Origin of the sequence: Aeromonas sp. S12(2024), from assembly GCF_041402305.1 — a bacterium.
In the GTDB taxonomy this organism is placed as follows: Bacteria; Pseudomonadota; Gammaproteobacteria; order Enterobacterales; family Aeromonadaceae; genus Aeromonas; species Aeromonas veronii.
Map to the genome: position 1 here is coordinate 57,290 of NZ_JBGLRB010000014.1, position 57,671 is coordinate 114,960.

Sequence of the window (57,671 nt, forward strand, 5' to 3'; positions counted from 1 at the left end):
ACAACATTATCAACGCCGATGAAGCGGCTGGCGTCATCATTCGTGGTGTGGTGGATGATGTGGAGGTAGGCCAGCCAGTCACTGTGACCCTTATCGATCAGGCGGGAAATTCACTGACGGTGACGACCGTGGTGCTGCCCGGCCTGGTGTGGGAAGCCAATTTTGGCGATGTGACCGGCAAGCTGGTGGATGGCCCGTTGCAGATTGTGGCCAATACCCAGGATCAGGCTGGCAACAACGCCAGCGATACCGGACAGACTCTGCTCGATACCATCACCACCATTACCCTCGATCTCGCCGATGAGAGCGACACCGGCGCCAGCCAGATCGATGATCTGACCCGCGACAATACCCCGCTGCTGCAAGGGAAGGGGGAGCCCGGCGCCACCGTAACCCTGAGCCTTGGCGGCAGCGTGCTCACCGTCCTGACGGTGGATGCCGCCGGTAACTGGCAGTATCAGTTGCCGCAAACCCTGGCCGATGGCCAGTACCAGTTTCAGGTCAATTCCATGGATTTTGCCGGCAACCGCTCCAGCGATACCCTCGTTATCAATGTCGATACTCAGGCATCTATCGACATCGATGATCTCGATACCACGGCCCTGTTTGGCAACAGCAGCGCCACCCTGAGCGGCGCCACCAGCAATGTGGAGGCGGGTCAGAGTGTCATCATCACTCTGGTCGACAGCAATGGCCAGCCGCTGTTGACCACCTCGGCACAGGTCGGGGCCGATGGCCGCTGGCAGGTATCAGGTCTTGATCTCTCCGGTATCAATCAATCCTTTGAAGTGCGTGCCAGAGTCACCGATCTGGCGGGCAACAGCGCCAGCGATGGGGTGCCGCTGATCGGTCAGAGCGAAACCCTGACGCTCTCCGAAGCCGGATTGGCCGATGGCCCGATCACCGCGACCGGCAGTCTAAATACCGGTGCCGGCCAGGATGGCAATCTGCAAGTCCAGTTCGCCGTTGACCAGAGTGCTTTGGAAGGGCTGGGGCTCGTCAGCCATGGCGCGCCTCTTGGCTACACCATCAACGGTCAGACCCTGACCGCCAGTGCCGGTGGGGCGACTGTCTTCAGCCTGACCCTCAACAATGACGGAAGTTACCGCATCGTCTGGAGTCAAAGCCTGGATCACGGTCAGGACGCGTTGCGCCTGCCGTTTAACCTCGAATATCGCGATAGCGACGGCGATCTGGTGAAGGCGCCGCTGGTGATCAATCTGGTGGACAGCAATCCGCCCAGCTTCGAGATCCCGGCCATTCTTCTGACTGAAGATGCCTTTACTAACGGCGCCGCCGTGGTGGGCGAGAGCAGCTTTGTGGTCAAACACACCGCCGATCCTCTGCTGGTGGATTCGTTGGTGTTCAGCAATCAGAGCAGCATCCTGACTACCCTCAACGGCTCGGGTCTTGCCAGCGATGGTCATCCGCTGACCTTTGAATTTGCCGATGATCGCACCTTGGTAGGTTACTACCTGGATGGCAGTGGCCAACGGGTGGAGGTGCTACGCGCCGAATTGAATGCGCAGCAGCAGGGCAGCGATCTGGCTGGGCGGGTGGTGGTCACCCTCACCGGTCCGCTCGATCATCAGGGCAGCGACACGCTTTCCCTCGGTTTGCAGGTAAGCGCCAACGAGATCGATGGCGACAGCACCAGCGCCGACCTGACCCTGACCGTCAATGATGGCAGTGATCCCGCATTGGGCATCGACAAGGGGGTCGCCCTGCAAGAGGGGGGCAACCAGAGCATCGATGGCCAACTGCCGGTGATGGTGGGGAGCGATCGTCTGATCTCCCTCAACTTTGAGGCCAGCCAACCGGCGCTGGATGGGCTCACCAGCCAGGGCAAGGCGACGAGTTACGAGGTTCAAGACAACCAGCTGATCGTCAAGGATTGGCAGGGCAAGACGATCCTCACCGTTACCATCGGGCTGGATGGCAAATACAGCGTCTCCCTGACCGGGGTGTTTGACGAGCCGGAAGCAACTAACAGCCTCAATCTTGGCCTGAAGGTACAGGGTTCAGATTTTGACGGCGACAAGAGCAACTTCGGCACCCTCAATATCACCATTACCGATGGTGCCTTGCCGCAGGTTAATCCTGTCTCCCTCACTCTCACCGAAGATAGCAACTGGCAGCAAGGCCAGACCCTTGACGGTGATCTGACTATCACCGCGGGCAGCGATCCGCTGGCCAGCATCACCTTCGATGCCAACCAGCCAGAACTGCAAGGGTTCACCTCGGGCAAGCAGGCCGTGACCATCACGGTGGCTGATCATCTTATCGAGGGGCGTACCCCAGATGGCAAGCTGGTGTTTGAGCTGACCCTCGGTAACGATGGCAAATACAGTTTCACCCTCCATCAACCGCTGGATCAGGGCAGTGCCGACAGCCTGCTCAAGGTGGGCTTTACCCTTCTCGACAGCGATGGTGACAAGGTCTCCTCTACCATTACCGTGGCGGTGGGTGATGGTGCCAATCCGACCATCTCCGCCGTGACCGGCACCACCATCACCGAGATGACGCAAGGGGAGATGGCAGCCGTCAGCACCATGAGTTTCTCGGTTGCTCACGGCAGTGATGCCCTTGATCCTAACTCCCTTGGCTTTGATATCGCCGCTATCCAGAGCACCCTGACCGGACTGACCAGCCACGGTAACCCGGTCACTTTCGCCGTTGATCCCGCAACCGGCCAGCTGGTCGGAACCGCCGGTGGCCAGGTGGTGCTGCGCGCCGAGCTCAGCCTGGTCGATAACAACGGTAATTGGAGCGTCACCGCCAAGGTTACCCTGAGCGGCGAGCTGGATCACAAGGGGAGTGAATCCCTCAACTTGCCGCTTGCCGTCACCCTGGCCGACAAGGATGGCGATCGCATCGGTACCACGCTGCCGCTCACCATCGTGGATGGCAAGGCCCCGAGCTTTATTCCGGGCAAAGGCGTGTCTCTGGATGAGGGGGACCTCACCGGCAGCAACAGTCTGAGTCAAACCGGTCACTTCGACGTGCAAGCCGGGTCGGATCGGGTGGTCGAGGTGGCCTTTGCCGATGGCAGCCAGCAACCGGCGCTCACAGCCCTCGGCCAAACCGTCAAATACGAGCTGGTTGATGGGGACTCCGCCATCCCCGGTAGCCAGCTCATCAAGGGCTATGTGATGGTCGATGGCCAGCGGGTCGAGGTGTTCGAGGTCAAGCTGGTTGGCAGCCTCGATCAGGCGGGCAAGAACGGGTTTGACTATCAGGTGACCCTCTATCAGGGGATCCATCAGGGCGGCAACGCCGTGACCGAGCTGCCCATCAAGGTGATTGTCAACGATTACGACAAAGCGGGCGGCAACAACGACAGCACCAGCGGCACCCTCAATATCCAGATTGGGGAAGGGGAGAAACCGACCCTCACCCTGACTGGCGTCACCTTAAGCGAAGGGCGTTTCGATGGCGCGAACTCGACCACTGATGACCAGCAGGCGATCGGCAAGATCACCATCAAGGCTGACTCGGATCCGGTGACCGATGTGCGACTGACCCTCTCCGGTCAGGTTATGGATGCCAGCGGCAAGCCCATTACCCACAATGGCGAAGCCTTGACCTGGAAAGCGGTTGGCACCGATGGTCACACCTTCCAGGCAGTGACCAGCGGCGGTCTGGTAGTGATGACGGTGTCCATCCCCACTGCGCCAGCCAGCATTGCTGCTCATACCACTGCAACCATCGACTATCAGGTAACGGTGCATACCAACCTGGATCACGGGGCGAATGACAGACTCAACCTGACCTTACCAATCAAGGTGACCGACAGCGATGGCAGCGTGATCACTGGCAGTACCACTGCCGTAATCATCGATGCTGACAATCCCGTGATCACCGCTATCGAGGGGGTCACCGTCAAGGAGTCGGATCTCAACGGGGGCAATGGCCAGCATGGAGGCACCAGCCCGTCAGGCACGGGAGAGGTTGCCATCGGTCAGGTGACGATCGCCGCCGGGAGTGACCGGGTGGCTTCTCTGCAACTGGATGTGGCTCGCTTTAACGCCCTCAACACCCTCACGTCGGGGGGCAAGGTCGTCACCATTGGCGCAGATAGCCAGCCGGGTGTGTATCTTGGCAAGGACAGCGCAGGCAAGATCATCTTCAAGCTGACGTTGGATGTCTCCGGCCGCTACACCTTCGAGCTTATCGGCAATCTTGATCACAGCGCTCAGGGCAAGGATCTGCTGGATATCCAGCTGCCGTTACAGGCGCGGGACAGTGACGGAGACCTCAGTGCCGAAGTGATTGGTCATGTGAGCGTGCAGGATGATGTGCCCGTCGCCATGGATGCGAACAAGACCCTGAATGAAGGTGCGAAAGTGACCGGCGATCTGCTGGCCACCGCCAGTGAGGGGGCGGACGATGCGGTAGTGAAATCGGTCACCATCAATGGTACCGAGCACCCCATCGCCGCAACGGGCAATACCACCATCTCGGTAACAGATGGCACAGGACAAGTCATCGGCACTCTGGTTATCAATGCCGAGGGTAACTACAGCTTCACTGCCAGGCCGGGCATTGATCACAGCAACAGCACTCTGGTGCAGCAGATTGAGTTCCACCTGGTGGACGGTGACGGAGATACCGATGATGGGGTTCTGACCCTGACCATCCGGGACGAGGCTGGCATGCTCAGCGTGAGCGCAGTCACCGGCCAGGAGGATGCCGGAGCAACCGATCCTAGCCAGGGAATCCCCATCACCATGAATCTGGATGTAGGGGATTTCGATCGGGGCGAGCATGTGGAGCAGCTGCTTATCCAGGCACCTGCCAATGCCCAGGGAACCTTCTATTTCAACGGTGTCGCGCTGACCACCATCACCCTGGGTGGCAAGACCTGGTATGAGGTGCCGCCTGCGGCCATGGTGGCGGTGGCCAACACCAACGACAAGTTCCAGCTCACCGGTGTCACCTTCGTGCCTAACCACGACTACTCGAGCTACAACAACGGAGGCAATCCGCTGCGCTTCCCGGTGCAGTTGCAGGTGGGCGTCACCGAGGGGAGCAAGCCCCCGGTGCTCACCGGCAATCTGGACATCACGGTGCAAGGTATTGCCGACAAACCCCTGTGGGATGCGGGTAGCACGCACCAGCACTACACCACCAACGAGGACAGCCGCGGCATTGCCCTCAATGTGCAGGCGGGCCTCACCGATACGGATGGCTCCGAGACCCTGAGCTACCAGATCAAATGGGAGGCGGGCAAGGGCACGCTCACGCTCAACGGGGTTGAACTCAAGCCAAATGCCAGCGGGCTCTATACCGTATCTGCAGCCAATATCAACAAGGTGACCGTGGTTCCGGCCAAGGATTTCAGCGGTGACATCAAGCTGTCGGTGACCGCGATCAGCACGGAGCAGAACCCGATCGCGCCGGGTCAGGGTACGGCGCAGGGAGACAAGATTGAACTGGTGATAAACGTCACTCCGCAGGCGGATGACGCCAAACTCACCGTGCGCGATATTCAGGGCAAAGAGGATACCTTGCTCGATCTGGGCAGCAAGATTGGCCTCGCCCACCTGGGTGACACCACCGATGGCTCCGAGCAGATGTTTGTCCGCATCAGTGGCCTGCCTGACGGCGCAACCTTGTTGCTGGGTGGTTCCGCCGTTGCACAGAACATAGCCGGTTACTATGAGGTTCCTGTTGATCGGATTGGCGAACTCGAGCTGCAACCGCCGAAAAACAGCAACGTTGATTTCGATCTGACCATCAAGGGGGTGGTGAAAGACACGGCGACCTTGACCGATGCCAACGGCCAGACCCATACCGTGGTGAACGAGAAGGAGACCGGCTCCCAGATCCTTCATGTGGATCTAGTGGGGGTGGTGGATCAGCCTCACTTCGAGCTTGGCAATACCGGCTGGGAGGTCGAGGGGACAGGCTATGCCACCACAGTAGGTGAGGATGGACGGGCACCGCTCAACTTTACCCTCACCTCGGGCGAGTGGGTCGATACCCCGCATGACACTTCCGAGAGCCTCAACGTGGTGCTGCAAGGGCTGCCGGAAGGTGCCCGGGTCTTTGATGCCAATGGCAAAGAGCTGACTCTTACCTTTGCCGGACTCGACGCCCATGGCAAGCCGACCTATCAGGTCGATGTCTCCGATTTTGGCAACCTGCTTATTCAGCCGCCCCATAACAGCACGGCGGATTTAAACCTGATCGCCAAGGTGGTGGTGACCGAGAACGATGGCGACCACAAGAGCTTCGAGGTGCCGCTGCATATCAAGGTGGAACCCGAGATTGACGCCACCGACTACAGCAAGACCAGCCATGGCCTGGAAGATCAGTTCACCGTGCTGGACTGGCATCCGACCCTTACTGACGGCGCCGAGAAAGTCACGGCGCTGAGTCTCTCCGGGGTGGAGGATGGCTACCAGATCTGGCTGCGAGTCGGCGGTGTCGAGAGCCAGCTGACCGTGGTCAGTGGCAAGGTCACCCTGACTGCTGCCCAGCTCGACAGCCTGCTCAACGGGGGGCAACTGCTGGTGAAGGCGCCGGAGGATAGCGATCGGGATACCACTATCCAGAGCCATGTTACCGTGACCCAGCATGATGTGGATTCGGGCGCGGTGGCCGAGAAGGTGATCGATGGCAATCTGCATGTCGATATCCAGGCCGTGGTGGAGCCCGATGGCGTGCTGACCCAGAGCGGTGGAGCTCTCGTGGGGCAGAGTGGGGCTGATATAGACCTGACTGGACGCTTCATCTTTACCGACCTCGATCCCTCGAGCGTGGAGGAGATCGACTATCTGGTGATCAACCTGCCGGTGTTGAACGGTGGTGCAGGCGATCAGTTCGTGGTGGTTGGCGGTATCAACAACGGTAACGGCAGCTGGATCGTGCCGGCGGGCAATCTCGGTAGCTTCAAGCTGCATGCGCCGGACGGGTTTGTCGGCAAGGTTCAACCGATCCGCATCGATGCCATGGTGATCGACCGGGGTGATGATGGCGATGCCAGTGCCCACGTCAAAGTGAGCCTGGAAACCAGTGCCGAATTTGAGAACAAGCCAGTGACGCCCAAGACACCGGCGGCGACTGTCGATATCGACGACAACGCCGTGCTGGTGGGCAAGGAGGATATCCGGGTTGATTTTGGTCAGCAGCTCAAAGGCGTTATCCATATCGGCGCCGCCGATCAGGCCAGCGACGAGGTGACCATTGTCCTCAAGGGGTTGCCAGCAGGCGTCACCATCAGCGGCGCCGAGTACAACATCTCGACCGGTGAGTACGTCATCAAGGTGCCGCCGTCACTGGCGGGCCTGGAAGGGTTGACCCTCGGCTTGCCACAGGACTTTGCCGGTTCGCTCAATATCGAGGTGAAGGTGGTGAATACCGATACCGCCAGTGGCGATATCAAGGTCGACAGCAGCACGGTTAGGGTCGATGTGGCCCCCGTAGTCGATGTGAATGGTGGTCGTGGCGAGCATCCGGAACTGACACTGACCGTGCAGGACACCAATCAGGACGGGCAGCCGGACAATCTGGAAGATAGCGAGATCCACCTCGATCTCTCGGTGAAACTGGCCGATATCAGCCCCTCCATCGCGGGCGGCGGTCTCGAAACCGTTGAGCGGGTCACCATCACTGTGGATGCCAAATATGGTTACTTCCTCGATGGCAGCGGCCAGCCGGTTAACACCCTGGTGGTCAACGACGTGGCTGCCCTCAAGGACTTGGTGTTTGTGCCCAAAGAGCACTTCAGCGGTCAGGTACCGCTCGACATCAAGGTCGATATCGTCGATACCGCGCTGGTCGGCGGCCAGCAGGTGACTGACAGCGGCAGCTGGAGCGGACAGGTCGGCTTTGAGGTGAGACCGGTCAACGATCCGGCTCAACTCTCGGTGCACAGCGTCACGGGGAGCGAGGATGGCACGGTCAACCTTGCCGGATTTGGCGCAACCCTAATCGATAACGATGGCTCGGAGCAGATCGTCGCGCTGCAGATCAAGGGGGTACCGGATGGCTTCACCCTGTCGGCTCCGGCGGTCAACAATGGTGGCGGCGTCTGGCAGATCCCGGTGGGGACCGATTTCTCCAAGCTGACCCTGATCCCGCCAGCTGATTTCAGCGGCAGCGTGGAGCTGTCGCTGAGCGCCTTTACCCTCGACAAGGGGCTCACCATTCCGCTCGAAACCAGTGGCAGCTTTACCGTCACCGTCAATCCGGTGGGGGATGCCCTTATCGCCGACATTCAGGAGCAGGCGAGCGGTACCGAAGGGGATGTGATCACGCTGGATCTGGGGCTGGAGACCCGGGATACCCAGCCAACCGGCGGCAGTGCGGGTAATGTGCATGAGAACAAGCCCGAGCAGGTGCGGGTCACTATCGAAGGGGTGCCTGATGGTGCCGAGATCCGCTTGCCAAATGGCGTGGCTGGGACGGTTGTTGATCTGGGTGGCGGTCGCTGGCAGGTCACTACCGAGGGCGGCAAGCTGGGTGCTGTCGAGCTGGTGACCAATGATGCCAACGGTGCACTGGATCTCAAGATCACTGCCCAGAGCCTCGACAACGGCGCCCTTGGCCCCGAGGTCAATGGCACCATCCATGTGGATGTAAGCCCGGTCAACGATGCGCCAATCAACGTAATGCCAACAACCCCTCAGGTCGCGCAGGAAGATCAGCCTTTTGTCATCCACGGTTTGCAGGTGAAAGATGTGGATGCGGGCAACAGCCCCATCAAGGTCACCCTGTCGGTGGAGCATGGCACCATGACGCTGCCTGCTGGCAGCGGCGTGACGGTAGTCGGCAACGGCACCGGTTCGCTGGTGCTGACCGGCACGCTGGCCGATCTCAATGCCTTGCTCTCTGGCGGGGTCACCTATCAGGGCAACAGTGATTTCTACGGCAATGACGCCCTGACCATGGTCACCAACGATCAGGGGAACACGGGTAGTGGCGGGGCACTCAGCGATACCGATGTGCTGCCCATCGAGGTGCAGCCGGTTAACGATGCGCCGGTCAATCAGCTGCCTGGCAGCATGACGGTGAAGGAAGATGGCTCCCTGTCGCTCTCCGGTGTCAGCGTGAAGGATGTGGATGCAGGCAGTGCGCCTGTCTCCATGGTGCTGCGGGTCGAACATGGTGTACTGACCTTGCTGGGTGCAACCGGTGCCGTGATGGTGCAGGGGGCGGGTACCAGCGAGATCACCCTGGTGGGGTCGTTGGCTGATCTCAACCAGTTGCTGGCAAGCAACCTGCACTATGAACCGGCCAAAGATTTCTGGGGAGAGGATACCCTTACCGTCACTACCTCCGATCAGGGCAACAGCGGTGCGGGCGGTTCTCTGAGCGACACCGATCAGGTGACCATCACTGTCACTCCCGAGCCGGATATGCCAGGTCTGACGGTGGATCAGCATGCGTTCCATGCCTTGCAGGGGGCCGTTATCCCCCTTGGCATCAATGCCAGCGTGGTCAATCCGGCCACCGGCGAGCTCTCCATCCGCATCAGCGGCCTGAATGGGGCGCAAGTGCATGACGAGCATGGCCAGAGCGTTGGTCATGCCGATGGCAATGGCGACTGGCTGATCCCGGCCGATCACTCGGTTCCGCTCTACTTCAGCGGTTTTGGCGACGGTGACCATGTGCTGGGGATCAGTGCCGAGTCGAGTGTCGGCGGTTCAACCGTCAGCACGCCCCTTGAGACCATCACGGTGCACGGCCAGAGTGGTCATGAGTTGGTCGGTTCCGATCAGGGGGATTGGCTGTTTGGCTCCGCTGGTGATGACCGTCTGCTGGGGGGTCATGGCAATGACATCCTCACTGGCGGTGCTGGCAGTGATCTCTTCGTTTGGCAGCACGGGGATGAGGGGAGCCAGGGGCAGCCCGCCATCGATACCATCACCGACTTCCATCCGGAGCAAGGGGACAAGATCGATCTGGCTGACATGCTGCAAGGGGTCACTGGCAATGGTGTCGATGATCTGCTCAAGCATCTCTCAGCCTCGGTGACCACGGGGAGCAATGGCCTGAGTGATGTTAACCTATCGGTGGCGCCAGCCGGGGATGGTCATGTGACCCAGCAGATCACCCTGAAGGATGTGGACCTGACCAGCTGGAATCTCACCAGCACCTCGTCCCACGATATCCTGCAGAGCATGCTGGAAGATCAGCATAGCCTGATCATCCAGCACCCCTGATAGCGTGCGTGAAGCGTAAAAAGAAGAGCCGGCAATTGCCGGCTCTTTGTTTATCTCTGCGTGGATTGTTTTTATGCGGCCGCAAGGGCCGGGGATTCAGGCCAACGCCTGGGCCAGCAGGTGGATCGGATGTTCACAGCGGAAGCTGGTGCTCATCTCGATCTGCCATTTGCAGGTCTCGCAGTCGGTGATCACCAGATCGGGGGAGAGGCGGTTGATTTGATCAAACAGCCCCTCGCCGATGGTCTGGCTGGTCTGGTAGTTCTCCGACTTGAAGCCGTAGGTGCCGGCGATACCACAACACTGGGACTCCAGCACCGTCACCTTGACCCCGGGAATGGCGCGCAGCAATTCGAGGGTGTAGATGACGCCCCCCATTTTTTCCATGTGGCAGGGGGTGTGGTAGGCGATGTGCAGATTGAGCGGCTTCATCGCCGGTTTGTTGCCCTTGTAGAACTCGTTCCACAGGAAGCGGGTCACCAGCGAGATGCGATCCCGCACCTTGTGGTTGTCCTGCTCCAGCAGGTGGGGATATTCGTCCCGCAGGGTGAAGCCACAGGTGGAGGAGGTGGCCAGCAGTGGCATCTCGTTGCCCAGCAGGGAGTTCTCCATCTGCTTGATATTGAAGGCCGCCTGTTGCTTGGCCTTGTCCATGAAGCCGTTGGCAATCAGCGGTACGCCGCAGCATTTCTCCCGCTCCAGCAGCTGGACACCGATGTTCATGGCGTTGAGCACCTGCACCAGCTCCTTGCCAAGCTGCGGGTGGTTGTAGTTGACATAGCAGCCGTGGAAGTAGGCGATCTGGCGCTTATAACTGGCCTGGGTCGCCTTCTGCTTTTTGTACCAGCCGCGGAAGGTGCCCTGGGAGTATTTGGGCAGATCGCGGTGGGATGAGACACCCAGCGCCTTGTCCAGCACCAGCTTCATCGGCTTGAGGCCGGTAGTGAAGTTGACCACCGGCGCCATCAGGGTAGACATGCTGCCCATCAGATCGGTGTGGGAGAGCACGAACTCGCGGAGCCCCGGTTTGAAACCGCTGTACTGATGCTTGGCCTTGGCGATGATGTCACCGATGCGCACCCCGCTCGGGCAGGCTACTTCGCAGCGCTTGCAGTTGGTGCAGTGCTTGAGGGCGCTGTCAAAGAGCTCGGGGCTCTTGATCCGCAGCCGCTCCCCATCCGGGCCCGCCTGTTTCGGGCCGGGGTAGGCGGGGTTGGCCTTGGCCACCGGGCAGTAGGCGGTACAGACGGTGCATTTGATGCACTGATCGAAAGTTTGGTTGGCGTGATCCAGTAGCATGTCAGTTCTCCTCCCGGCGATGATGAAGACACGGGATATGGGACGTAGTAATCATTGGGCCGCACCCAGAATATGGCCGGCAGCCTGCCAGCCGGTGGCAACGGCAACACCGGAGCCGGAACCTTCACGAATTGGGTCGTAATGGGCCAAGACACTGCCCGCGCCATAGAGGTTGGTGAGTGGCTTGCCGCCGCGCAGCACCCGCAGCTTGTCGTCGGTCTTGACCCCGAAGCCCATGAAGGGGTGGTGGTCGAACAGGCGGCGACCGGCCCAGGCGTCACGCTCCTCCAGACTCAGCACATCGGCATCGAAGATGGGCTCGCGAATGCCACGCAGACGGGATTCCAGCCCGCGGCTGAAGAAGCTGCCGGAGGCAAGCACGAAGTTGTCCGCCTCGAACAGCTGATCATCGCCATTCTGGGTATGTACGCCGACCACCCGGTCACCTTCGTAACGGGCGCCCAGCACCCGCTCGCTGGTGAGGAAGGTGCCGCCAAGGGCCATAAAGCGGCGCTTGAGCGCCTCCTGCATCCGCATACCTATCAGAGACGGCGGCATGGTGGCCACTTCCTTGATGGTGCAGCCGGTGCGCTGCTCCAGCTCCGCCAGACGCGGGCCTACCAGCCCCAGCGACAGGCAGGCGGGCAGCACGATATGGCGGCAGCCGGGTACACCGCTCTCCTGCACCATGCGGCTGATCTCGCGGGCCAGATCGGCCACCAGATGATGCTTGTCACACAGGCGCGCGATGTCGGCTGAGCGAAACTCGTGGGGATTGCGGCTGAATTCGGCCAGCTGGGGCAGGCGGATTTCGCCGGTCAGAATACGGCAGTGGGCAAAGCGCGGATGGGTCGCCAGATTGGCGGCCGCCAGTGCCGGATGAAAGTCGCGAAAGCCCTCGAGGGTGGCCAGCAGCAGCACGTCCGGGATCGGCGCATCGGTGACGCAAGCACAGGTATCGGGGGAGAGCCAGGTGCGCTTGAGGGTACCGATGGGGGTCAGGCGCTGGTGATTGGTGTCGTGGCGAACCAGCGGCAACCCCTGCTCGGCGCAGTGGCGCTGCAGATCGGCCAGGCTCGCTTCGATATTCTGCATTCCGACTTTGCTGTAGGGGTGATCCGGATGGGCAGCCATAAAGGCGGGCAGGGCGGCGCGGGGATCTCCCTCGCTTTCGAGCAGATCGACCGAGCCGGAGGAGAAGTGCAGCGCGCTCTGGCCGGAGGCCATCAGCAGGGTCTTCTGGCCTGCCTCTACCAGCCGCAGGGCGGCCGAGAGTCCCGCCATACCACCGCCGATAACGATATTGTCAAACTTCATGACGGCTCTCCTTGTGAGTGGTCTCGCTGGTTGGGCCGCGTGGGGTATCGGCAACCAGCTGCGGCGCCGTCCATTCTCCCAAGCCAAACAGCCCTTCGTAGATCCAGTAGGTGAACTCGGCCTCGCGCAGGGCATCGCCCCACAGGACGGGGCGGGTTCCCTTGTAACGCTCCTCGAGGAACTGGCGCAGCATGACGCAGGCCTGACGACCGTCAGCCTTGCCATACTCCTGCATCAGACCGGCGGCGCGGTAGGCGCAGAGCTCGCCCTGACAGGGCCCCATCCCCAGACGGGTGCGGCGGCGCAGATCGATGAGGTTGTCCACATCCAGCTCGCGCAAGGCGTATTCGATTTCGCCCGCGGTGACCATTTCGCACTCGCAGATCAGGGCGTTGGCCTTGGGATTGTCACGGAAGAAGGCGATGACCCGCTCGCCGTGGCGGTATTGGGCTGAGCCTTCGACCGGCACCGAGAGACCGGGAGCGGAGACCTTTTCCGGATCCCGCGAGCCGGGCAGGCTCAGTTCGGCGGTCTGGCAGGGTTTGCTGTTGCCGAGTTTCTTGGCCAGCAGATCGGTGGCCCACTCCGCCATCAGGCGGTAGGTCATCAGCTTGCCGCCGGTGATGGTGTTGAACCCCTTGAGACCGTCGCGCTCGGCGTGATCCAGCAGCACGATACCGCGGCTGATGTTGCGGCCGGTGTCGTCACCGTCCACCGCCACCAGCGGGCGTACCCCGGCGTAGGCGCGCAGCAGACGGGTGCGGGCCATGATGGGGGCGAGCTTGATCCCCTCGCGCAGCAACACTTCGACCTCTTCGGGCTCGACGGTAAGCTGGTCAATCTTGTTGTAATCAATGCGACTCGAGGTGGTGCCGATGAGGGAGATGGTATCGCCCGGCACCAGAATGTCCGCATCCGCCGGTTTGCGGGCGCGGTTGAGCACCAGCTGGTTGATGCGGTAATCCATGATGAGCAGGGAGCCCTTGGCCGGGAACATGCGGATGCCGAGATCGGCATATTCGCAAATTTGCTGGCCCCAGATGCCGGCGGCGTTGATCACCTCCTGACACTCCACCTCGAACGCTTCGCCGGTTCGGGTGTTGATGGCCTTGACCCCGTGCACCCGATCCTGAGTGCGGAGCAGCCCCAGCACCTTGCAGTGGGTGAAGATGCGCGCGCCATGTTCTTTGGCATCCAGCACGTTGGCCGCGGCGAGGCGGAACGGGTCGACCGTGCCATCCGGTACATGGATGGCGCCGATCATCGCCGGGTTGGCGTTGGGCTCCATGCGCAGGGCTTCACCGGGATCGAGCTGGCGGGTTTCGATACCGGCCAGGGCGCAGGCATCCATAAAGGTGGTTTGGAAATTGATGTCATCTTCCGGCAGGGTGAGGAAGAGGCCGCCCGTGTCCTCGACACAGTGGCTGGCGATCCGCTTGAGGATGCGGTTTTCCTGGATGCATTCGCGGGCGGACTCCTGATCCGTCACCGCGTAGCGGGCACCGGAGTGGAGCAGGCCGTGGTTGCGACCGGTGGTGCCGGCGGCGATATCATCGCGCTCGAGCAGGATGCAGTCGATGCCGCGCAGTGCGCAATCGCGCATGATGCCGGCCCCTGTGGCACCGCCGCCTATGATGACGACTTGTGTAGTTATTCTTTTCATTGTTGCCCGTCTCATCTCTTCCAGATGAGGCCAGTGTGGCCTACTTCTGAGTGGAAATGTTTGATATGGGCCAAATTTGCGCTCGCAAACGCTCATTTGCTCGCGCGTTAATGAGCATTATGTGACATTTGTCACGCTTGTTATCGCAGCGGTTTGTGGGCTGGTGGCGAATAACAGGCACAAAAAAGGGGCATCTGATGCCCCTGTCACTGTTTGACGAGTCTGGTGGGTGTGTGATGCGTCAGCCGCAGCACTTCTTGTGCTTTTTGCCGCTGCCACAGGGGCAGGGATCGTTGCGGCCGGTTTTGAGGGGGGCCGGATCCTGCTCTCCCTCGGTGTAGACCCAGCGTCCCTGATAACGCACGAAGCGGGAACGCTCATGGAGGCAGTGACGCTCATCCCCCTCCAGAAACCAGGCTTTGAACTCCACCATCCCGGTTTCATCCTTCGGGCCGCCCTGGCTGGCGATGATCTCGAGACCATCCCAGCGGGTGTCTATGCGAGAAAGCTCTTCGGCGGTGAGGCCGCCAAGGTGAGCCGGATGCCAGCTATGGACCAGATACTCCCCCAGACCAAGCACAAAAGCGCTGTAGCGCGAGCGCATCAGCTGTTCCGGGGTGTCAGCCACAGCGCCACTGTGACGTGAGCCACAGCACAATTCGAGAGAAAGGGTTGAGCCGCAAGGACAAAGATTCATGATTTTCACGTTCTGGCCGATTTGTTTAAGGGAATTGTAACGAAAGCTGGGCTCGCCCTGCCAGCACCTATACTGATGACTAAGCAAGGAATTCCAATAAAAACAGCTGCAAGGATGTGAAAGATGACGCTAAAGCAGAAAATCCTGTTACTGGGTGCAGTCCCCGTACTGTTGATGGCCCTGGTGGTCAATCTCAGTAACTACATGGTCTCCAAGCGCGATCTGGAGTCTGATCTGGTGGTGGCGAGGGAAAATGCCATCAAGGAGCGTAAAGCGCTGCTCAGCAGTTACATCATGATGGCCAAAACCGCCGTCGATGCCGTGTATTCCCTGCCGGATTCTCCGGAAAATCGTCAAAAGGTCAAAGAGTTGCTCAGGCCGCTGCGTTACAGCAGTGACGGCTACTTCTTTGTCTATGACTTCGAGGGCAACACCATACTGCTGCCGGTGCGTACCGAGCTGGAGGGGAAAAACCGCTGGAACGACAAGGATGCCAAGGGCAAATTGCTGATCCAGGAGATCCTTAAATCTGCCCGTCAGGGGGATGGTTTTACCGAATACTGGACGGCCAAGCCCTCCATCGGGCGCGATGCTCCCAAACTGGCCTTTACTCTGGTGCTGGACAAATACCAGTGGGCCATTGGCACCGGTTTTTATATTGATGATATCGACAACGAGCTGGCGGCCTTGCGGGCAGAGCGCGAGAGCAACATGCATGCCTCGTTGCAGAGCAGTGTGCTGGTGATCCTGCTGATCCTGGGTATCACCCTGGCGGCGACCATCATTGTGGGCAACCGGGTCACCAAGCCGTTGGCGGATGCGGTGCTGGCATTGAACGATATTGCCAACGGCGACGGGGATCTGACCCAGCGGCTCAAGGTGCAGAGTCAGGACGAGATTGGCCAGCTGGCCAGCGCCTTCAACCGCTTTGTCGAGCGGATCCAGTCGGTGGTGAGTCAGGTGGGCGAGACCAGCAATCACCTCTTCAGCGCGGTCGACAAGTTGCACCATCTGAGCGAGCACTATGACCATCAGATGCAGGGCCACAGCCGCGAGACCGATCAGGTGGTCACCGCGGTGACCGAGATGAGCTCCACTGCGCAGGAGGTGGCGGCCAGTGCCTCCAATGCCGCGACAGCAACCAGCGATGCGGCCCGTGAATCGGACGCCGCCCGAGGTGTGGTGAGCGGGGCCATCAACAGTATCAACCGGCTGGTAGGGGAGGTGCATACTGCCTCCGGCGTTATCGAACAGCTGGCGCAAGAGACTGCCAAGATTGGCTCGGTGGTGGAGGTCATTCGCGGCATTGCCGAACAGACCAACCTGCTGGCGCTGAACGCAGCCATCGAGGCGGCCCGCGCCGGTGAGCAGGGACGCGGCTTTGCGGTGGTGGCGGACGAAGTGCGTTCGCTGGCCGGCCGTACCCAGCAGAGCACCAAGGAGATCAACGAGATGCTCCAACGTCTGCAGGGCGGGGTGAAGCAGGCGGTGGAGGTGATGCAGGCGAGCGAGGATCGCAGTCAGGAGACGGTGCAGGAGGCGAGCCATATCGCCAGCTCCCTCGACAGCATGGTGATGGCGGTCAGTACCATCAACGACATGAACATCCAGATCGCCACCGCCGCCGAGGAGCAGCACGCGGTCTCCGAGGAGATCAACAAGAACCTGGTGGCCATTCAGCAGATTGTCAGCGAGCTGACCAGTGCGGCGGTAGAGTCCAACAGCACCACCCGCGATCTGGCCAACACCGGCGACAAATTGCGCAAACTGGTATCGCAATTCCGTTATTGATCTTGTAATGGTCCGTGACGGCAACCACAAGATGCGGCCTGACCCCCGGTTCAGGCCGCACTTTATTTGGGGATTGACCAATAATGTGTGAAAATTGCCAGCCTCTTTTTTTCAGCCTTTGCCCCAGACCCTATGAATGAGATCGTGAAAGGTAGTATCGATTTGATCCGGCAGCTCAACTACGGCCTGGTCTATGCCAGCCTGGAAGAGCACAAGGAGCTGTCGCGCACCGATCTCTCCCGCCTGACCGGCCTCTCACCTGCCAGTATCACCAAGATCACCAGGGAACTGCTCGATGGGGGTCTGGTGGTCACCTGTGGTGAAAGTTCGGTGGGGCGCGGCCGTCGTCAGACCTTGCTGCGCATCAACGAACGCCGCTTCCAGTTTCTCTCCATGCGTCTTGGCCGTGGCTACGTGGATATGGCGCTGTTTGACTTCTCCGGTCGCTCGCTGGCCCGCCAGCGCCACCTCTTTACCGAGGAGGAGCGCGCCGATCTGCTGGGCAGTCTGGTGCATGCCATCAAGGTGTTTTTGCCGAGAAAGTCCCTCAGTCTGGCCTGCATCGCCCTCTGTCTGCCGGGTCAGGTAGAGCGCCACTCCGGCATGGTCAAGCACTTCCCCTTCTACGATCTGCGCAACTGGCCCCTTGGCCCGACTCTGCAACAGGCGTTCTCGGTACCTGTGCTGGTGAGCGGTGACGTGCGCACCTGGATCCAGGCCGAGCGGGAGTGGGGGGCCGCCAAAAATTGCGCCGATGCGGTGCTGGTGTTTGTCCACAACGACATCGGTGTTGGCATGGTGGTCAATGGCCAGCTCATCGAGAGCGAGAATGCACTGCTCGGGGATCTCAGCCACCTGCAGCTCGAACCTTATGGCCAGCGCTGCTACTGCGGCGGCTTTGGCTGTGCCTGCACCCTGGTGACCAATCAGGCGTTGGAGGCGCAATACCGGGATTTGCGCGAGCGGATGCAGGAGCACGACTTGCCCGAGAGCGTCACCATTCGCGAGCTGTGCGAGCTGGCGCTGGCAGGCAATGGCCTTTGTCAGGATATTCTCCATCAGGCGGCGGGCCGCCTCTCCAAGGTGCTCTCCAATCTCATCTGTCTGCTCAATCCGGGCAAGCTGCTGCTGGGGGGGGAAATCACCCGTGCCGATCGGCTGCTGTTCCCCATGCTGCACCAGTCGCTGGCCAGCCAGTTGCCCGCCGAATATCTGGTGCGGCTGCAGATTGAATCCACCCACTTCTACGAAGATCCCACCAAGCCCACTTCGGTGCAGGTGCACAAGGCACTGCGCGATGGCAGCCTGTTGCTGGAGCTGCTGCGCAGCTGTCAGGAGTCGTAAGGCAATAGGAGTTGGCACTGTGTCTGGCGAAAGGGGCAGGGATTGCTGTTCCGCCAGCGCGTAACTCGGTACAATCTTGCGCTTTTCCGGCAGCCCCCTGTTATCGTGCCCTGTGGCGCCATGACATGTTGGTATGTATTGCTGCCGTTCCTGTTTTGACTCCAGTTGTGAACCTAGATGAAGCCTGTTCCTGATCACGCCGTCAACCGCCTGCGGGCCTGGCGCAAGAGTATCTCTACCCGACCGTTTCTTGCCCGTGGCGGCACCTTGGCCCGCTGTCCAGCCTGTCAGCTGCGCGAGGATTGGTGTGCCTGCGAGTGGCGCCCCGAGCTCAAAGCGGAGGCCGGTTTCTGCCTCCTGATGTATGACAGCGAGCCGATGAAACCCTCCAACACCGGTCGCCTCATCGCCGATGTGTTGCCGGATACCACCTGGGCGTTTCTCTGGTCGCGTACCCAGCCCCATCCCGAGCTGCTGGCCCTGCTGGCCGATCCCGCCTGGCAGCCCTATGTAGTCTTTCCCGCTTGCGAGAAGGAGCCTGCCCGCCTGACCGGCGAGGTGACGCTGGCACCGGGTAAAAAACCGCTCTTTATCCTGCTTGACGGCACCTGGCCGGAGGCGCGCAAGATGTTCAACAAGAGCCCCTATCTCGACGGTTTTCCGGTGCTCGCCATCAAACCCGATACGCTCTCCACCTACGGTATGCGGGTGGCCAACTGCGATGAGCACCTCTGTACCGCCGAGGTGGCGGCCTGCGTGCTGGAAGTGGCGGGGGAGCTCAAGGCGGGGCAGGCACTGCAGCACTGGTTCAATCTGTTCAGCAGCCGCTACATGGCCGGTCGGGTCAGCCGTTTCCCCGGTGCCGATGAGGAGCATCTCTGTGAGGCGCTGGCGGCCATCAAGGAAGCGAACGTTGCTTCACCGGCTCGCTAACGGGCCCTCTGAGCTCAAATCAATGAAAATCAGGAATCAATTAGCTGCCACTGTTTCGTTAGATTCATGGTCAGTCGCCCGTTAGGATAGCGGACAGCCTGTGCCCCCCGCACAACGTCGTTTTGGTTATATCCGGTTGCTCGACCCTTCGGGCAACCCGCTCTCGTGAGGTCTATGGATGGAATTGGAACTGGTTACCCTGTTTGCCCTGTTCGGTGTAGCGCTTGTCGCCGGCTTTATCGATGCCATCGCCGGTGGCGGCGGCCTGTTGACGGTGCCAGCGTTGCTTGCCACCGGCATGCCGCCCGCGCTGGTGCTCGGCACCAACAAGCTGCAGAGCAGTTTTGGCTCCTTCTCCGCCACCTGGTTCTATGCCCGCAAGGGGCTGCTGGAGTGGGCCATGATCTGGCCTGCGGTGATCTGCACTTTTATCGGTGCGGCCATCGGCACGCTGGCGGTGCAGACCATAGACGCCGCCATTCTCGAGCGCCTGCTCCCTTTCCTGCTGATGGCCTTTGCCTGCTACTTCTACTTCTCGCCGCGGGTAAGCGATGCCGAGAGCTCCCGCCGTCTGACTCCCATGCTGTTTGCGTTGCTGGTGGGGGGCGGTGTCGGCTTTTATGACGGCTTCTTCGGGCCGGGCACAGGTTCGTTTTTTGCCATCGGTTTCGTGGCGCTGGCGGGCTTTGGCATGGCGCGCGCCACCGCCCATACCAAGCTGCTCAACTTCACCTCGAATATCGCTTCCCTGCTGTTCTTTGCGCTCGGCGGCAAGGTGGTGTGGAGTGTCGGTTTTTGCATGGCTTTGGGGCAGTTTATCGGCGCCCGCTTCGGCTCCAAGATGGTGTTGAAAAAAGGAGTGAAGCTGATCAAGCCGCTGCTGGTGACCGTCTCCTTGCTGATGTCTGCCAAGCTGGTCTGGAGCCAGTATCCGGAGCTGTTTGCCTGGATCTGATGTGCGCCTTGCTTGCCGCATCGCAATTGTTAACGGGGCCCAAGGGCCCCGTTGTCATATCTGGTGTTTTACAGCGCTAGCTCGGCGTGTCGCTGCGGTGGCGAAAGTGTTGGTGCAGGGCGCTCACCAGCCGGGCAATGCGCTCGCGCTTTAGGCTGTTTGGCCGGTAGACCAGATGAAGGGGGCGGCCCAGCCCGGGCAGTGGGCGGGCCATCTCCCCCTGTTCTCCCACCAGCCCCAGCAGGCCAGCGGGGAGCAGCACAGGGCCAATACCTGCCTTGGCGAGTTCGATGAGCGCCAGATAGGAGTCGAGCTCCATGGCGGGCTCCAGCCCCAAATCAGCCAGCGGTTCGCGCAGGTAGCGGTTGGAGGGGTTCTCCAGATCCATGGTGAGGATCTTGCGCCTGCTTTCTGCGCTGGCTGGCGGCAGGCTCTGCTGCGCCTCGCCCACCAGATAGAAGGGCTCCTCAAGCAGCAGATCGGCGCCGAGGCCATGGCCGGGAGGGAGCCGACCGGCGCAGATGCCGAGCAGGGCATCACCGCTGCGCACCCGCGCCAGAATGACCGGCGTGTGGTGGGTGGAGAGGGCAAGGTGGGGATCGCGCTCCAGATAGTCGCGCATAAAGTGGGCGAGATAACCCGCCAGCAGGGTTTCGGAGCAGGCGATGGGGAGGGGGCTCTGATCCGCCAGATCCTGACTATCGGCCAGCACCCCCTTCATCTCTGCCAGACTCGGGGCCACTCTATCCAGCAGCTCCTGCGCCTGCGGGGTGAGCCGGATCTGGCGCCCCTCCGGCTCGATCAGCTTCTTGCCAAGGCGCAGCTCCAGTTGGGCAATCCGCTTGCTTACCGCCGACTGGCTGATATAGAGGCGGCTGGCCACCTTGGCCATGGTCCCTTCGCTCGCCAGCAGGCCCAGCGTCTCCAGCCCTTCCAGTAACATCTCGCCCCCTTGTTTATCGCCATCAGGATCGTCACAGATTGATCAGCGCTACCTTAGGGGCTGACTGGTTCAGGAGCAAGGGTCGTTTGCTGCCTTGGCCGGTCGAATGCGCCATTCACTTAAGGGCGGTGCGAAGATCACCAGATTGCCGATCAGGCTGATCACCACTCCGGCCACCGAGACCGGCTGCCAGACAAAGCCTTCATAAAAGGTGGAGAGGGTAAGCGCCACCAGCGGAAAGAGCACGGTCGCGTAGGAGGCTTTACTGGCACCGATGCGCCCCACCAGCGTCAGGTAGGCGGTAAAAGCGATCACCGAGCCAAACAGGGCGAGGTAGACCATGGCCGCCAGATAGTGGCCATCGGTCGGCACCACCAGTTGCTGCCCGAGCAATGTGACCCAGCCCAGCAGCAGCACCACGCCGTAAACCATGCCCCAGGGCACCAGTTGCAGTACGTGGTAGCCATGGCGCTGGCCCCGGGCCGAGACCAGATTGCCCAGCGAAAAGCAGAGGGTGCCGCCGCAGGCGAGCAGCAACCCCTTCCAGCCGTTTGCACCCAATTGCGCATCCGCCAGCACCGGCCAGAACAGCAGCAGGGTGCCAAAGAGCCCCAGCAAGGAGCCTTGCAACCAGCGCAGGGTGGGGCGTTTGCGCTCGAACAGCCAGAGGTTGAGGCCGTTGAAGATGCTGGCACTGGCGAAGATCACCGCCGACATGCCGCTCGGGATATAGCGGGTGGCGTGGTAGAAGCAGAGAAAGTTGGTGGAAAAGAGCAGGGCACCGAGCAGTGCGGCGTAACGCTGGCCGTGCCAGGGGAGGCGTGGAAAGCGGCCGCTGGCGGTGAGCAGGGCAAACAGTGCCACCGCTGCCAGCAGGAAGCGGTAGAGCACCGACACCTCGATGGGGATGGGGCCAAGTTGCCAGGCGATGGCAATCCAGGTGCTGCCCCAGATAAGCACGGTGGCAAGATAGAGCATCAGATTCATCACAGTTCCGGTGAGTCAGGGAGAGATGACCCACTATGGGGCGAGCCCTGATGGCTGGATTGCACCATCTTGCGGTTTTTCATCGCCTTGCGCTGTCATCTGCGGGCGCGGTCGGTAAGATGGATGGCAGCGGCATAACACGTACACCGGAACAGGCGGCAGGGGCGAATGAAAACAGCAGGGGTATTTGATGCACTGGTCAGCACCGGCGCCCGGCTGGAGGACGCCTGCTGGCTCGAACCCGGGCTTGGCGTCGCCAGTTGGCGCAACTGCTATGACCAGACCCGCTATCACAAGCCGGGCCACCACACCCTGAGCGTCTATCTGCAAGGAGGCGAGCAGACCGAGCGGCTCGACGGTCCGGGTGGCCACGGCGGCACCGGCAAGGTGTGCATCATGCCGGATCACCACAGATCCGAGTGGCTGGTGCGCGAAGAGTTTCGCTTCTTTCATCTCTACTTCACCCCGGCTCACCTCACTCGTATCGCCGAGGAGGCGTGTGACAAGGAGGGGCGCCACCTGCAACTGGTGGACAAGACCTTTATCGACGATCCGCAGGCGGCCGGACTGGTGCAGCGCCAACTGATGCAACTTCAGTGGCAGCACGGGGTCGATCGGCTGGCGCTTTCCCACGGCGCCTGGATGTTGATCCTCCACGCCTACCGCCACCACACCGAGGAAGCTCCCGGTCTGCCGCCTCTACGCGGCGGGCTGGCGCCCGTGGTGATCAAGCGGGTGCAGGAGTATCTGCAGGCCCATCTGGCCGATTCGGTCACGCTGGCAGAGCTGGCCCAGCAGGCGGGGCTGAGCGAGTATCACTTTGCCCGCATGTTCGGCCAGAGTCTCGGCTGCCCGCCCCACCGCTATCTGCTGGGGCTGCGGCTCAAACGGGCCAAGCAGCTGTTGGCTGGCCCCGAGCCGCTGGCCAGCATCGCCAGTCAGTGTGGCTTCTCTTCCCAGGCCCATTTCGGTAATCGTTTTCGCGAGGCGTTTGGTTTGACGCCGGGGCAGTGGCGGGCACAATTGTCATCTTCCCGTCACAGATAACCCTGAGACTTTGGGCAAAAGAGGTGTACTCTCTACCACTTATCCATTGAAAGGAATGCCCATTGAATTATCGCAAACGTCAAATCCGTACCCGTCATCTCTGGTTCAGCCACTGGAATGCCCCGCAAGATCGCACCGCTGTTGTGACCCCTCCCGAACCTGCAGTGCCTCACAGTTCACGTTGAAAAAGCCCCGCCTGCGATAGGATTTTTCCGGTAACTTTGCCACTATTGCCCCATCACAATGATGTGGACACGGCTGGATGTTTCTGGAACGTATTGAAGTCAAAGGTTTTCGCGGTATAAATCGCCTGTCGCTCGGGCTGGATCAGACCACTGTGCTGATCGGTGAGAATACCTGGGGTAAATCGAGCCTGCTGCGCGCCCTCTGGTGTCTGCTGGGGCAGGATGCCGAGCCCTATCAGTTCACCGCCGAGGATTTTCACCAACCGGAAGATCCCGAATTGGCCCCGGCGCGCCACTTGCAACTGGTGCTCACCTTCAGTGAGCACAGACCCCAGATGTGTCAGCACTCCCGTCGGCTGGCCCGTCTTTGCCCCTCCTGGGTGCTGCACAAGGACAAATTCCACCGCATTCACTATCGCGCCAGCGCCGAGCTGCAGGCGGATGGCTCTGTGCTCACCATTCACGACTTTCTCGACGGGGTAGGCAAGAGCCTGCCCATCGCCAACACCCACGAGCTGGTCTGCATGCTGATCACAATGAACCCGGTGTTCCGGCTGCGGGACGCCCGTACCGCTCGCAACGGGGTGGAGACATTGCAGTGGGGAGATCTCTCCGAGCATCGCCTGAGCGAGCTGGCGGACAAGCTGATCGACGAACCCCAGCGGATCGGCGAACCGGAGCTCAAAGAGGCGCTGCAGGCGGTGCGCCAGCTGATGGATCACTACTTCAACGCCCTGGCCCCCATCAAGAACAAGCCGCGTAGTCAGCGCGACATCATCAATCGCCCCATGACATTGCGCAATCCTGGCAACCTGCATACCCTGCTGCGCCGCGCCGATAACCGCGCCCTGCAGCTGGCAATGGCGGGGATGGCGGCGACCCTGTTGCAAGCGCGGGGCAACCGCGAGCTGGAGGAGGGGGCCCGCCCCATCATGATCCTGGAGGACCCGGAGAGCCGGCTGCACCCGACCATGCTGGCGCTGGCGTGGGGGCTGCTGGAACAACTGCCGGGCCAGAAGCTGCTCACCACCAACTCGGGGGACTTGCTCTCCTCCCTGCCGCTCAATCAGGTACGGCGGCTGGTGCGTCGTCAGCAGGATATCCTCTGTCACCAGTTGGGGGGCGAGCGTTACAGCAGCGACGATCTGCGCAAGATCGCCTTCCACGTGCGGATTAACCGCCCCATGTCGCTGTTTGCCCGTTGCTGGCTGCTGGTGGAGGGGGAGACCGAGATCTGGCTGCTCTCCGAGCTGGCGCAGATCTGCGGTTACAGTCTGCGGGCCGAGGGGGTGCGGATCATCGAGTTTGCCCAGTGCGGCCAGTCGCCGCTCATCAAGGTGGCGCGGGATTTTGGCATCGAGTGGCACTTGCTGACCGATGGTGACGAGGCGGGGCTCAAGTATGCCACCTCGGCCCGGGGCCAGCTCAAGGGAGAGCGGGAGCGGGACCGACTGACCCAGCTCCCTGCCGCAGACATTGAGCACTACCTCTATCACAACGGTTTTGAAGCTGTGTTTCGTCGCGAGGCCGGGGTGGGCGGGCGCGCCATGTGGAGCGCCAGTCATATCATCAACAAGGCGATCCATCACCGCAGCAAGCCGGGAATGGCGCTGGCGGTGGTGGAAGAGGCGGAGCGGCTCGGCGCCGAGCATATTCCGCCGGTGATCCGCCAGATGTTTGCCCGGGTGGTGGCGCTGGCCCGCGGTCAGGGCTAACGCCAGCGCTGCATCCCGTCCCTATGGACATGGCTGCCAGCAGGGCGCCCTTCAAGGTGGGCCCTGCTGGCGGCAAATTGCCCCGGATTGTTTGCCCACGATTGTTTGTCGCGATTGGGGATAGCCGCCGGTTTGGGTATACTCGCCCCTCTCTGGCGCCCCGGTGGCGCACCTCGAATCTTTACTGCTGGAGGCATCGTGTTCGTCCAACTCCCTTTTTGGCTCTTTCCTCTCACCGGATTGATGGCGCTTGGCGCCCTGATCGCCCTCGGCATCGTGCTGTGGCGCGGTGATATCTGCCCTGGCCAGCGCTCGCGCATCAGTCAGCAGCTCTTCTCCATCTGGGTTATTACCGCCCTCTCCCTGATGCTGGCGGTCGAGGCCAAGGCGGCCAGCTGGCTCATCTGGAGTGGTGGGGCTGCACTGGTGCTCGGGGTTGGTTTGTCGCTGGCCCAGTCACGGCTGGAGGGCAAGCGTTCAGTCCCCTCGACACTGCTCTGGCTACCGGCGTTGCCGCTCGCTCTCTATGGCATCGGGTTGCTGCAACTGCAGGGCTGGGTGAGCGGTCTGTTGCAGATGGCGATGCTGGGGGCGGCCTTTGCCCACCTGATGCTGCTGCGGGCCAGCCATCGTCTCAAGGCATTCAACACTCTGTTGCCGCTGGCCGGTCTGGTGGGGGCGATGGCCAGCCTTGTCTGGTTGGCAGTGCTGGTGGGCTGGCAAGGGGGTGAGGCCAATCTCGATGCCCTGATCCCGGCGGTGGTGACCCAGGCAGCGCTGCTGGTGGTCTCTCTGCTGCTCTGGTTCAGCCCACTCTACTTGCAGCGTGACACAGCGCCAGTGGTAGTCTCTACCTCCCTGTGTGGCCTGCTGATCGCCCAGATCGCCGCTACCAGTGTGTTGCACCAGCTGATCTGACACTGGCGCTGAAAAGAGAAAGCCCCGAGCCAACACTCGGGGCTTTTGTATATCTGGCTTGCAGGAATCGCAGCAATCCATTAGCAGCAATCAAGCAGCTGCCATCGATCAATAGAAGTCGTCGGCCCCGCAGATAAAGAGGCAACTGCTGCGCGGCTGGGCGAGATACTCCCGGGTCAGTCCCTCCAGCGGCATGCCGAAGGTGCAGATATCTTGCGGCGAGGGGAGGGCGGTATCGAGGATCCGCCGCCAGTAGCCGCCGACCCCCTTTGGCGGGCTCGGCAGGTTGAAGGTGAGGGGCTCCCAGTAGGCGTTGAACAGCACATAGAGCGCCAGCTTGGTTTCGCTCGACAGCGCCGACATGGCGATGGCGTGGGAGTGGGGGCTGAAATCCGGTTGCCCGGCGTTGACCCCGTGCCAGCAGATCTCGCTGTGGCGCAGGATCTCGGTGAGCGACAGCGGCATGCTCTCCTGCTCCGGGCGCTGGAACAGGTGTTTGCGGTATTGGATCAGCTCCTTCATAAAGCGGAACATCTCCTGACTGCGGGCATTGGGCAGCCAGTTCATCCAGCAGGTAGCATTGTCCTGACAGTAGCCGTTGTTGTTGCCCCGCTGGGTGCGCAGCAGCTCGTCTCCCATCAGCAGCATGGGGGATCCCACCGAGAGCAGGGTCGCCACCATCATGTTTTTGGCCTGGCGCATCCGCAGGGCGTTGATCTGGGGATCTTCCGTTACCCCTTCATGGCCGTGGTTCCAGCTGAAGTTGTGATCGCAGCCGTCACGGTTCTCCTCCCCGTTGGCTTCGTTGTGCTTGCTGTTGTAACTGGCCCAGTCCCACAGGGTAAATCCGTCGTGGCAGGTAACGAAGTTGATACTCTTCTCGGGATCGGCGTGGTGATAGTGGTAGATGTCGGGGCTGCCGCAGAGCCGCTCGACAAAGGCGGTGACGCTGTTGTCATCCCCGCGCAGAAAGCGGCGCACATCATCCCGGAACTGGCCGTTCCACTCACGCCAGCGGGCGCCGGCCAGTGACCCCACCTGATAGAGCCCCCCCGCGTCCCAGGCTTCGGCAATCAGCTTGATGTCGGCGATGTTGGGGTCGGTATCTATGGTGCGCAGGGTAGGCGCATTGGCCTGCGGCTGACCCGACTCGTCCCGCGACAGAATGGCGGCCAGATCAAACCGAAAGCCATCGACGTGCATCTCCTGACGCCAGAAGTGGAGGCTGTCCATGATCATCCGCAGCACCACCGGATGGGCGCCGTTGAAGGTGTTGCCGCAGCCTGAATAGTTGGTGTCCTTCTGGTTGTTGTCGAGGATGTAGTAGGCCTCGTTGTCGATGCCGCGAAACGAGAAGGTGGGGCCATCATCACCCCCTTCGGCGGTGTGGTTGTAAACCACGTCCAGAATCACCTCGATATTGGCCTTGTGCAGCGCCTTGACCATGTCGCGAAACTCGGTCAGCGGATCATCGCCGCAGGCGTATTGGGCGTGGGGGGCGAAAAAGGACATGGGGCTGTAACCCCAGTAGTTGGAGAGTCCTTTGGGCGCATCCTGAGGATCGAACTGGAATACCGGCAGCAGCTCGACGGCGGTGACACCGAGAGATTGCAGGTAGGGGATCTTCTCAATCAATCCGAGATAGGTGCCACGCAGCGCCGGATCGACCCCGGAGCTCGGGGACTTGGTAAAGCCCCCCAGATGCAGCTCGTAGATCACCGAGCGGGAGAGGGAGTGAGCGGGCAGTTTGTCTCCTTCCCAGTCGTAGTGGCGAGTATCGACCACCTTGTTCTTGGCGCAACAAGCCAGATTGCTGCCGGGACGGGCCGCCGCCCATCGATCGTAATTGGCGCCAAGCTCGATGCTGCGGCCGTAAGGGTCGAGCAACACCTTCTCGGCATCGAAGCGGGTGCCGCCATATGGGCGCCACGGGCCCTGAATGCGATAGGCATAACGCTGCCCGACCGAGATCCCCTCCACATGGATATGCCAGTAGTAGGCGGTGCGGTTAAGGCGCGGGGAGAGGGGGATCACCTCGGGGGTCGCATCGTCTGCGCTTGCGAAGAGCAGCAGTTCGACCCGGCTGGCGAGGCGTGCCCAGATCGCGAAGTTGACGCCGTGACTGTCGGGTGTGGCCCCCAACTGACGGCAGTGACCGGCGGAGATGCGCATATTCTACCTACCCAAAATGAGGAGTGTTCACCTTATTGAGTGTAGTGCCGGATGCCTGGCAAGGACTCGATTGCCTGAAAAAACAGCATGATGCTGCTAATGACCGCACTATTTGTCCGATTAATCTACGAATAAACTTTTTTTGAGATATTTACTTGCAATCTGTGCGCTGGCGCCTATTATTGGCGACCTCAGACGCGGGGTGGAGCAGCCCGGTAGCTCGTCGGGCTCATAACCCGAAGGTCGTCAGTTCAAATCTGGCCCCCGCAACCATCTGAGATCCTGACCAGTCAAGCCGGTGTAACCGGTTGGTGGGAAAGGAGAAATCGAACTGGCTACTGCTCGGCCACTTCGAGAAAAATTCGGACGCGGGGTGGAGCAGCTCGGTAGCTCGTCGGGCTCATAACCCGAAGGTCGTCGGTTCAAATCCGGCCCCCGCAACCAACTCTTTCGTCAGCTTGTGATTGTGTAAACAGTCGAAAGCAGACAAACGCCACCAAGCTACTGCTCGGCTTGATGGTGACAATTCGGACGCGGGGTGGAGCAGCTCGGTAGCTCGTCGGGCTCATAACCCGAAGGTCGTCGGTTCAAATCCGGCCCCCGCAACCAACTCTTTCGTCAGCTTGCGATGGTGTAAATCATCGAAAGCAGACAAACGCCACCAAGCCACTGCTCGGCTTGAGGGTGACAATTCGGACGCGGGGTGGAGCAGCTCGGTAGCTCGTCGGGCTCATAACCCGAAGGTCGTCGGTTCAAATCCGGCCCCCGCAACCAGCTCTTTCGTCAGCTTACGATTGTATAAACAGTCGAAAGCAGACAAACGCTACCAAGCTACTGCTCGGCTTGGGGGTGACAATTCGGACGCGGGGTGGAGCAGCTCGGTAGCTCGTCGGGCTCATAACCCGAAGGTCGTCGGTTCAAATCCGGCCCCCGCAACCAACTTTCTCTACGTTCCCTTCCTGCATTGCCACTCATTGAACAATCCTTCTTGATGCTCGTCAACATGTGGTGATTGCTGCTATTTTTGACGCTTTTTCAAGACCAAAACTGGTCGTATCAACCATTTGTTGGGTATCATCAGGTATCTCTTCATGGATGAGGCACGCGCCTGTGATCACTCCCTTCACCTATCTTCCTCCTGCTATTGAAAGCCGGGATGCCACGCTGGCAGAAGCCCTTGCCCAAGGGCTGCCGTTGCAACTGCTGCTGATCGCTGAAGAGCAGAAGGAGTCTTTACTTTCGCTGCCCGCTCTTGCGGGTCTCCAGACCCAGCTTGCGCTGGGGAAAAAAGCGCCCTTTACCCTGATGCATGGCAATACCCTGTTGCAGGTGATGTTTGTGGCCGGCAGTGTGACGCGGGATCACCGCCTCTATAAACAGATCAGAGTCTGGATTGCTCCTCTTTCTGGGCTCAATGTGGAGCGCCTCGGGCTGCATCTGGAAGGTTTTTCCCCCTCCGAGCGAGTGATACTGGCCGAAGTGATGTTGTCAGCCCTGCTTGCTGCCAATATTTCGTTGCCCACCAGCAAGCGCCGCAGCGCAATCAGCTGGAGCTACCAGCAGATCAAGGTTTCACCCGCGGTGGTGCTGGACTTGGCGCGCCTTTACAGCGAAGCGGGGGGTAACGGGCTGGCTCGCCATCTGGCGGTGTTGCCTGCCTCCGAGCTGACGGCCGCCAGCTATCGCGAGTTTGTCAGCAAGCTGGCGCAAGATGAGGGGTGGCAGTGCCATCACTATGATCAGGCGCAGCTGGCCGAGTTGGGGGCGGGGGCGTTTCTGGCTGTTGCTCGTGGCTCGGAAGACAATCAGGGAGCCATGGTCAAGCTCAGCTACTATCCACCCAAACCGGTGCGTCGCATTGCGTTGGTGGGCAAGGGGATCTGCCACGACTCTGGCGGTTACAACCTCAAGGTCTCCGGCAGCATGTATGGCATGCATCTGGACATGGGGGGCAGCGCGGTGGCGCTGGGGGCTCTCTACGCTATCAGCCGAGCTCAGCTACCCTACGAGGTACACTGCTGGCTGGCCATTGCCGAGAACCATATCGGCCCTCACGCCTATCGCCCCGGCGAGGTGGTGACTGCCATCAATGGGACCTCCATCGAGGTGGTCGATACCGATGCCGAAGGGCGAATGGTATTGGCCGACACCCTGGCGATGGCGGTGCAGGATACCCCAGATCTGCTGCTCGATTACGCGACCCTGACCGGGGCCTGCAAACGGGCGCTGGGTAGCCGCTATAGCGGGGTCTTTACCAATCGCAGCGAGTGGATAGCATCGCTGGTCAATCTGGGTCAGCGCAGCGGCGAACGAGTCTGGCCCTTCCCGCTTGATGACGATTACGACGACAACATCGAAAGCGAGTGGGCCGATCTGTTGCAGTGTGCGCCGGGCAGTTCGCCGGATCACATCGATGCGGCCCGTTTCCTCGCCCACTTCGTGCCCGAGCAGACCCCCTGGCTGCACTTCGACCTGAGCGGTTTTCGCAACAAAGGGGGCAATGGGGTGGTCTCCAGCGAAGTGACCGGCTTCGGCGTGCGTCTCACGCTGGATCTGCTGGCCAGCCCGCTTGGCAGAGTTGGTCGCCAAGCCTCTGAATAATCTGAATGATAACAAGGAGTTCTGTGAAAAAACCAAGCTATGACTGGGTGCTGTTCGATTTGGATGAAACCCTGCTCGATTTTCCGGTCGCCTCTGCGCTGACTCACACCTTGCAGATCTATGGCGTACAGGCTGATGACGCCAGCATGGCGCAGTACCACACCCTCAACCACGGGCTCTGGCAGCAGTACAATGATGGCGAGATCGATGCAACGGCGTTGCAGCAGACCCGCTTCTCCCTCTTTGCCCAGCAGGTTGCCGCCGATCCCATGGCGATGAACAACACCTTTCTGGAGCAAATCATCGCCCTTAGCATGCCTCTCGAAGGGGTGGTCGAGACCCTGCAGCAGCTGCGCAGCAAGGTGCGGATGGGGATCATCACCAATGGTTTCAGCGTGCCCCAGCGGGGGCGGCTCGGCAAACTGGGCTGGAGCGAGTGGTTCGAGCCGCTGGTGATCTCCGACGAGATCCGGGTGACCAAGCCGGCGCCAGCTATTTTCCAGCACACCCTCTCCCTGATGGGGCAGCCAGATCCGGCCCGGGTGCTGATGGTGGGGGATAACCCGAAAACCGATATTGCCGGGGCGGCGGCGCAGGGGCTGGCAACCTGCTGGTACAACCCGGCGCGGCAAGCGGGCGAGTGCGATGCCACCCACGAAATCCACCACTTCGCCCACCTTGCCGACATTGTGCTGGGACGCTGATAGCCAGGTTTAACAATCACGTTATCGGTGACCAAAACGTCCTGGCAAGTTGCAACCAGGGTTGTTTGAGACAGGATTGGGTTTGCTTGAGACAGTAAGGGGAGCTGATGCTCCCCTTACTTATGGGTGTTTTCCTGTGAATGCAGGGATCTGAACTGATAGCGATCGAGGATCTGCTGATAGTCGGGACTCTGTTTCAATTGATCGATAGCCTGATTGATCCGCTGCAGTTGCGCCTCAGTAGTGCTCTCTTTGCTCAGCATCAGGTGAACCGGCGTGACTTCGATACGCAGCAGGGTATGCAGCTGATCCTGCACTTCATCCTTATCCTGCAACCCCTGCAGTCCGTGGGGATCCAGAATAAACCCCTGGATCCGACCCCCTTGCAACATCTTCAGCAGCTGATCCAGCCGCAGGCGCATCTGCAAGCGAGGCTGCAGCTCGGGCCTTGCCATCAACTGGCGGAAGGTATTGCCGTAATCAAAGCCCTTGAGCACCCCGATATGGAAGTCGGGGGTGTTGATCAACTGCTCCAGGGTGGTGATCCCGCGCCAGCGTTCGGCATCTTGCCGACGGATAATGATGGCCGTCTCCTCTTCCCGATAGGGGTGGCTGAAGCGGGCATATTGCTGCCGCTCGGCGGTGATATTGGCTGACATGGTCAGCTGAACCGTGCCGAATTTCAGCTCGTGCAGCACGCGAGCCCAAGGCATTTCATTGAATTTGGCCCGGTAACCGGCCCGCAGGAAGATGGCGTTGAGCAGCTCCACATCCAGTCCGCGGAGCTGTTGCTGTTCATTGCGATAACTGAAGGGCTGCCAGTCGACCCAGCCCACGACCAATGACTCCTGTGCCGTAGCCTGGCAACACAAACACCATAACAACAAGAGTCTGTACACAACGCATACCCTCGAACAGGCTGATACGGTGAGTATTGGACAGGAACGACGGAGTAACCAGTGCTGAGGGTTGAGCGGATGCACAGATGTGCATCCCTCACAGTTCGTGGGCGTGGAATCCCTTGCGATAGCGGGTTTCACAGCGCGGGCAGCGTTGCAGGGTCGGATCCTGTTCCAGCTGTTCGATGGAAAGCGGCTCTTCACAATCGGAGCATAGGCCATAGAGGCCAAGATCCATCTGGCAGAGTGCCGCATCGATCCGCTTGAGGCGGGCCACGCTCTGCTCAACCTTCGGCAGATCCAGCCGGCTGGTCAGTTCCACCAGTTGATCCTGCTCGCAGTGACCGACCTGCTCGGCCCACTCGTCACGGCGGCAGGCTTTAAGCTGACCGATCAGCGTTTCTCGTACCTGGGCCCAGTCGGACAGCAGGCGATTACGCCAGACAGTCAACTGTGCTTGCGTCATTTCACACACATTATCCCCCACAGGACAAACGACAGATTCGGGGCAGTATAGGGATCCGATAACTTTATCAAGATGATATGCGTCAAGTTAAACGTGGTTAGCCGTGGCTTTTGGCTGCTTGCAGCAGGGCATCGCGGATCGGATCCGTCTCTTTGAGCACCCGGATCTCCTGAAACAGCAGGTCCGCTTCGGGATATTCCCGCTTGAGGTAGCTGAACCACTGTTTGATGCGGCTGGGGTAGTAGTCGGCTTTTTCGCTGGCCAGATCCTGCTCCGTATAGCTCACCATCAACTGCAGCACCTCGGCCCAGCTCATGTGCGGACAGCCGGTTTTCATCACGTTGGCCAGATTGGGCAGGGAGATGGCGCCGCGCCCGACCATCAGGGCATCGCAACCCGAGACCCTGGCACAGGCGAGGGCATCTTTATGATCCCAAATCTCGCCGTTGGCGGTGACGGGGATGGGCAGGGCGCGGCGAATGGCGTCCACATACTCCCAGTGAGCGGGGGCCTTGTACCCTTCGCGCTTGGTGCGGGCATGAACGGCTAGCTCGTTGGCGCCCCCCTGGAAGACCGCCTGAGCGTTCTCCAGATAGAGATCCTTATCATCGTAACCGAGGCGAATTTTGGCGCTCACCGGCAGATGGGCGGGCACCGCCTCGCGCACCGCCTTGACGATGCGGTAGATGGTCTCGGGCTCTTTGAGCAGCACCGCACCGCCCTTGCTCTTGTTGACCGTAGGGGCGGGACAGCCGAAGTTGAGATCGACGCCGGGGGAGCCTAGCTCGATGGCGCGCACGGCGTTCTCGGCCAGCCACTCGGGGTGTTGCCCCAGCAGTTGTACCCGCACCGGGGTGCCTGCGCGGGTTTTGCCATCTTGCAGCAGTTCAGGGCAGAGGCGGTAGAACACCTTGGCGGGCAGCAGCTGATCGACGACCCGGATAAACTCGCTCACGCAGAGATCGTAATCATTGACGGAGGTGAGAACCTCCCGCATCAGGTGATCCAGTACCCCCTGCATGGGGGCCAAAATAACGCGCATAACGGCTTTCCGATGAGAGTGGCAAGAAAAAAGAGCGCAGATTGTAGTGGGGTTGCGGCCCGCTGTCAGCACCCGCTCAAACTCTGTTAGGCTAGAGGGAGATAAATCACGCAAGGAGAAGGAATGAAGCGTTGGTGTCTAATGGCGCTCGGGTGGCTGGCATTTGTCACCGGTATTGTGGGCATTGTGCTGCCCCTGTTGCCGACTACCCCCTTCATGTTGCTGGCTGCCGCCCTGTTTGCCCGCTCATCGCCCCGTTTTCATCGCTGGCTGTTGACCCATCCCTGGTTTGGCCCGCCCATCGTGGATTGGCAGCAGTATCGCGGCATTCGTCGTCAGGCCAGACGGCGCGCCATTATCTTCATTTTGCTCACCTTTTCGGTGTCACTGGCGGTGGTGCCACTGCTGTGGGTCAAGGGGTTGCTGGTTATCATAATGGTGATCCTGCTCACCTGGTTAATGCGCCTGCCGGTGCTGGAGCCAGTTGCAATGGTGAAGTGAAGTCCCTAAGCTATTGCAGCAATAATGCTATGGAGTCGGCCTGTCATTTTTGCGTGACAGGCTTTTTTATTTCCCGCAGAAGGGAATTGAGAAAAAATGGCCACCCTTGGGTCAAAAAAATAAGCGGTCAACACATGAATCCGGAAACCCTGAAATTTATCGAAGCAAGCATCAAGACCATTCCCGACTATCCGAAGCCGGGCATTCTGTTTCGTGACATCACCAGCCTGATCGAGAACGCTGAGGCCTTCAAGGCCACCATCGATCTGCTGGCCAATCATTATCGTGATCAAGGGATCACCAAGATTGTTGGCACCGAAGCCCGCGGCTTCATCTTTGGCGCGCCGGTTGCCTATGCCATGGGGCTGGGCTTCGTGCCGGTTCGCAAGCCGGGCAAGCTGCCGCGCGAAGTGATCGAGGAGTCCTATGCCCTCGAGTACGGCACCGACACCCTGCAACTGCACACCGATGCCATCGTGCCCGGTGACAAAGTGCTGGTCGTGGACGATCTGCTGGCGACCGGTGGTACCGTCGATGCGACCGTCAAGCTGATCCGCCGCGCAGGTGGTGAAGTGGCCGATGCTGCCTTCATCATCTCCCTGCCGTCTCTGGGTGGCGATGCCCGCCTGACTGCTGCTGGCATCAAGGTAGTCTCACTGGTCGAGCTGGCCGGCGAGTAATGCCTCTTCGGCCCGATCCTCTGCATCGGGCCTGCATTGAACCGGTGCCCGTGCGGGCATCGGTTTGAAAATCAAGCGATCCCTCCCGCTCTCACCGATAGCCGATACAGCCAGCCCGCCATTTGTGTTAGCATCCGGCCTCAATGCCCTGTCTTCCCTGCATGATGGATTTATGAGCTATCAGGTTCTGGCGCGTAAATGGCGCCCCCATACGTTTGAACAAGTGGTAGGCCAGCAACATGTGCTGACCGCCTTGACCAACGCCCTGGATCAGGGACGGCTGCATCACGCCTATCTGCTGAGTGGTACCCGTGGGGTCGGCAAGACCACCATCGCCCGTATTCTGGCCAAGAGCCTCAACTGCGAGCAGGGGATCAGCAGCCATCCGTGTGGCGTCTGTGATACCTGCCGAGAGATCGATCAGGGCAACTTTGTCGACCTGCTGGAGATTGACGCGGCGTCCCGCACCAAGGTGGAAGATACCCGCGAGCTGCTCGACAACGTGCAGTACCGCCCGGCCCGTGGCCGCTTCAAGGTCTACCTCATCGATGAAGTGCACATGTTGTCGCGCCACAGCTTCAACGCGCTGCTGAAAACCCTGGAAGAGCCGCCCCCCTATGTGAAGTTTCTGCTGGCCACCACGGATCCGCAGAAGCTGCCCATTACCATCCTCTCGCGCTGCCTGCAGTTTCATCTGAAGAGTCTGGATCAGACCCAGATTGCCAAGCAGCTCGAATGGGTGCTGGATCAGGAGGGGCAGCCGTTTGAGCCCCGCGCCCTGCTGGCTTTGGCCAAAGCCGCTGACGGCAGTATGCGCGATGCCCTGAGCCTGACCGATCAGGCGCTGGCCCACGGCAATGGTAGCGTGCGCCTCGAGAGTGTGCTGGCGATGCTGGGCACGCTCGATCACCGCCATCTGCACCAGCTGCTGGAAGCCATTTTGCGGCAAGATGCCCCCGCGACCATGGCCAAGATCACCGAGATCGCCACCTTGGGCCCCGATTTTGATCAGCTCCACGCCGAGCTGGAAGGCTTGCTCCATCGCATCGCCATGGCACAGCTGCTGCCTGCCAGTGTGCAGGAACAGGGGGCGGATGCTGATTCCCTGCTGCAACTGGCCAAGGCGATGAGCCCGGAAGAGGTGCAGCTCTGCTACCAGATCGTGCTGGGTGGCCGTAAAGATCTGCCCTGGGCCCCCGATGGCCGCACTGCGCTGGAGATGACCTGCCTGCGGATGCTCGCCTTCTCCCCAAGGCGCGATGCCCTGCATCCGGCCAGCCTCACCGCGCTGCCCCCGTCAATGACGAGCAGTGCGGCGAGCAGCGCTACTTCGATTGCCTCTTTGCCGGGAAAGCGCCCGGCCGCTGAATCGGCCGCAGTGGCACCGATCAGCGGCGCCGTGCCTGCACCGCTAGCCAGCCCTGTTGCCAGCACGCCTGTTGCTACCAGTGCAGTGCCCGCGGTTGATGTCTCCCTGCCTGCGATGACGGATGACATCGGCAACCCCGCCGACAGCGAGGAGGAGGCGCAAGCCGCCGAGCTGTTCAGCCAGCAGGATGAGCTGCTGCGTGAAGCTGCGGGCATGGGGTATCAACCCGAGCCCGCGTTACCCCATGTGCAGCCCGATGTGTCTGCGCACTCGGCTGCACAGCCCGCAGATGCTGATGAGCGAGAGTCTGCCGCAGCCGATACCGACTATTCCCGTGGCGAGCCGCTGACCGCCCCCTTCGAGCCTACGCTCGAGCCGACAACCGCGCTGGTTACCGCTCCTGAAGCTGTTTCAGCGGTGTCGAGCATGCAGAGCCTGCTTGGCAAGCGAAACATGCTGCGCAGCCGCCAGCGTGGTCAAGATGCCCCGGCGGCGCCCGCGCCGCGCGCGGTGCCGGTTGCGCCAGCTCGTCCTGTCGCGCCCGCTGCTGCTCCGGCCGTCACCCAACAGCCAGTCTCTGTCAGCCAACCGGCCGGGCAGGGGATGGCGACGATGGGACACTATGATGATCTGCCACCGGTGGATCTCTATGGCGACGGTTACGAGCCGCAGGTTGATAACGGCGATTACGAGGAGTACCTCAATCAGGGCTTTGCCGAGCAGACTCAGGTGATGAGCCACGCCCCTGTCACGGCACCGGCCCAGCCAACCGATCTGCCACCTTGGGATCTCGACGGGCAGCCGAGCTATCGACCCGGCGAGTGCGGCGCCACGGCGCCTGCGGTGACGCCCGCCCCTGCGACCCTGCCGCCCGTTGCCACCACGGCGGTGGCTGTTGCCCCTGTGACGCAGGATGAGCCCGCTCAGCCGGTGATGGAGACCATCGACTGGGATGAGCTCGAGAGCGACAGCGAGCCGCAAGAGGGGGAGGCGACTCGCCTTATCCCCTCCTCGCTGCTCAATGGTTGCGGCGACCCTTGGGCCGAGTTGATCGCTCACACTCAGGTGGGAGGGCGGCTGCGTCAGCTCGCCATCAACTCGGTGATGACGCGGGAAGGGGACAAGGTACTGCTAACCCTCAAGCCCGAGCAGCGCCATCTGGTGAGCGACAAGGCGCGCGCCGATCTGGCCGAGATCATCGGGCCAGCGCTGGGTCAACCGGTGCAGGTCGAGGTGACGCTTGGTGTGGTGCCTGACCAGGAGACCCCCCTTGAGATCGAACATCGCCTTTATCTCGGGGTGCGGGAGCAGGTGACCCGGGACCTGGAGCAGGATCCCAACGTGCAGTTTTTAGTTCAGCGGTTTGGTGCCGTGCTCCATCACGAGAGCATCGAGCCCCTCAACCGCTAAATTCCGTGGCCGGGAGCTTGCTTCCGGTTGAAAAGCAGTTTGGCTGTCCCCATCTAGGACAGACAAGCCCACAGCCCGGCGCTGGATGCCGGATTTCAAGACGAGAGACGACATATGTTTGGTAAAGGTGGAATGGGGAACCTGATGAAACAGGCCCAACAGATGCAAGAGCGTATGCAGAAGGCGCAGGAGCAGCTGGCTCAGATGGAAGTGACCGGTGAAGCCGGTGCGGGCATGGTCAAGGTCACCATGACCGGTAGCCACAGCGTCCGTCGCATCGAGATCGACCCCTCCCTGATGGAAGATGACAAGGAGCTGCTGGAAGATCTGGTTGCTGCCGCTTGCAACGATGCCGTGCGTCGTGTGGAAGAGCAGAACAAGGCCAAGATGGGCGAACTGACCGGTGGCATGCAACTGCCGCCGGGTTTTAAAATGCCCTTCTAAGGCGACTCTCCCCGCGCATTCTTGCTCCCTTGTCGCTGGCCATTCGGGCCACGGCAAGGGGGACGGCCGAGAGAGCCAAAGACGCAGCGTTATTGCTCAGGCGATACGCTGCGTTTTTTATGGGCAGCCATGCTGGCGTGGACGGGCTCTAACTATCCCTTCTGCGGAGCGGTTGCGACAGTGCAGGCCGATTACGCCATGAAACGCAGTGCTTCGATTCGCCAAGGTGGCGCTATTTGTCGATACCCGCTATCGGATATCCCGGTTTGGCGTGGCCGGGCGGGAGCGGCATAATGGCGGCTTGCCGTATTGAGGAGATTGTATGAAATATATTGGAGCCCACGTCAGTGCGGCCGGCGGGGTGGAAAATACCATCGCCCGCGCCCAGGCCATCGGGGCCAACGCGTTTGCCCTCTTTACCAAGAATCAACGTCAGTGGCAGGCGGCGCCCTTGTCGGATGCCACCATCCGTGCCTTCAAGGCGGCCTGTGACAAGGCCGGTTTTCTGCCGGAGCAGATCCTGCCCCACGACAGTTACCTCATCAATCTGGGCCACCCGGATCCCGATGGTCTGGCCAAATCCCGCGATGCGTTTCTCGACGAGATGAAACGCTGCGAGCAGCTGGGGCTTTGCTATCTGAACTTCCATCCCGGTAGCCATCTCAAGCAGATCCCAGAGGCGTCCAGCCTCAAGTTGGTGAGCGAGTCCATCAACTGGGCGTTGGAGCGCAGTGCAGGGGTGACGGCGGTGATCGAGAATACCGCTGGGCAGGGGACCAACCTCGGCTGGTCGTTCGAGCACCTCGCCACCATCATCGAGGGGGTGGAGGACAAGAGCCGGGTCGGGATCTGTTTCGATACTTGCCACGCCTTTGCCGCTGGCTACGATCTGCGCACCGCCGAGAGCTGCGCTGCCGTCTTTGCCGAGTTCGACCGCACGGTGGGTTTTCACTATCTCAAGGGGATGCATATCAACGGCGCCAAGTGCACCTTCGGTAGCCGGGTCGATCGCCACCACAGCTTGCGGGAGGGCAATCTGGGGGAGGCTGTTTTCCACCACATCATGAATGATGATCGCTTCGATCGCATTCCGCTGATCCTCGAGACCATAGACGAGTCCATCTGGGGCGATGAGATCAGCTGGTTGCGCAGTCTGGCGCAGTGATACCGAGCAAGCGAATCAAAGAGAGGGAGCCGTGGCTCCCTCTCTGCTTTTTCCATCATTGGCGGGCGGGCCTGTCAGCGGCGCTCCGAGCGCGCGTTACTCTGCGCGGCTCACCTCGGCATCCTTCACCTGAGCCCGGCAGAAGTGGATAAAGTGGCGCAGGGAGGTGGAGTGGTACTTCTGCTTGTGCCAGATAAGGGAGAGCTGGCGCGGGAAGCGGCGGGAGAGGGGCAGGGCGATCAGCCGCCCATCTGCCAGGCGATCCGAGGCTGCCAGCCGGGAGATAAAGGAGATACCAAGCCCCTTCTCCACCGCCAGCATCACCGCCTCCAGGGTGTTGAGTTCAAGCCCTGGTTGCCAGCGGGGCAGCTCGGGCTGGATCTGCTGGATAAATTGCTCGCGGCTGCCCGATTGTGCTTCACGCAATACCCAGGTCTCGCCCCCCAGACGGGAGAGGGAGAGCTCCTTCTTGTTGGCAAGCGGGTGACCGGGTGGGGCCACCACCAGCATCTCGTCCTGCAGCCAGGGTTCGGCGAGCAGGTCGGGGTGGTGGTTCTCCCCCTCGATCAGTGCCATATCCAGCTCGAAGTTGGCCAGCGCATGGCAGAGCAGGTGAGTGTTGTTGATGGTCACCTTGGGGGGGAGCCCCAGCTCCTGTTTGCTGCTGGCGAGCAGGGTAGGGAGCAGGTAGTTGCCGATGGTCTGGCTGGCACCAAGGCGCAGCTGGCCGCTCGGTTCGGCATCGGGACTGAACAGGTTCTCGATATCCTGCATCCGGGTCAGCAGCTCTTCGGCGGCCGGTTGCAGCAGGCGCCCTTCGTTATTGAGCTGCAATCTGGGGTGAATGCGGTCAAACAACGGGGTGGAGAGCTGGCGCTCCAGCTCCTGCAGCGACTGGGAGACGGCCCCCTTGCTCAGGCAGAGCTCGTTGGCGGCAAGGCCAAGGTTTCCATAGCGGGCAATGGTGGCGAACACTTTCAGCTGCTGCAGGGTCAGTTTCATCGTGTTTGGTTTTCCTGAATGATTGATTTAATTCATTTAGATATCGTAAACGATAAGGGACCATTATCCTATCGCCATAGTCATCAATAGAAAGGTGTCATCATGATCGCAAGAACCCGTAAATCACTGGCTGCCGCCCCAACCCCCATGGCGGGTCTGGCGCTGGGCATCGCCAGCCTTGGTTGGTGTTGGGAAAATGCCGGTCACTTCGATGGCCGGATGCAACTGCTGGGCGCTGCCATTGCGGCCGTGCTGCTGGTGATCCTGACCTTCAAGTTTCTGCTTCACCCCCGCCTGCTGTTGCAGGATCTCGCTCACCCTGTGGTGGGCAGTGTGGTACCGACCTATGCCATGGGCACCATGGTGGTCTCCAAAGCGCTGGGTATGATTGCGCCGCAAGCGGGCGAGGCCCTCTGGCTGTTTGCCGTGGCGGTTCACCTGCTGTTCCTGGCCACCTTTATCTGGCATCGCGCCAAAGAGTTTGAAATCCACCACATGGTGCCGAGCTGGTTCGTGCCGCCGGTGGGGATCATCGTGGCTGACGTCGCCTTCCCGGGCGGTCAATTTGCCCCGCTGGCCAACGGTCTGCTCTGGTTCGGGATCATCTGCTACGGCCTGATGCTGCCGCTGATGCTCTATCGCCTGATCTTCAGCCATGAAGTGCCGGATGCCGCCAAACCGACCATCGCCATTCTGGCGGCCCCTGCCAGCCTCTCTCTGGCCGGTTACCTGACCGTCAGCCAGGAGCCGTCACTGCTGCTGGTGGCCGTGCTGTTGGGGATTGCCATCCTGATGACTGGTATCATCTATCTGGCCTTCATCAAACTGCTGCGTTTGCCCTTTTCGCCGGGTTATGCCGCCTTCACCTTCCCGCTGGTGATCGGTGCCACCGCCCTGTTCAAAGTGGCTCATCTGGTTGAAGGGTTTGCGCAAGGGAGTCACTACGTCGAGCAGATCAGACTGCTGGCCCACTTCGAGCTGGGGGTGGCTACCGTCATCGTCGGGTATGTGGCACTGCGTTACCTGATGTTTTTTCTGCCGCAGCGTAATACCGAAATGAATAACGGCATGGTCCGCCAGGGTGCTCACCGTTAAATCTTGAAGAAGATGTGACATCGGGAAATGGATAAGCAGTGCGCTCCGAGAGCGACGGGATAAACGACCAGTCATACGATGGATGGACAAAGAGCCTCCACCCTGGTTGTGTAACGAGCAAAATGCCCCGCAGTGCGGGGCATTTTTTTATGGTTTTTTGATGTGGCGCCCGTGGCGGGCTATTTGCCATGGATTTAACTGGTATTACCTGTCAGGACGACTACAATGCAGTACCACTTTTTCGCTCGACCCCAATACATGTCGTCCCAAGATCCCGTATTTGACTCCTCTTTTGAAGCCCGTTTTCTGCATCCCCGCTACTGGTTCAGCTGGCTGGCGCTCGGTGTGCTGATGCTGCTCGCCTTTGTGCCGGTGCGATTGCGCGACCGTTTGGCCGAAGCCTTGGCACCGCTGGTGTTTCGTATCTCGAAAAAACAGATCTATATCGCCAGAACCAATCTGGAGATCTGCTTCCCGGACAAGAGCCCGGAAGAGCGGGATGCCATTGCACTGACCTCGATCCGGGTCGGCCTCAAGAGTCTGTTGGGATTTGGCGAGTTCACCATGCGCAGTCAGCGTTATCTGATGAGCCGGATGCAGGTGATCGGTTGGGAGCATATCGAGGCGGAGCGGACGGCCGGCCGTCCGGTGATCCTGGTGGTGCCCCATACCTGGCCGGTGGATGCCGCCGGTTACTGCTTCACCCAGCGCGGGGTGCCCATGTGCACCATGATGAAACGGGCGCGCAATCCGGTGTTTGACTGGCACCTCAACCGTGCGCGAGCCAAGAACGGTTGCCGCGTCTATGAGCGCAGCGCCGGGATCAAGGCGGTGATCAGAACCATCAAGAGCGGTCGCAGCTTCTTCTATCTGCCGGATCAGGATCATGGCCGTGAGAAGAGCATCTTCGCCCCCTTCTTTGGCTATCCCAAAGCAACCCTGCCTGCCTTGCCCCGTCTGGTGCAGGTCAGTGGTGCCAAGGCGGTGCCGCTGCTCGCCTGCTATGACGAAGCGAACCACTGCTACCGACTGGAGATTGAGGCACCGTTCGACAACTATCCCACCGAGGATGTGATGGCCGATACCTGTCGCATGAACGACATGGTGCAACAGCAGCTGATGCGCCATCCGGGCCAGTATATGTGGTTCCTCAAGATCTTCGATACCCGTGAAGATCAGGAGGGGCTGGATGGCCTTTACGAGGCGGGGATCCAGCGGATCCGCAAGGGATTGTCACCCCACGGCTGACCCAGAATTTGGATTGATTGAAATGGCCCCTGGTGGGCCATTTTTTATGATAACTAGTCTGATCAGTGCCTTGCAGGCTGATGGCCAGCCTCCCCAGGGTAGAAAAAAATGTCAGGATAACTACAATAACCGTTTGTTTTTGATGACTTGATGGCCGCCATGTCTGCGTTAGATCCGGTATTTGATACCTCATTTCATAGCCGCCTGCTGCATCCCAAATGGTGGGGCAGCTGGTGCGCGCTGGGCCTGCTCTCCCTGCTGGCATTTACTCCTGCGAGATTGAGGGATCGCTTTGCCGATCTGGTTTCGCCGACCCTGCTGCGTTTTTCGAAAAAGCAGGCCTATATCGCCGATACCAACCTCAAGATCTGCTTTCCCGAGCTGGATGCCGCTGCACGGCAGGCGCTGCTGCTCAAATCGATCCGGGTCGGGCTCAAGACCTTTATGGGCTTTGGCGAGCTCAGCTGGCGCAGCAAGGCGCGGCTGACCCGCCGCATCAAGGTCACCGGCTGGGAACATGTGCAAGCGGAGCAGGCTGCAGGCCGCCCGGTGATCCTGGTGGTGCCTCATACCTGGGCGGTCGACATGATTGGCCGCTACTTCTCCATGATGGGGATCGAGATGTGCACCATGATGAAGAGCCCGAAAGATCAGGTGTTCGACTGGTACATCAACCGCGAGCGGGCCAAAGGGGGCAAGGTGTATGAGCGCAGCGCCGGGATCAAGCCAGCGATCAAGTCGATCCGCGCCGGTGCCAGTTTTTTTTACCTGCCGGATCAGGACCACGGCCGCGAGGCGAGCGTGTTTGTTCCCTTTTTTGGTCGCCCCAAGGCAACCCTGCCCGCGCTGCCCAAGCTGGTGAAGCTGACTGGTGCCAGAGCCGTGCCCATCTTCGCCAGCTATGACGAGGATGAGGGACGCTATCTGCTGGAGATTGAGCCGCCGTTTGACCCTTATCCCACCGCCGATCTGCTGGCAGACGTCAATGCCATGAACCGGGTGGTGGAGATGCAGGTGGCCCGCCATCCCGAGCAGTACATGTGGTTTCTCAAGATCTTCGAAACCCTGGAGCATCAGGAGGGGGATGACGGCCTCTATGAAGCGGGGATCCAGCGTATTCGTCAGGGCTTGCCGCCCGAACCTTGAAAATTGGCCCGCTTGCGGGCCATTTTTGTTGGCACAGGCGCCTTTCGTATTTGGTCTGCTGCTGGTGGTTTTTAAGGCGAACGGGTGGACAAAAACAGCGCAAACAGGGGATAACAGGGTGTCTTATGAAAGGGAGAGGCAGGTGAGCGTGCGCGGAGCTATCTTCGAGAGCGGAAATAGGGTAAAAGGGCGGCCATGAAAATTCCAAATCGAATCCAACCTCTGGTTGATGACGGCCTGGTCGATGAGGTCGTCAGCCGGTTGATGAGCGGCAAAGAGGCCGATGTCTATGTGGTGCGCTGCGGCGACGAGATCCGCTGCGCCAAAGTCTATAAAGAGGCGTCCAAGCGCAGCTTCAAGCAGGCCGTGGTCTATCAGGAGGGGCGCAAGGTGCGTAACAGCCGCAGCGCTCGCGCCATGGAGAAGGGCTCCAAGTTCGGCCGCAAACAGCATGAAGAGGTGTGGCAGAACACCGAGGTCGACGCCCTGTTCAAGCTGGCGGCGGCCGGTGTGCGGGTGCCACAGCCCTATGTCTGCCTCGATGGTGTCCTCTTGATGGAACTTATCACCGATGAGGATGGCAATGTCGCGCCGCGCCTCAACGATGTGGCGCTTACCCCCGAGCAGGCGGTTATTGATCACCACAAGGTGATCCGCTATGTGGTGCGGATGCTCTGTGCCGGTCTTATCCACGGCGATCTCTCCGAGTTCAATGTGCTGGTGGATGAACAGGGCCCTGTCATCATCGACCTGCCCCAGGTGGTGGATGCCGCCGCCAACAACCAGGCCAAGGCGATGCTGGAGCGGGACGTCAACAACATGCGCAACTACTACGGTATGTATGCCCCCGAGCTGCTCAAGACCCGTTATGCCCAGGAGATGTGGGCGCTGTTTGAAGATGGCAAACTCACCCCCGATAGCGATCTGACCGGTCACTTTGAAGAGAGTCGCGCCGCCATCGATCTCGATTCGGTGCTGCAGGAGATCGAGAGCGCCGAGGAGGAGGCCTATGCCCGTCAGGCCCGGATGAAGGCGGAGCAGGAAGACAGCTACTAACGGTCTTGCCACGTTCGCAAAAAGAGCGCCGTCGGGGCGCTCTTTTTATTACTGCTGCGGCTATGGTCGGCTGGGGCAGGGGGCTAGCTGATACATCTCCAGCCAGTTGCGATCCCCCGGATGGAAGCGCCGCCCCAGTAACACGCCACCGGCGGCCGTAATGACCTTGCGGGAAGCCAGATTATCTTCGCCGCAGCTGATCAGCACAGGCGCTGCCAGTACCTGTTGTTGCACCCAGCGCAGCTGCACGGTCGCAGCCCCTTCGCCACGGCGAGAGGGGCGGGTTTCGTAACCGATATGACCCAGCCACTGGCGGGTTGCCTTATTGTCACCGTGACGAAGACGCAGGGTGGCGATGATCTCCTCGCCATCGAGGGCAAAATAGGTGGTGGTCGGCAGGTATCCACTGGGCAAGTTGCGCCCTTTGGCGTGATCCAGCAGGCTCTGTAGCCAGCCGTCCGGGTCAAATTGCGCCACCTGATAGAGCGGCTGTCCGTCCTCGGCGCATTCGGTGACATAGCGCCGGTAAGCCGGGGCATCTGCCAGCCTGGCCGGTCGGCATTGCAGAGCGAGAACTGCGCTCATGTCAGGAGCGCGCAGGGCGGCAGCGGCTGCGGCTCGTTGTGGTGGAGCTCCTGCACGCAGGCCCGTTGCCTCCCAGCCTGTTTGGCGGCGTAAAGAGCCTGATCCGCTCGCAGGTAGGCCGCTTCAAATCCCTCGTCAGGGTGCAGCGAGGTGAGGCCGATGCTGAGGCTGATGGGGCCACCGGCCAGCGCCCGGGTCGCCTCGGCGATCTGCTGTTGCAGGCTGTGACAGTAGTCGGGCAGGGTCTGCGGGTCCGCCATCAGCAGCAGGGCCAGCTCATCGCCGCCAAGCCGACCGGCCATGCCCTCAGAAGGCAGGGTATTAGCGATCTTCCGACCCACGGCTCGCAGCATGGCATCACCGGCGGGGTGGCCGTGGCGGTCGTTGATCTGCTTGAAGTTGTCCAGATCGATCAGCAGCAGCTGGCTAGGGCTAGCCATCTCGCGTGCACGCAGGGCCACCTGGCGCTCGAAATAGTGGCGGCTGAACAGGCCGGTCAGCTCATCCTGATTGGCGCGCCGCTCCAGCTTGCGCTGGGTGGCCAGCAGGGCTTGCTGCTGGCGGGTGTGGACCAGGCTCAGCAGCAGATAACTGCGGGCGATGGTAAAGAGCAGGCTGAGCAGGATCACAGGCCCGAGCAGCGGGTCGGTGAAGGAGTTGGCCGCCAGCTCCGGCTGCCAGAGGTGTTTGGCAATCCGCAGCAGTTGCAACAGCAGTTGCAGGCCGAGCAGCAGAATGGCAAAGCGCAGCACCCGATAGACGGGGGCCAGCCGCTGGTAGCGCCAGAGCTGCCAGATAAGCAGCGCAATCTGCAGCGAGAGCACGCCGGAGAGCACGATGATCCGGCTATGCACATCAAAGAGGGGTTGCTGCAGGGCGGTCAGGGCAAACAGGACGAAACCGCCGAGGGTAACAGCGGGCAGCAGCCAGCCCAGTTGGTCGGCTTCACGGCGAAAGAAGTGGCGCATCCCCCGTTCATAGAGCAGGGTGGTCGACATCAACAGCAGGTTGGTGCAGAGAATATTGGCAAGGGATGCATTTCCCTCAAGGGGGCGCAGCAGCAGGCAGCAAAAAGCCCCCGCGATAACCAGTTCCCCCGCTGACCAGTAGATCAATGCCCTGATCTGGCGATGGGTGTGCCACATGGCGGCGAAAATGGTGGCGACCCCCACATGTGACAGCGTGACGAACAGCACCAGACTCAACAACTGGGCCGAGGAAAACAGACTTGGCATCAAGGGGCTCTCTGGGAAGTCACCTGTGAACGAACAGGCGATGGGGTATCGCCCGCTGGCAGTGGCCGATCACAACATGAATCCAACCTATTATCAATGGGTTAAATGGCCGAATGTGCTCACCTCCGACTTCTTGCACGATGGCAATTGCTGACTCGATTTATCAGCGCACAAGGAGCCATTTTATTGTCTTGTCAGTCAATTTCGCTGCGTGAAAGGTGGTTGTGTTGGCGGCAGGGTGAACCCAACCGCCAGACGTTGTGCTAATCGCAGGTTGCAGCAGGCAAGCGCATTACGATGGCCTCCCTGTCCAGATGGGTCAGCAAACGGCGCACGTCGTCGAGGCGGATGATCAGAGTAGCGGTGTTGACCAGCGGATGGCACAGCACCTGTTCGGCCTGCCAGATGGCCTCGTCCACCACCAGCTCTACCGCATTTTCCCTGTCGCGCACCATGGCGAGCAGGGTCACCGAGCCCGGGGTAAGGTCGAGCACCGCATCGAGCCGCTCGGGGAAGCCAAAGCTCAGCCGTTTGACCCCGAGCATGACCGCCAGCGCCTTGAGGTCGACCCGGTGATCCTCCGGACTCACCACCAGAAACAGTCGCTCGCTTTTCGGATCGCGCAAAAAGAGGTTCTTGGTCTTGGCGGCGGGCTGGTCGGGCAGCAATTTGCTCGCCTCCTCACAGGTAAACACCGGGGGATGGTCAAAGCTCTGGTAGGGGATAGCCAGCTGATCCAGCAGGGAATAAATTGCCACAAAGACTCCTTTCGTCGGCGAAGAGTGGTCAGAACGGGATGGGCGGGAATAACGACCGGATCGAGCTTACCAGTTTGACTCCCGCCTCGCAGCCAGCGTGACGATTGCGAGCAGGCACTGTATGAACGTACAATAGTCCCATTCTCGGACAGCCCCTTTACGCTTCATGACTGCAACCCAGCCCACCGTACCCGCCACTCCGCCCCTCGACGGTTTTATCCTGACCCGCCACGGTCGGGATGTGCGCGGCCGTAACGGGCAGCCTGCAACCACCGAAATCGTGATGTGGCTCTGGAGCGCGCAGGGGCCGGTGCGGGTGGTGGTGCCGGGGCAGGAGCCGGTGTTCTTCCTGCCGCAGAGCCATATGGCAGAAGCCGCCGATCTGTTCAAAGGCGCCGGGGTGAGCGGACGGTTTCGCCGCCTGCCGATGCACACTTTCGATGGCCGCCCTGTGGTGGGCTGCTATTTCGCCACCCTGAGCGCCTTTCACCGCGCCATCGAGCTGCTGCTCATTCGCGGGCTGGAGCACTTCGAGGCGGATATCCGGCTGCCGGAGCGCTTCCTGATGGAGCGCTTCATCACCGCTGGTGTGCGCTTCGATGGCCGGGCGGTAAAAAAGGGGGGCAAGCAGGGATACTGGGAGGTGAACGAGGCGCGCTGCGCGCCGCAGGCGGTGACGCCAACCCTCTCCTGGGTGTCGCTCGACGTGGAGTGCGCCATGGACGGGGCCCTCTTCTCGGTCGGTCTTTACAGCGAACAGGATGCGCGGGTCATCATGATCGGCACCCCGGAAGCGGATGCCGAGAGCTGGGGCACCGAGGTCCAGTGGGTGGCGGACGAGAGCGCCCTGCTGAGTGCGCTGGAGAGCTGGTTCAGCCTGCATGACCCCGATCTGGTCATCGGCTGGAACGTGGTTAATTTTGATTTTCGCCTGCTGCTACGCCGCGCCGAGCTTAACAAGCGGCGGCTGCGGCTCGGGCGGGGGCGCGAGCTCTGTTTCTGGCGCTCGTCACGGGGCGATCCCCAGACCGGCAACGTTATTATCCCCGGGCGCATGGTGCTCGACGGCATCGATACCCTGAAAAGCGCCACCTGGCAGTTTGCCAGCTACAGCCTGGATGCGGTGGCGAGCGAACTGCTTGGCCGTGGCAAGGATATCGAGGACGTGGCCAATCGGGGGGAGAAGATCACCGAGCTGTTCCACTCCGACAAGGAGGCGCTCGCCCGCTACAACCTGGAAGATTGCAAGCTGGTGTGGGAGATCTTCGACTACTGCCACCTTATCCCGTTTGCCATCGAACGCGCCTCCCTCACTGGCCTTGAGCTGGACAGGGTAGGGGGCTCGGTGGCGGCCTTTACCAACCTCTATCTGCCGCGGCTCCATCGTGGCGGCTACGTGGCCCCCAATCTGCCGGCCGACGGTGGGTTGGCAAGCCCCGGCGGTTATGTGATGGACTCCAAACCCGGTCTCTATCGCCATGTGCTGGTGCTCGATTTCAAGAGCCTCTATCCCAGCATCATCCGAACCTTCTGCATCGACCCCATGGGGCTCATCGAAGGGTTGCAGCATCCCGAGCACGCCATTCCGGGCTTTCGCGGCGCCATGTTCTCCCGCGAGCGGCACTTCTTGCCGGAACTCATCGCCACCCTGTGGGCGGCGAGGGACAGAGCCAAGGCGGCCAGCAACAAGGCACTCTCCCAGGCCATCAAGATCATCATGAACTCTTTCTACGGCGTGCTGGGTTCGGGGGGCTGCCGTTTCTATGATCCGCGCCTAGCCTCGTCCATTACCCTGCGTGGCCACAGCATCATGCAGCAGACCCGCGAGTGGATTGAAGAGAAGGGGTTCGAGGTGATCTATGGCGACACCGACTCCACCTTTGTTCATCTGGGGCGCGAGACCAGCCCCGATGAGGCGGACGAGATCGGCCAGCGACTGGCTCAAATGATCAACGATAACTGGGCTGCACTGATCAGGCGCGAGTTCGACCTGCCGAGTTATCTCGAGATCCAGTACGAGACCCACTATCGCCGCTTTCTGATGCCCACCATCCGCGGGCTGGAGAAGGGCAGCAAGAAGCGCTATGCGGGGCTGGTTGGCAAGGCCAGTGAGGGGAGTGAACAGCTGGTGTTCAAGGGGCTCGAATCGGTGCGCACCGACTGGACCATGCTGGCCAAGCAGTTTCAGACCCGCCTCTATGAGCTGGTGTTTCACGATGAAGATCCCAGCGGCTATGTGCGCACCATGGTGGATGAGACTCGCGCCGGTCGTCACGACGATCTGCTTATCTACCGCAAACGGCTGCGCCAGAAGCTCGAGGAGTATCAGAAGAATGTGCCGCCCCATGTGCGGGCGGCACGGCTGGCCGATGAGGAGAACCTGCGCCGCGGTCTGCCCCAGCGCTATCAGCATCGGGGCGCCATCGCCTATCTGATGACCCTCAATGGCCCAGAGCCGCTGGAGTACCGGCGCAGCGCCATCGATTACGAACACTATATCGACAAGCAGTTGCGGCCGATTGCCGATGCCATCCTCCCCTTTATCGGCGAGTCGTTCGACCGGATCTGCGGCCAGCAGCTGGATCTTTTCTGATTGGGGCAAGTTGGCACTTTACTTCCCATGAATACTGGATAAAAATACAGTTATAAATCATGGAGAAGTTTCCTATGCGTCTTGAAATCATCATCGACAGAAAACATCAGATCCCGACCTCGACCATGGAGGCGTTGCGTCAGGAGCTGCTCAAGCAGCTTGGCGAAAAATTCCCCGACATCCATGTGCGGGTCGCGCCGGGCAGTGCCATGGCTCTGACCGTCAGCCGTGCCAGCAAGGAAGACAAAGAGCTGGCCGAAGCCATGGTGCAGGAGGTGTGGGAGAACGCCGACAGCTGGATGCCGGAAGAGAACGTCGCCTCCTGATCCCCACGGTCAGTGGATAATTCTGGGCGGTGGATAAATGGGCAGCTGAAAAACGGGCATGCCCGCTAACGATTCGCAGAGCCCCGGACAACAAAAAACGCAGCCAAGTGGCTGCGTTTTTTGTGGGTGGTGAGAGGTTCGCGGTGGCTTGTCTGGCTCTGGGTTGAGCTAGGCCAGTTACAACCCCGCCCAGCTTTTCAGGCTCTGCTGCTGCACCCGGCGATTGGCTTCGCGGATCTCCCCTTTGGCGCGCAGGTCGGCCAGCGCAATGGGCAGTGCGGTGCGGATCTCGGCACTGCTCATCCCGGCCTTGAGGGCCGGGTGATAGGCCATCTTGAGCAGCACATAGTCCAGCCCGGTCAAAAAGCTGTCGATGCTGTTGTCATTGAAGATGGAGGGAAACACCTTGTCCGAGTCGTTGGGCAGCCCCATCACCTGGGTGAACTCCTCCACCACGCAGTCGAGAAAACGCCCCTTGGCCCGGCTGTAGTCCACCGGAATGATGATGGTGGCACGGCTGATCTCGTGTTTTGCATTGGTTGCGAAGTTGGCCAAGCAGAGCCCCTCCTTGAGTGCCATCCCGACCGACGGATCCCCCCCCATGGTGCGGTTGGCCCAACTCTTCATCTTGCTGTAGTCGGTCATGATCAGGGTCAGATTGGGCTTTGCGGTCACCATGCTGATGGGGTGGCCGGTGATGCGGGCCAGATGGGCCGCTTGCACCTTCACTACCTCGGCTTGCAGCGACTTGTCGCCCGACTCGTTGACAAGCAGCAGCCGGATCGGCTGTTGCCAGCGGGCAAAGCGGGTCTGTTTGGCTTCGCCATACTCCCGCTCCATGGCGATGGCCATAAAGCTCTCGGTGAGATAGCTGTCGCTCTGCCAGCGCTCATCGGCTTGGGCGCTGTGGCCCGCGAGCAGAAGCAGCAGGGCCAGCAGCCCGCGTGACGTGAGCCTAGGACTGGCAGCACGCCCCAGCTTGGCCATTACCACGTTGGCAATTAAGCACGGGGCGCTAAAGGAGATGGCGGCAAATGACATGTTTCCTCCCTGAAACGGTTGTCAGCCTAGCGGCTGGCCTTGTCGATATCGCGCCAGGTGAGCCAGAGCCTGAGATCAAACTCCAGTTGATGATAGTCCGGCTCCATGTGCTGGCAGAGCTGGTAGAAGCTCTTGTTGTGATCCTTCTCTCTGATATGGGCCAGCTCGTGCACCACGATCATTTTCAGAAACGGGGACGGCGCCTCCTTGAACAGGGCGGCGATGCGGATCTCGTTCTTGGCCTTGAGCTTGCTGCCCTGTACCCGGCTGATGTAGGTGTGCAGGCCGAGGGCATCCTTGATGACGTTGATCTTGCCATCAAACACCACCTTGGACAGGGGGGCCGAGCTCTTGAGGTAGCGGTTCTTCAGCTCCATGGTGTAGGCGAGCAGCGCCTTGTCGCTCTGGAACGGGTGGCTTTCCGGATAGCGTTTGGCCAGCATGTCGCCAAGTTTGCCAGCCGCGATCAGCTGTTGCACCTGTGCCTTGAGCGCTTCGGGATAGCCCCCGAGATAGGTCAGTTCCGCCATGTCTGTCACCCGTTACATCCAAAAGTGGGCCATTGTAGTCATCGCGGGCCTGCTTGCCTACCGGTGAGGAGTGAGGGGATGGAAAAAGGGCGGCCAAATGGCCGCCCTTTGCGTCTCTGCTCTGGTTAGCGGCGACGATAGAGACCCGGATCCACCTCTTCATAGTGGCTGGTCAGGTATTGATAGAAAGCGAGATGGGAGGGCGAGCTCGGCTTTTTCAGCTCCTCGCTCACCCGATCCGGCTTGGCGATGATGAATTTGGGGTTCTGGCGCTGGATGTCCGCGAGCACACGAGCCCGCACGTCATAGGGCGGCTTGACGTTGGCAAAGAAGAGATAGGCAGAGGCCGGCTGGCGATCGGTCCAGAGATAATATTGCGGCTGGATGCCATCGACCCAGATCTTGTCGCTCGGGCTGGTCTCGGCCTTGATGCGATCGACCCGCACCTGGGCGGCGGGATTGAAGGGGCGACCCTTGAGGGTTCCTTCCCAGGCGTTGTTGATCATCAGCAGCAGCATGGCCAGCGTCGCCAGCCAGGGGGTGGCACTGCGCACATCCCAGGCGCGCCAGAGGGGGATGAGGATCAGCACCGGCAGCGCCCACAGCAGGCTGGTGCCGAGCACTTCGTTAACCCGCTCGAGGGACCACTCCTTGGTGCTCCAGCCAAAGGCGAGCTGCTGGGCCAGCAGCCAACTGGCAGTGAGCACCACCAGCGAGATGCAGAGCAGGCCGATAGCATCTGCCTGCTGTTCGCTGCGATCCAGCAATACCGCCAGCGGCAGCACCGCCAGTTGCAGATAGAGCACGTCGTAGTGATCGAATACATGGCCGGAGACCGAGTTGGCGATCAGGGTAAACAGCACCCCAAACAGGGTTGCCAGCAGGGCGGGCAGATACCACTCCTGACGGCGGCTCAGCATAAGAATGATGAAGGCGGGCAGCAACATGATGAGGCCGGTGCGCAGCAGGCCGACGGCGCCCACCATGGGGGAGAAGCCATTGCCGTAGCTCCCCTCGAAGAAGATGTCGAAGGCGTAGTATTTGAAGGCCGCCAGCAGATCATGCTGCTGGAAGTAGGCGTAAAGCGGGCCGCCAATCAGCGCCAGCCCCAGCAGGCTGGAGATGAGCAGCAAGATGGCATCACGCCACTTCTCATGCAGACACCAGTGGCAGAACAGCACCAGATACCAGGCCCCCCAGAAGGCGCCGTTGTTGGTGCGCATCCAGGCGACGATGGCGAAGGTAAGGGCCGCCACCAGTGCCGGCCACCAGCGAAATCCCTTGTCCAGCAGCAGGGTAATGAAGGCCCACTGGGCGATGAGGGCGAGGTGGAAGGTCCAGTCCTCAGTCATGTTGCCGTAGTAGTAACGGGTGCCGTAGAGAGCCAGCACCGCCAGCATGGCGCCAAGGCGCGCCTTGAACGAGAGTCCGAGCTGGGCAAAGGCCTGCCAGCTGGCCAGCAATCCGAGCCAGCAGAGCACCCACTCCAGTGTCCAGATCCCGACAAATCCCCCCATTCGATAGCCCAGCGCGTCGAGAGCGAAGATCATCGGCCCCTTGATGTCGATCATGTCGCGATAGAGCACCCCCCCTTCGCTCCACATCTTGCCCATCACCGCGAACAGCGAGGCATCAAACCCCGGCGCCATGGCGTGGAAGAGCGGGTTGCGCAGACAGAAGAGCAGCGCCAGCAAGGCGGTCAGCAGCACAATGGCTGGCTTGATACCCGGGTTGACGCGAGGGGGAGTGAAACGGATGGAGTGATTCATGAAGTCGCCTGTTCCTGCAGCTGGTCTTGAAAGCGGGCCTATCTTGCCGAGCTAGTGAGTGCGATGCAATGGGGCAGGCCCGTGTGGGGCAAATATTCTCGAAAAAGCCCGGTTCTTGCAGGGAACCGGGCGCTGGCTGCGGCAATTTTGGCCGTCAGGGGGATGTGGCGAAGCCAGCCATTCCCCCTCTGCATCAATGGATGTACTCAAGCAGGGGGGGCTGCGCTTCCAGTGTCGGCAGGTGACGGGCCCAGCGGATAAAGGCGTCGGCCAGGGTGATACCGAGCTCCTGATTGTGCTGGGTCAGGGTACGCGCCAGTGCGGTGTAACCCTCCTTGCCGGAGGCGGTATAGGCGCTCGACACTCCGCGATAGATCTGTTCGGCATTGACCGCTTGCCACTGGCCGGGGGCGGCTTCCCACTCCAGTCGGGTGATGCGCTGACCCTTGTGCCGATCGGCCTGATAGGTGAATCGCACCCCTGCGGTGTAGGGGAAGCTGCCGTTGCCATTGCCGACCACGCCGTTGTTGGTGGCGTTGTCGATTGCATTCTCCAGCGCTTCCGCCAGCTCGTGGCCGTGCACCCGATAGAGGGTGAGGGGAATGGCAAACGGCAGCAGGCGACCGGCGATATCCGCTTCGCTCAGGGGGCCCGGCTCCAGCGAGCAGCGCACGCCGCCAGCATTGTGTAGGGCAAAGTCCACCTCGCCTACCTGTTCACGGGCGGCGGTCAGCATGGCGCGGGCCACCAGCGGGGCGAGCTGGCTGCCGTGGGGCAGGGTGGCATCCGGCAGCCGCTGATGGGGAAGTGGCGCCGCCAGTCGGGTGACGATGCGCTGGCTCATTGTCTCTATCTCAGGCCGATAGCGTTTGGCCAGATGTTGTTCAAGCTGTGGATCCGGCTCGCAGAAGGTGAGCCCGGCGGGTGGGGTGGAGGCAAATGGCCAGGGCTGCCAGGGGAGCCACTCCAGCTGCCCCTGACTTTGCACGACGCGGCCTGCCTCATCGAAGGTGAGCTCGCAGACACCGAGGCAGAGGGCGCTGTGGCCAGCGTGCAAAATGGCCACCCCGTTGTTCATCAGCGGGTAGGTACCTTCGCTTGGCAGACCCAGCGGCGCGAGATCGCCGAGCAGGCTGTGGGTATGGCCGCCGATGATGAGGCTGAGCTCGGGGAAGCGCTCGGCCAGCAGCTTGTCCTGATCCAGCCCGAGGTGGCTCAGCAGCACGATATGGTGGATCCCTTCGCGCTTGATCTCCCGCAGCACTTTAGTGAGGGTCTCGGCGACCGCGTGGAAACGGGTGTGGGGATCCGGGTTGGCGATGGCAGCCATTTGGGCGAGGGTGATGCCGAGCAGCGCAAAGGGAACCCCGTCGATCACCCGACGATGCCAGGGCTGATGGGCGTCGTAGAGGTGGGGAATATCCCATAGCCCGAGGGTTGTGTCTGCTGGCTCCTGGCTGTTGTCCAGATTGGCGGCCAGCACCGGAAAATCGAGCTGGCGCAAGAACTCCACCAGCGGGCCGTTGCCCAGATCGAATTCGTGGTTGCCAAGTACCATGGCATCGGGGGCCAGCATGGCGAGCAGGTCGGCGTTGGCGCGCCCTTTGAAGCGGTTGAAATAGAGAGAGCCCTGAAAGGAGTCGCCACCGTGCAGAAACAGAAAACGCTGGCCGGCTGCTGCGGCTTTGGCACGCAGTTGGGTCAGTCGGGTCAGGATCCGGGCATAACCGCCGCACTGGGTGCGCCATTGGCCTTCACCGACAGGGGAGAAGCTCATGGGTGCGCCATCGAAGTGGGAGTGGCAATCACTGAAATGGGCAAGTTGAACCGTAATACTCATCTCGGTCCTCCTTAGGGGAAAATGAGCACCGAGTCTACTGCAAAGGGGGGGGAGGATACCAGCCCGGCAGGGTGCCGGGCTGGTCAACGATCAGGCGGGTACCATGATCTGGGTGGCGACAATCACCACCAGCAGGCCGACGGCGACCGGCATACTGGTGCGCTTGACCACCTCGAACGGCGAGAGTTTGCCCATCCCGGCACAGGCGACCACCACCCCGGATACCGGAGAAATGGTGCGACCCAGGTTGGAGGCTTGCAGCATGGGAATCACCAGATAGGCCGGATTGATGCCAAGGCTGCTGGCCAGGTTGGGGATCAGCTCCACGAAGGCGTAGAAGGGGGCATTGCCCGAGCCGGTGGTGAACGCGGCCAGGGTGGTGATCACCACCAGTGACAGCATCATGATCAGGCCGCCGGAGCCGAGATCCTGCGCGTGAGCCAGCAGAGTGTCGATAAAGCCGATGGTCATCAGACCCTGGGCGAAGACACCGGCACCGACCAGCAGCATGACCACACCGGCAAAGGCGTCAGCCATGTTGCGCCAGCAGACCTGCAGACCGTCCAGCAGCTCCTTGCCATTGCGGATCCGCACCAGCTCCAGCAGGCTGGCCAGCACCATGCACATGACGATGATGGTGACGATATCCAGCTGCGGGCCCCATTTACCGTCAAATACCAGCACCCCGATGATGGGGGTAAAGGGCAGGATGGCGTAGAAGGCAGGCGCAGTCGTCACCAGATCACCCGGGGCGACCGGCTCGTTGTGCTCACCGGATTTTTGGTCAAGGTAGCGCTGCCAGAAGAAGTGGGTCACCGCCATGCAGGCGATCGCTACCAGCGAGATGGGCAGGGTCAGCTTGAAGGCAAAGTCCAGCAGCGGCATGTTGGCGGCCTGAGCGGCCATCACCACGTCACCCGAGGTCGGTGCCAGAATGATGGCGGCTGGCGAGGCGCACACGGCCGCAGCCGCGCCACGGGAGATCCCCATGTTGACCATCAGCGGGAACAGGGTGGCCATCAGCAGCACGCCGAGGCCGGTAGCGGAGCTCACCGCCAGCGACATGGCGCAGGCCACCAGATAGGCAGCCACCAGCAGGATATAGGGGGACTTGATGATGCCGAGCGGTTTGCTGGCCAACTTGACCAGAATGGTGTTGGCGCCGATATGGCTCATGTAGCCGGCGAAGCCGCACAGCACCATGATCAGCATCCCCAGTCCACCGCCACGGTCATTGAGCAGGAAGCGGACGTATTCGAAGATATCGGTTGCGATATAACCGGTGCTGACCACCTTGCTCGGCAGCACCGGCTTGCCCATCATGGCGGTGATGACCAGCAGCAGCAAGCCGCCGCTCAGCAGCACCCCGGTCGCGGAGTATCCTTTGAAAATGGCACGGCCCACCACCAGGGTGACCAGGGTGCCAACGATGAGTTCCAGCATATGTTGCCTTCTGATTGGATGAGAGTGGAGGGAGTCTATTCCGATAGGGGTAGAGTGGCGACTGGAAACAGAATGTTGTGTGAGCTAAATCAACGTTTAACCCCATGAACAGAATTAAAGAAAGGTAAAGGTACTTTACCCAGCGGGTTTGGCTACCTACCCTTGCCAGCCTTGGTTGTCTTTTGAGGCTTTTATATGGTAATTGGTGATTTTTCAGGCATTAAACGCTCTATTTTCCTGCTTGCGATGCTATTTTCACCTACTTGCGTGTTTGCGGTAACCAATGACGGTTTTCATCAAACCGGTCCTCATCAGGCGGTCGCCATGCGGCGTCTCATAGCTCCTCACTCTTACGGCGTACTGGTGGTTGCCGAGGGGAACAGACCCCGTTTTGCCGCGCTGGCATCCAAAACCACCGAAGCAAACTGCCTGGCTCGTCATGCCATCCGGGTAGATGGGGTTGCGCTGCTGGTCACCCCGAGATTCTATGCCAAAGAGGGAAAACGGGGACTTTGCGAGCTGTGGCTCAATGAGGGGGCAGATCAGGACTTTTTTGCCAACCGCCTTAAAAATGATCATTTTATT

General features: G+C 60.7%; 41 protein-coding genes and 5 tRNA genes (2 of these 46 running past the window's edge). 27 read left to right on the top strand and 19 right to left on the bottom strand.

Annotation, left to right across the window (positions count from 1 at the left end; genetic code table 11):
- A protein-coding gene (locus tag ACB035_RS14230) for a retention module-containing protein (protein ID WP_371167516.1) crosses the window boundary here: on the top strand, positions 1-10,172 show its 3' portion. 523 nt of this gene lie to the left of the window's left edge; 10,172 of the gene's 10,695 nt are visible here — the last part of the coding sequence; its start codon lies beyond the left edge, outside the window; it ends in the stop codon at positions 10,170-10,172.
- Between the two features lie 96 nt (positions 10,173-10,268).
- On the opposite strand, the gene glpC is transcribed toward ACB035_RS14230, so the two are convergent.
- The 4 genes from glpC to ACB035_RS14250 all read right to left on the bottom strand — a co-directional run bounded on the left by glpC (position 10,269) and on the right by ACB035_RS14250 (position 15,148).
- A complete protein-coding gene (gene glpC, locus ACB035_RS14235; RefSeq protein WP_371167517.1) occupies positions 10,269-11,471 on the bottom strand; it encodes an anaerobic glycerol-3-phosphate dehydrogenase subunit GlpC in 1,203 nt (400 codons plus the stop codon).
- Between the two features lie 51 nt (positions 11,472-11,522).
- Positions 11,523-12,788 (bottom strand): glycerol-3-phosphate dehydrogenase subunit GlpB, encoded by a 1,266-nt coding sequence (gene glpB, locus ACB035_RS14240; protein WP_005361049.1) that lies wholly within the window; start codon positions 12,786-12,788, stop codon positions 11,523-11,525.
- Entirely contained in the window at positions 12,778-14,451 is a 1,674-nt protein-coding gene (gene glpA, locus ACB035_RS14245; RefSeq protein WP_136502201.1) for an anaerobic glycerol-3-phosphate dehydrogenase subunit A, read from the bottom strand. Before glpA ends, glpB begins: the two co-directional genes overlap by 11 nt.
- A 241-nt stretch (positions 14,452-14,692) precedes the next feature.
- A complete protein-coding gene (locus ACB035_RS14250; protein ID WP_258721781.1) occupies positions 14,693-15,148 on the bottom strand; it encodes a YchJ family protein in 456 nt (151 codons plus the stop codon).
- A gap of 123 nt (positions 15,149-15,271) precedes the next feature.
- Here ACB035_RS14250 and ACB035_RS14255 point away from each other — a divergent pair, with 123 nt between their 5' ends.
- The 4 genes from ACB035_RS14255 (at position 15,272) to ACB035_RS14270 (ending at position 20,171) form a co-directional block, all read left to right on the top strand.
- The gene (locus tag ACB035_RS14255) at positions 15,272-16,939 is read left to right on the top strand and encodes a methyl-accepting chemotaxis protein (protein WP_371167518.1); all 1,668 of its coding nucleotides are present in this window, start codon (positions 15,272-15,274) and stop codon (positions 16,937-16,939) included.
- Between the two features lie 132 nt (positions 16,940-17,071).
- Positions 17,072-18,283 (top strand): ROK family protein, encoded by a 1,212-nt coding sequence (locus tag ACB035_RS14260; protein ID WP_042055876.1) that lies wholly within the window; start codon positions 17,072-17,074, stop codon positions 18,281-18,283.
- A 177-nt stretch (positions 18,284-18,460) separates the two neighbouring features.
- The gene (locus ACB035_RS14265) at positions 18,461-19,216 is read left to right on the top strand and encodes a tRNA-uridine aminocarboxypropyltransferase (protein WP_371167519.1); all 756 of its coding nucleotides are present in this window, start codon (positions 18,461-18,463) and stop codon (positions 19,214-19,216) included.
- Positions 19,217-19,394: 178 nt separating this feature from the next.
- On the top strand, positions 19,395-20,171 hold the full coding sequence (locus ACB035_RS14270; protein WP_005333472.1) for a TSUP family transporter: 777 nt from the start codon (positions 19,395-19,397) through the stop codon (positions 20,169-20,171).
- A 76-nt stretch (positions 20,172-20,247) separates the two neighbouring features.
- On the opposite strand, the gene ACB035_RS14275 is transcribed toward ACB035_RS14270, so the two are convergent.
- Together ACB035_RS14275 and ACB035_RS14280 are read right to left on the bottom strand one after the other, a co-directional pair.
- A complete protein-coding gene (locus tag ACB035_RS14275) occupies positions 20,248-21,114 on the bottom strand; it encodes a LysR family transcriptional regulator (RefSeq protein ID WP_371167520.1) in 867 nt (288 codons plus the stop codon).
- Positions 21,115-21,183: 69 nt separating this feature from the next.
- On the bottom strand, positions 21,184-22,101 hold the full coding sequence (locus tag ACB035_RS14280; RefSeq protein ID WP_043824075.1) for a DMT family transporter: 918 nt from the start codon (positions 22,099-22,101) through the stop codon (positions 21,184-21,186).
- A gap of 168 nt (positions 22,102-22,269) precedes the next feature.
- On the opposite strand from ACB035_RS14280, the gene ACB035_RS14285 reads away from it, so the two are divergent.
- From ACB035_RS14285 to ACB035_RS14295, 3 genes are all read left to right on the top strand, one after another.
- Complete coding sequence (locus ACB035_RS14285) at positions 22,270-23,148, top strand: helix-turn-helix domain-containing protein (protein WP_149152767.1); 879 nt, start codon at positions 22,270-22,272, stop codon at positions 23,146-23,148.
- A gap of 262 nt (positions 23,149-23,410) precedes the next feature.
- Complete coding sequence (locus ACB035_RS14290) at positions 23,411-25,048, top strand: ATP-dependent endonuclease (protein ID WP_005333463.1); 1,638 nt, start codon at positions 23,411-23,413, stop codon at positions 25,046-25,048.
- 198 nt (positions 25,049-25,246) lie between these two features.
- Positions 25,247-25,966 carry a hypothetical protein gene (locus tag ACB035_RS14295; protein WP_371167521.1) on the top strand — a complete coding sequence of 240 codons (720 nt, stop codon included), beginning with the start codon at positions 25,247-25,249 and terminating at the stop codon, positions 25,964-25,966.
- 108 nt (positions 25,967-26,074) lie between these two features.
- Here the strand turns inward: ACB035_RS14295 and glgX are convergent, their stop codons facing one another.
- The gene (gene glgX, locus ACB035_RS14300) at positions 26,075-28,138 is read right to left on the bottom strand and encodes a glycogen debranching protein GlgX (RefSeq protein ID WP_043824033.1); all 2,064 of its coding nucleotides are present in this window, start codon (positions 28,136-28,138) and stop codon (positions 26,075-26,077) included.
- Between the two features lie 196 nt (positions 28,139-28,334).
- Between glgX and ACB035_RS14305 the strand changes: the two genes are divergently transcribed.
- The 7 genes from ACB035_RS14305 (at position 28,335) to yjjG (ending at position 31,443) form a co-directional block, all read left to right on the top strand.
- Positions 28,335-28,411: transfer RNA gene (locus ACB035_RS14305), tRNA-Met, on the top strand.
- Positions 28,412-28,505: 94 nt separating this feature from the next.
- Positions 28,506-28,582: transfer RNA gene (locus ACB035_RS14310), tRNA-Met, on the top strand.
- 88 nt (positions 28,583-28,670) lie between these two features.
- A tRNA-Met gene (locus tag ACB035_RS14315) sits at positions 28,671-28,747 on the top strand.
- Between the two features lie 88 nt (positions 28,748-28,835).
- Positions 28,836-28,912 (top strand) — tRNA-Met (locus tag ACB035_RS14320).
- 88 nt (positions 28,913-29,000) lie between these two features.
- Positions 29,001-29,077 (top strand) — tRNA-Met (locus ACB035_RS14325).
- 171 nt (positions 29,078-29,248) lie between these two features.
- Complete coding sequence (locus tag ACB035_RS14330) at positions 29,249-30,739, top strand: leucyl aminopeptidase family protein (RefSeq protein WP_371167539.1); 1,491 nt, start codon at positions 29,249-29,251, stop codon at positions 30,737-30,739.
- Positions 30,740-30,762: 23 nt separating this feature from the next.
- Positions 30,763-31,443, top strand: a complete 681-nt coding sequence (yjjG, locus tag ACB035_RS14335; protein WP_245132558.1) for a pyrimidine 5'-nucleotidase — start codon at positions 30,763-30,765, stop codon at positions 31,441-31,443.
- 116 nt (positions 31,444-31,559) lie between these two features.
- On the opposite strand, the gene ACB035_RS14340 is transcribed toward yjjG, so the two are convergent.
- From ACB035_RS14340 to dusC, 3 genes are all read right to left on the bottom strand, one after another.
- Entirely contained in the window at positions 31,560-32,279 is a 720-nt protein-coding gene (locus ACB035_RS14340; RefSeq protein ID WP_371167522.1) for a substrate-binding periplasmic protein, read from the bottom strand.
- Positions 32,280-32,439: 160 nt separating this feature from the next.
- Positions 32,440-32,808 (bottom strand): hypothetical protein, encoded by a 369-nt coding sequence (locus ACB035_RS14345; protein ID WP_005333451.1) that lies wholly within the window; start codon positions 32,806-32,808, stop codon positions 32,440-32,442.
- Between the two features lie 97 nt (positions 32,809-32,905).
- Entirely contained in the window at positions 32,906-33,850 is a 945-nt protein-coding gene (gene dusC / locus ACB035_RS14350) for a tRNA dihydrouridine(16) synthase DusC (protein ID WP_150999122.1), read from the bottom strand.
- A gap of 123 nt (positions 33,851-33,973) precedes the next feature.
- Between dusC and ACB035_RS14355 the strand changes: the two genes are divergently transcribed.
- The 5 genes from ACB035_RS14355 (at position 33,974) to nfo (ending at position 39,419) form a co-directional block, all read left to right on the top strand.
- Complete coding sequence (locus tag ACB035_RS14355; RefSeq protein ID WP_111900114.1) at positions 33,974-34,351, top strand: YbaN family protein; 378 nt, start codon at positions 33,974-33,976, stop codon at positions 34,349-34,351.
- Between the two features lie 134 nt (positions 34,352-34,485).
- Complete coding sequence (apt, locus tag ACB035_RS14360) at positions 34,486-35,031, top strand: adenine phosphoribosyltransferase (RefSeq protein WP_005352403.1); 546 nt, start codon at positions 34,486-34,488, stop codon at positions 35,029-35,031.
- A gap of 172 nt (positions 35,032-35,203) precedes the next feature.
- Positions 35,204-37,810, top strand: coding sequence for a DNA polymerase III subunit gamma/tau (gene dnaX, locus ACB035_RS14365; protein ID WP_371167523.1), 2,607 nt, complete (start codon positions 35,204-35,206; stop codon positions 37,808-37,810).
- Positions 37,811-37,924: 114 nt separating this feature from the next.
- Entirely contained in the window at positions 37,925-38,254 is a 330-nt protein-coding gene (locus tag ACB035_RS14370; protein WP_005333445.1) for a YbaB/EbfC family nucleoid-associated protein, read from the top strand.
- Between the two features lie 322 nt (positions 38,255-38,576).
- On the top strand, positions 38,577-39,419 hold the full coding sequence (gene nfo, locus ACB035_RS14375; RefSeq protein ID WP_368176462.1) for a deoxyribonuclease IV: 843 nt from the start codon (positions 38,577-38,579) through the stop codon (positions 39,417-39,419).
- A 96-nt stretch (positions 39,420-39,515) separates the two neighbouring features.
- On the opposite strand, the gene ACB035_RS14380 is transcribed toward nfo, so the two are convergent.
- Positions 39,516-40,421, bottom strand: coding sequence for a LysR substrate-binding domain-containing protein (locus ACB035_RS14380; protein WP_040068074.1), 906 nt, complete (start codon positions 40,419-40,421; stop codon positions 39,516-39,518).
- 102 nt (positions 40,422-40,523) lie between these two features.
- On the opposite strand from ACB035_RS14380, the gene ACB035_RS14385 reads away from it, so the two are divergent.
- The 4 genes from ACB035_RS14385 to ACB035_RS14400 all read left to right on the top strand — a co-directional run bounded on the left by ACB035_RS14385 (position 40,524) and on the right by ACB035_RS14400 (position 44,966).
- Positions 40,524-41,516 (top strand): TDT family transporter, encoded by a 993-nt coding sequence (locus ACB035_RS14385; protein ID WP_181222046.1) that lies wholly within the window; start codon positions 40,524-40,526, stop codon positions 41,514-41,516.
- A 258-nt stretch (positions 41,517-41,774) separates the two neighbouring features.
- Positions 41,775-42,764: a lauroyl-Kdo(2)-lipid IV(A) myristoyltransferase gene (gene lpxM, locus ACB035_RS14390; RefSeq protein ID WP_041202778.1), complete on the top strand. Its 990-nt coding sequence runs from the start codon at positions 41,775-41,777 to the stop codon at positions 42,762-42,764.
- Positions 42,765-42,914: 150 nt separating this feature from the next.
- Positions 42,915-43,910 carry a lipid A biosynthesis acyltransferase gene (locus tag ACB035_RS14395; protein ID WP_069555789.1) on the top strand — a complete coding sequence of 332 codons (996 nt, stop codon included), beginning with the start codon at positions 42,915-42,917 and terminating at the stop codon, positions 43,908-43,910.
- Between the two features lie 195 nt (positions 43,911-44,105).
- A complete protein-coding gene (locus tag ACB035_RS14400) occupies positions 44,106-44,966 on the top strand; it encodes a PA4780 family RIO1-like protein kinase (protein ID WP_371167524.1) in 861 nt (286 codons plus the stop codon).
- 60 nt (positions 44,967-45,026) lie between these two features.
- Here ACB035_RS14400 and ACB035_RS14405 read toward each other — a convergent pair whose 3' ends face one another.
- The 3 genes from ACB035_RS14405 to ACB035_RS14415 form a co-directional block, all read right to left on the bottom strand.
- A complete protein-coding gene (locus tag ACB035_RS14405; protein WP_371167525.1) occupies positions 45,027-45,551 on the bottom strand; it encodes a GNAT family N-acetyltransferase in 525 nt (174 codons plus the stop codon).
- On the bottom strand, positions 45,548-46,786 hold the full coding sequence (locus ACB035_RS14410; protein WP_371167526.1) for a GGDEF domain-containing protein: 1,239 nt from the start codon (positions 46,784-46,786) through the stop codon (positions 45,548-45,550). Before ACB035_RS14410 ends, ACB035_RS14405 begins: the two co-directional genes overlap by 4 nt.
- Before the next feature lie 263 nt (positions 46,787-47,049).
- Entirely contained in the window at positions 47,050-47,544 is a 495-nt protein-coding gene (locus ACB035_RS14415) for a prolyl-tRNA synthetase associated domain-containing protein (RefSeq protein WP_371167527.1), read from the bottom strand.
- Between the two features lie 166 nt (positions 47,545-47,710).
- Between ACB035_RS14415 and ACB035_RS14420 the strand changes: the two genes are divergently transcribed.
- Both ACB035_RS14420 and ACB035_RS14425 read left to right on the top strand, forming a co-directional pair.
- Positions 47,711-50,137 carry a DNA polymerase II gene (locus ACB035_RS14420; RefSeq protein ID WP_371167528.1) on the top strand — a complete coding sequence of 809 codons (2,427 nt, stop codon included), beginning with the start codon at positions 47,711-47,713 and terminating at the stop codon, positions 50,135-50,137.
- 74 nt (positions 50,138-50,211) lie between these two features.
- Positions 50,212-50,463: a DinI family protein gene (locus ACB035_RS14425; protein WP_005352362.1), complete on the top strand. Its 252-nt coding sequence runs from the start codon at positions 50,212-50,214 to the stop codon at positions 50,461-50,463.
- Between the two features lie 177 nt (positions 50,464-50,640).
- On the opposite strand, the gene ACB035_RS14430 is transcribed toward ACB035_RS14425, so the two are convergent.
- The 5 genes from ACB035_RS14430 to dcuC all read right to left on the bottom strand — a co-directional run bounded on the left by ACB035_RS14430 (position 50,641) and on the right by dcuC (position 57,086).
- Positions 50,641-51,504 (bottom strand): DUF2927 domain-containing protein, encoded by an 864-nt coding sequence (locus ACB035_RS14430; protein WP_371167529.1) that lies wholly within the window; start codon positions 51,502-51,504, stop codon positions 50,641-50,643.
- 26 nt (positions 51,505-51,530) lie between these two features.
- Complete coding sequence (locus ACB035_RS14435) at positions 51,531-52,034, bottom strand: M48 family metallopeptidase (protein WP_371167530.1); 504 nt, start codon at positions 52,032-52,034, stop codon at positions 51,531-51,533.
- A 125-nt stretch (positions 52,035-52,159) separates the two neighbouring features.
- Positions 52,160-53,803 (bottom strand): hypothetical protein, encoded by a 1,644-nt coding sequence (locus ACB035_RS14440; protein WP_371167531.1) that lies wholly within the window; start codon positions 53,801-53,803, stop codon positions 52,160-52,162.
- 193 nt (positions 53,804-53,996) lie between these two features.
- On the bottom strand, positions 53,997-55,643 hold the full coding sequence (locus tag ACB035_RS14445; RefSeq protein ID WP_371167532.1) for a bifunctional UDP-sugar hydrolase/5'-nucleotidase: 1,647 nt from the start codon (positions 55,641-55,643) through the stop codon (positions 53,997-53,999).
- A 90-nt stretch (positions 55,644-55,733) separates the two neighbouring features.
- Positions 55,734-57,086 (bottom strand): anaerobic C4-dicarboxylate transporter DcuC, encoded by a 1,353-nt coding sequence (dcuC, locus tag ACB035_RS14450; protein WP_005336914.1) that lies wholly within the window; start codon positions 57,084-57,086, stop codon positions 55,734-55,736.
- Between the two features lie 195 nt (positions 57,087-57,281).
- Between dcuC and ACB035_RS14455 the strand changes: the two genes are divergently transcribed.
- Positions 57,282-57,671 carry the 5' portion of a hypothetical protein gene (locus ACB035_RS14455; RefSeq protein ID WP_371167533.1) on the top strand. The gene runs 75 nt beyond the window's last position, so only the first 390 of its 465 coding nucleotides appear in the window; it begins with the start codon at positions 57,282-57,284; its stop codon lies off the right edge, out of view.

Excerpts from the sequence above, each read along its gene's own strand:
- glpC (WP_371167517.1), bottom strand. The coding sequence starts at position 11,471 with ATGCTACTGGATCACGCCAACCAAACTTTCGATCAGTGCATCAAATGC.
- glpB (WP_005361049.1), bottom strand. The coding sequence starts at position 12,788 with ATGAAGTTTGACAATATCGTTATCGGCGGTGGTATGGCGGGACTCTCG.
- glpA (WP_136502201.1), bottom strand. The coding sequence starts at position 14,451 with ATGAAAAGAATAACTACACAAGTCGTCATCATAGGCGGCGGTGCCACA.
- ACB035_RS14250 (WP_258721781.1), bottom strand. The coding sequence starts at position 15,148 with ATGAATCTTTGTCCTTGCGGCTCAACCCTTTCTCTCGAATTGTGCTGT.
- ACB035_RS14255 (WP_371167518.1), top strand. The coding sequence starts at position 15,272 with ATGACGCTAAAGCAGAAAATCCTGTTACTGGGTGCAGTCCCCGTACTG.
- ACB035_RS14260 (WP_042055876.1), top strand. The coding sequence starts at position 17,072 with ATGAATGAGATCGTGAAAGGTAGTATCGATTTGATCCGGCAGCTCAAC.
- ACB035_RS14265 (WP_371167519.1), top strand. The coding sequence starts at position 18,461 with ATGAAGCCTGTTCCTGATCACGCCGTCAACCGCCTGCGGGCCTGGCGC.
- ACB035_RS14270 (WP_005333472.1), top strand. The coding sequence starts at position 19,395 with ATGGAATTGGAACTGGTTACCCTGTTTGCCCTGTTCGGTGTAGCGCTT.
- ACB035_RS14275 (WP_371167520.1), bottom strand. The coding sequence starts at position 21,114 with ATGTTACTGGAAGGGCTGGAGACGCTGGGCCTGCTGGCGAGCGAAGGG.
- ACB035_RS14280 (WP_043824075.1), bottom strand. The coding sequence starts at position 22,101 with ATGAATCTGATGCTCTATCTTGCCACCGTGCTTATCTGGGGCAGCACC.
- ACB035_RS14285 (WP_149152767.1), top strand. The coding sequence starts at position 22,270 with ATGAAAACAGCAGGGGTATTTGATGCACTGGTCAGCACCGGCGCCCGG.
- ACB035_RS14290 (WP_005333463.1), top strand. The coding sequence starts at position 23,411 with ATGTTTCTGGAACGTATTGAAGTCAAAGGTTTTCGCGGTATAAATCGC.
- glgX (WP_043824033.1), bottom strand. The coding sequence starts at position 28,138 with ATGCGCATCTCCGCCGGTCACTGCCGTCAGTTGGGGGCCACACCCGAC.
- ACB035_RS14345 (WP_005333451.1), bottom strand. The coding sequence starts at position 32,808 with ATGACGCAAGCACAGTTGACTGTCTGGCGTAATCGCCTGCTGTCCGAC.
- dusC (WP_150999122.1), bottom strand. The coding sequence starts at position 33,850 with ATGCGCGTTATTTTGGCCCCCATGCAGGGGGTACTGGATCACCTGATG.
- ACB035_RS14355 (WP_111900114.1), top strand. The coding sequence starts at position 33,974 with ATGAAGCGTTGGTGTCTAATGGCGCTCGGGTGGCTGGCATTTGTCACC.
- apt (WP_005352403.1), top strand. The coding sequence starts at position 34,486 with ATGAATCCGGAAACCCTGAAATTTATCGAAGCAAGCATCAAGACCATT.
- dnaX (WP_371167523.1), top strand. The coding sequence starts at position 35,204 with ATGAGCTATCAGGTTCTGGCGCGTAAATGGCGCCCCCATACGTTTGAA.
- ACB035_RS14370 (WP_005333445.1), top strand. The coding sequence starts at position 37,925 with ATGTTTGGTAAAGGTGGAATGGGGAACCTGATGAAACAGGCCCAACAG.
- nfo (WP_368176462.1), top strand. The coding sequence starts at position 38,577 with ATGAAATATATTGGAGCCCACGTCAGTGCGGCCGGCGGGGTGGAAAAT.
- ACB035_RS14380 (WP_040068074.1), bottom strand. The coding sequence starts at position 40,421 with ATGAAACTGACCCTGCAGCAGCTGAAAGTGTTCGCCACCATTGCCCGC.
- ACB035_RS14385 (WP_181222046.1), top strand. The coding sequence starts at position 40,524 with ATGATCGCAAGAACCCGTAAATCACTGGCTGCCGCCCCAACCCCCATG.
- lpxM (WP_041202778.1), top strand. The coding sequence starts at position 41,775 with ATGTCGTCCCAAGATCCCGTATTTGACTCCTCTTTTGAAGCCCGTTTT.
- ACB035_RS14395 (WP_069555789.1), top strand. The coding sequence starts at position 42,915 with ATGGCCGCCATGTCTGCGTTAGATCCGGTATTTGATACCTCATTTCAT.
- ACB035_RS14400 (WP_371167524.1), top strand. The coding sequence starts at position 44,106 with ATGAAAATTCCAAATCGAATCCAACCTCTGGTTGATGACGGCCTGGTC.
- ACB035_RS14405 (WP_371167525.1), bottom strand. The coding sequence starts at position 45,551 with ATGAGCGCAGTTCTCGCTCTGCAATGCCGACCGGCCAGGCTGGCAGAT.
- ACB035_RS14410 (WP_371167526.1), bottom strand. The coding sequence starts at position 46,786 with ATGCCAAGTCTGTTTTCCTCGGCCCAGTTGTTGAGTCTGGTGCTGTTC.
- ACB035_RS14420 (WP_371167528.1), top strand. The coding sequence starts at position 47,711 with ATGACTGCAACCCAGCCCACCGTACCCGCCACTCCGCCCCTCGACGGT.
- ACB035_RS14425 (WP_005352362.1), top strand. The coding sequence starts at position 50,212 with ATGCGTCTTGAAATCATCATCGACAGAAAACATCAGATCCCGACCTCG.
- ACB035_RS14430 (WP_371167529.1), bottom strand. The coding sequence starts at position 51,504 with ATGTCATTTGCCGCCATCTCCTTTAGCGCCCCGTGCTTAATTGCCAAC.
- ACB035_RS14435 (WP_371167530.1), bottom strand. The coding sequence starts at position 52,034 with ATGGCGGAACTGACCTATCTCGGGGGCTATCCCGAAGCGCTCAAGGCA.
- ACB035_RS14440 (WP_371167531.1), bottom strand. The coding sequence starts at position 53,803 with ATGAATCACTCCATCCGTTTCACTCCCCCTCGCGTCAACCCGGGTATC.
- ACB035_RS14445 (WP_371167532.1), bottom strand. The coding sequence starts at position 55,643 with ATGAGTATTACGGTTCAACTTGCCCATTTCAGTGATTGCCACTCCCAC.
- dcuC (WP_005336914.1), bottom strand. The coding sequence starts at position 57,086 with ATGCTGGAACTCATCGTTGGCACCCTGGTCACCCTGGTGGTGGGCCGT.